We start from the raw sequence: 57,535 nt of genomic DNA, 5'->3' as shown, positions 1-57,535 counted from the left end.
GCTGCGCGACCTCGCCAACCGCTGCGACCTCGTCTTCGTCGGGCAGGACGAGGCGGAGACCCTGTGGGGCACCACCGACCCGACGGCCGTACGCGAGCTGTTGCCCGACCCGGAGACGGTTGTGGTCAAGGACGGCGCGGTGGGCGCCACCGCACTGGTCCGCGACGCCGAACCGGTCTTCGTGCCCGCGCCCCGGGTGACTGTGGTGGAGCCGGTCGGCGCCGGAGACGCCTTCGCCGCCGGCTACCTGGCCGGGCTGCTACGCGGCCTCGACCCGGTGCGGCGGTTGCGCCTCGGTCACCTCGTCGCGGCGCAGGCGTTGACCAGCAGCGGCGACAACGCCCCGGTCCCGCAGTGGGCCTGGTTCGAGAAACTCCTCGACGCCCCCGCCGACGCCTGGTCGCCACTCGACCTGACCGACCCGGGCGCGACGACCTGAGTCGGGTCGTCGGGTTGCGACCCGACCAGCAGCAACAGTCCCACCGCGACCTCGGATGGAGTGCACCATGACCACACCGGACTTCGACCACATCTTCGGCGGCGCCCGGGTGATGGCGATCCTGCGCGGCCTGCCGGTCGCCGAAACCGTTCGGCTCGCCGAGCGTGCCTGGGATCTCGGCATCGACGTGGTGGAGGTGCCGGTGGCCACCGCCGACGCGGTGCCGGCGCTGCGGGCCGCCGTCGAGGCGGGCGCCGAGCGCGATCGGATCGTCGGCGCCGGCACCGTGCTCGACGTCGAACAGGTCGCCGCGGCGGCCGACGCGGGCGCCCGGTTCACCGTCGCGCCCGGCCTGGACCTCGCGGTCGCCGACGCCGCCGCCGCGCGTGGCCTGCCGCACCTGCCCGGTGTGGCCACCCCGACCGAGGCCCAGCAGGCACTGCGGCACGGCCTCACCTGGCTCAAGGCGTTCCCCGCGATCTCCCTCGGGCCGGCCTGGTTCAAGGCCGTCGCCGGTCCGTTGCCACAGTTGCGCTTCGTCGCCACCGGCGGCCTCGACGCCAGCAACGCCGGCGCGTTCCTGCAAGCAGGTGTACGTGTGGTGGCCGTCGGCTCCGCCCTCTCCGACCCCACCCAACTCGACGCCCTAGCCAAGCTAACCCGCCCCGCCCTCTAACCCGCCCCGCCCCGCCCCGCCCCGCCCCGGCCCCGGCCCCGCCCCGGCCCCGCCCCGCCCCGCCGATCTTGCACTTACGGTCGCCGATGCGTCCTGATTCGCCACGTTGGTCGCGACACAAAGTGCAAGATCGGCGCGCGAGGTGGGTGGTGGCGCGCGGGGAGGAGGCGGGGTCGTGGCGGGGTTGTGCCATGGCGTAAGTGCGTCGGGGTTGGGGGCGGGGTTGGGGTGGGGTCTGCGTCGATGCTGTGGTGCGTACCACTTCTCGACACAAAGAGGTCATCGTGGCTCTGTCTCACCGGCGTCGCCGATCCGGGCTGATCGCCCTCGGCGCCGCCCTCACCCTGGCGGCCGGGTTCACACCACCCGGCACGGGAGCGGGCGCCGCCCCGCCGAACAACCCCGACCGCCCGGCGGGTCAACCCCCGGCCACCGCCGGGCGCGCGTCCACCGTCACCCTGATCACCGGTGACACGGTCACCGTCACCACAGCGGCGGACGGCAGCACGGTGTCGACGGTGCGCCGGCCGGACGGCAGCACCCCGAGCTTCCACCGCACCGTGCGCGACGGCGACACCTACGTCTACCCGGACGCCGCGCTGTCCTATGTGACCAGCGGCGTGTTGGACCGGCAACTGTTCAACGTCACCGATCTCATCGCCGACGGTTACGACGACGCGCACACCGACGCGCTTCCGTTGATCGTCACGATGACCGACGCGGCGGCCCGCAACCGCACCCGTCCCGCCGTGGACGGCGCCAAACTGGTCCGCCAGTTGGACAGCGTGCAGGGCGCGGCGCTGACCCGCCAGCGGGCCACCGCCGACCGGTTCTGGACCGCGCTGACCGCCGGTTCGGCCCGGCGTACGGGTGACGTCCCGACCCTGGCAGGCGGCATCGCCAAGGTCTGGTTGGACGGTCGGGTGCACGCCGACCTGGCCGAGTCGACAGCGCAGATCGGCGCGCCGAAGCTGTGGGCCGAGGGCAACAACGCCTCCGGTGTCGACGTCGCGGTGCTCGACTCGGGTGCGGACGCCGAACACCCTGATCTCGTCGGTCAGATCGCCGAGTCCAGCAGCTTCGTGCCCGAGGAGCCCGACATCCTCGACTACAAGGGCCACGGCACGCATGTCGCCTCGACGATCGCGGGCACCGGCGCCGCGTCCGGTGGCGCCGAGCGGGGTGTGGCCCCCGGTGCCCGGCTGCACATCGGCAAGGTGCTCAACAGCGAGGGCAGCGGGCAGGACTCCTGGATCATCGCCGGCATGGAGTGGGCGGCCCGGGAGCAGAAGGCCCGGGTGGTCAGCATGAGCCTGGGTGGCGAGTCCACCGACGGCAGCGACCCGATGAGCCAGGCGGTCGACCGGCTCAGCGCCGAGACCGGTGCCCTCTTCGTGATCGCCGCCGGCAACAGCGGCCCGGCGAGCATCGGCAGCCCGGGTGCAGCCAACTCCGCGCTCACCGTCGGTGCCGTCGACAGCACCGACCACCTCGCCGACTTCTCCAGCCAGGGGCCACGCGCCGGCGACGGCGGGCTCAAGCCCGAGATCACCGCCCCCGGCGTGGACATCCTGGCGGCCCGCTCGCACCTCGTGCGGGGCGGCGCCGGTGACTACACGCTGATGAGCGGCACGTCGATGGCCACCCCGCACGTTGCCGGCACCGCCGCGCTGGTCGCCGCCGCGCACCCGGACTGGACCGGTCAGCGGATCAAGGAAGCGCTGGTCAGCACGGTCAAGGCCACCCCCGAGTACACCCCGTACCAGGCGGGTGCCGGTCGGGTCGACGCGGTCGCCGCCGCGCACGCCACGGTCTTCGCCACCCCGAGTGCCTACTCCGGTTTCCAGGCGTGGCCGCAGCAGCCGGGCGCTACCGTCGACCGTACTGTCACCTACACCAACCTCGGCAGCGCGCCGGTGGCCCTGAAGCTGGCAGTCGACGCGTCCACCGCGCCGGCCGGACTGTTCGCGCTCTCCGCCGACCGGGTCACAGTGCCCGCGGGCGGCACCGCCACCGTGACGGTGACCGCCGAGTACGACAAGCTGCCGGTGGAGAAGCAGGTCAGCGGCATGGTCGTCGCCACCGACGACACCGGTGCGGTGCGTGGCCGCATCCTGATCGGGGCCGGCAAGGAGGGTCAGCGGCAGAACCTGACGCTTGTCGCCAAGGATCGGGACGGCAAGCCGCTCGTCGGCAAGGTCATCCTCACCGCCGACACCCTCTTCACCGCCGTGGACCTGCCCGAGAGCGGCACCGCCACGCTGCGGCTGCCGGTGGGAAGCTGGAACGGTTGGATCTCCGCGGACGTGCGCGGCGCGCACGGCCCGCACTCCAAGGGCATGGCGATGCTCAGCTTCACCGACGTGAACCTGGACCGCGACCGCACCGTCACCCTGGACGCGCGCGCCGCCCGACAGGTGCAGGCCCGGGTGCCGCAGGAGGCCACCGCCAGCGCGCTGCGGATGGACATCCACCGGTCCACGAAGAACGGTCTCACCGAGAGTCAGGTGCTGCCCGACGACTCGTACGACAGCATGTGGGCGTTGCCGACGAGCCGTCCCGTGACCGACGGCGAGTTCGAGTTCGGTGCCCGCTGGCGGTTGGAGCAGCCGGCCCTGACCGTTTCGGCGGGCGGTCGCTCGTACGACGATCTGTTGGTGAAGCGGGCGACCCCGGCGCTGCCGGCCGGTCGTCGCCAGTTGGACGCGGTCTACGTCGCCGACGCGTCGGCGGCGGGGCTGGCCAAGCGTCCGGTCCTTGACCGGGCCGTGGTGGTACGCCGCAGTGACAGTGTGGACATCGCCACCCAGGCGCAGGCCGCCGCGGCGGCCGGAGCGAAGCTGCTGCTCGTGGTCAACGACGGTGTCGGTCGGCTCCAGCCCTGGGACGAGTTCGCGTGGAGCCCGGAGAGCCCGGCCCCGGTTACCGTCGCCACCCTCGGCGCCGACGAGGGTGGGCAGCTCATCGCCGCGCTGGAGCGGGGCGCGGTGCGGCTCACCGTCGAGTCGCACCCGCAGACCGACTACCTGTACGACGTGGCGCACCACTGGACCGGCACGGTGCCGGCCGACCCCACCTACCGGCCCACGAAGCGGCAGTTGGCCCGGGTCGACGTGGAGTTCCGCAACTACCGGCAGGGCAAGGCGCTGGAGTTCCGCACCGACGTCTGGCGCGGCTGGGCGTCGAGCAACCAGGAACCGGCCCCGGCGCAGGGCCGACGCACCGACTGGGTGAGCGCCGACCAACTGTGGATCGACGACGCGTTCATCGCCGGCGAGACCGGGCAGCACCTGATGGCGGCGACCACGTACCCCGCCGGCAAGCCGAGCACCGTCACCTGGTTCGGGCCGATCCAGCGACCCCGGATGGGCGGCAGCTACGTGCCGGTCCGGTACCTGGACACCGTCTACCTGCCCGCGCCCGGGTGGGGCGACGGGGGCGGTCACATCGGTGAGGCGTACGCGAACTACGACATGGTCAACCGGACCACCCTCTACCAGGGCGACAAGGAGCTGAACTGGGGCAACGCCGAGTACCTCCAGGTCTCCGGGCTGGCGTCTCAGCGACTGCCGTACCGGCTGGTGGTGGAGAACGACAGGGCCGCGTGGACCAACCCGTACTCCCGGCAGACCCGCACCGAGTGGGGTTTCCACTCGGCGGTCACCGGGGAGGAGTCGGCCGAGGCGCTGCCGATGATCCAGCTGGACTACCAGGTGGCCATCGACTCCGCCGGCACTGCGTCGCGGCGGGCGCCGCTGACAGTTGTCGCCTCCCACTTGCCCGGCGTCACCGGCACCATCAACGCGGTGACCGTCGAGGTGTCCTACGACGACGGGGCGACCTGGCAGAAGCAGCGGCTGACCCGGCACGGCGACGGCTGGCGTGCCTCACTGGCCGCGCCGGCGAAGGCCGGTTTCGTGAGCCTGCGCGCCACGGCGCGGGACAACGCCGGCAACACCGTGAGTCAGAGCATCAGCCGGGCGTTCGGCCTGCGCTGACAGCACTGCGGCCGGCCGTCGCTCGGGGTGCCTCGCGCACCCCGGCGGCGGCCGGTGCCGTCAGCCCCGTTCCTCGGCGAGCTGGTCCCAGTCCGTGATGACCGGCAGCAGGTCGCCGGCCAGCCAGGCGGCGCTCTGGTCGTCGTGGTGCCTGTCGCCGGGCACCCCGCAGGTGCCCAGGGGGACCACCCAGCGGCTGTCCGAGCGGTGGGCCAGGTCCCAGACGAAGCGCGCCGCCGGCCCCCGGAAGCACCAGTGGGTGACCCCGGGCACGCTGGAGGTGGCCAACACGCAGTCGTGGTCACCGTCGAGCCGGGGGCCGGGCCCGGTGTCCGAGCCGGGCAGGGCCCGCCACGGCGCCAGCCGGTGCAGGTCCCCCCAGGGCACCTGCCGGGCTGCCGCGTCGGCGACCTCCTCGGCCGCCGCGCCCACCAGCGCGGCGATGTCCACACCGGGCATCGGGGTCGCGCCGAGCAGGTGCTCCAGCGCGTGACCGACCCGCGGCGTCAGCGCCAGCCAGGGCGCGAACACCTCGGGGTACGCGGGCGGCTCGGCCAGCGCGGCCAGCGCCGGGTGGGCGGCGATCCGACGTACGACAGCCGCCCGCAGGATGGCGTAGGCCGCCGCGTCCGTGCTGTCGGCGGCCATCCGGCGGTCCCAGCGCAGCAGCCGTTCACGCAGCGCGGCGGCGGCCGGACCGAGCCCCGTCGACTCGGCGAGGACCGCCAGCAGCGGCCCGGCCGCGCCCAGGTACGTGTCGGTGTGCACCGAGGCCATCTCGTCGGCCGTCCAGGCCGAACGGGCGTCGAGCAGCTCGGCGATGCGATGCGCCCGGTGCGGTGGGGCGAACTCCACACCGAGCGGTGCCGCCAGCCCGCGCTCGTTGGCCATCACCGACCTACCGACCACCTCGGCGCTGGGCATCGGCGCGTGCCAGCCCTGCCAGGCGTACGCGGTGTCCCATCCGGGGACCACCCGCCGACCGTTTTCCGGGTGCCGTACCGGCACCGCGCCGGCGACCCGGTGCAACAGCCCTCCGGCGGTGTCCGCCGCCTGCACCACGTTGACCGGCTCCACCCAGTGCCGCAGGGCGTGGTCGACATCGGCCACGGTCCGGGCGCGCAGCAGCTCCGGCAGCGTCGCGAAACCGAGGTCACCCCGGACCCGGGGCGGGTAGCGCAGGCTGACGGCACTCTCGTCGTCCGGCCCACCGGCGATCACCGGACCACGATCGGTCTCCACCACCTCGACCTCGACCGGGTCGGCCCCAGCCACCTCGATCGTTTCGACGTGGCGGTGCGCCGGTCGCCAGCCGTCCGGGCCGAGCGCCTGCACCCGGGGGCCGTCGCGGCGCAGCCGCTCCGCGTACACGTCCTGGTAGTCGGCCATCGCGTTGGTGATCGCCCAGGCCACCTGACCGGTGTGCCCGAAGTGCGCGATGCCCGGCACACCCGGCACCGCCAACCCGACCACGTCGTACTCCGGGCAGGCCAGCCGGATCTGCTGGTAGACGCCGGGATCCTCGATGAACCGGTGCGGATCGCCGGCGAGCAGCGCCGCCCCGGTGCCGGTGCGCTCGGTGGCGAGCAGCCACCCGTTGCTGCCGGCCACGGCGGGCCCGTCGGTGGCGAACCTGTCGACCGCGTCCGGCCCGAGCCGCTGCGCCACGTGCTCGCGCCAGAGCTTGCCGGGGAACCCGGCGAACAGGATGTGGTGGCCCAGCCAGACCGCGAGTGGCGTCCACGGCTCCCACCGACCCGGGCGCAGCCCGGTGGCGGCGAACTCCGGTGACCGGGCCGCCCCGGCGGCGAGGCTGGCGTTGACGCCGTCCACGTAGGCGCCCACCCACTCGGCGGTCGCCGGGTCCAGTGCCGCGTGGCAGCGGCGTGCGGTGTCGTCGAGCCGGACCTGCCGGACGAAGCGGTCCCAGCCGAGCGCGTCGGGGCCGAGGAACGCCGCGCTGGTGCCCTGGGCGCGGTGCCGTTCCACCTCGATCTGCCAGGCCCGGTCGTACGCGGTCACCCGGCCCTGTGCCGTGGCGAGGGCGAGCGGGTCGTCGGCCCGCAGGTGCGGAACCCCCCACGGGTCACGGAAACGCCGGGCGCTGCGCTCGCTCACGCCGGCTCCGGTGCCAGGGTGGTGGCCCGTCGTCGGGCCGCGGGGACGACCAGCGGGGTGCCCGTCTCCGGGTCGTCGATCACCCGGCAGGGCAGCCCGAACACCTCCGCCACCAGGTCGGCGGTGACCACCGACGCCGGCTCCCCGGCGGCCACCACCCGTCCGTCGCGCATGGCGATCAGGTGGGTGGCGTAGCGGGCCGCGTGGTTCAGGTCGTGCAGCACCGCGACAAGGGTGCGGCCCTGCTCCTCGTGCAACCGGGCGCAGAGGTCCAGGATCTCGATCTGGTGGGCGATGTCGAGGTACGTGGTCGGCTCGTCGAGCAGCAGCAGGGGCGTCTGCTGGGCCAGTGCCATGGCGATCCAGACCCGTTGCCGCTGCCCGCCGGACAGTTCGTCCACCGCCCGGTCGGCGAGGTCGTCGACACCGGTCGCGGCCATCGACTCCTCGACCACCCGTTCGTCCTCGCGGGACCACTGCCGCAGCAGCCCCTGGTGGGGGTAGCGACCCCGGGCGACCAGTTCGGCGACGCTGATGCCGTCCGGTGCGATCGACGACTGCGGCAGCAGGCCGAGTGTCCGGGCCACGGTGCGGGCCGGCAGATCGTGAATGTCGCGTCCGTCCAGCAGCACCGCACCGGCGCTGGGGCGCAGCATCCGGGACAGCGCGCGCAGCAGCGTCGACTTGCCGCACGCGTTCGGGCCGATGATCACCGTGAAGGACCTGTCGGGCACCGCCACTGTCAGGTTCTCGGCGATGGTGCGCTGGTCGTAGGCGAGGGTCAGCGCGGTGCCGCCGAGTCGGGAATCGCCGGGTCGCATGGGTGCTCCTTCGAGGGCGTCACTGGTGTTCACAGCCGGCCGGCCCGACGTTCCATCGCCAGCAGCCAGACCAGGTAACCGCCGCCGATCACGCCGGTGACCACGCCGACCGGGAGTTGGTGCCCGGCGAACGCGCGCTGCGCCGCAAGGTCGGCCCCGACCAGCAGCGCCGCGCCGACGGCCATCGACGGCAGCAGGTTCGGACCCGGGGCCCGGGTCAGTCGTTTCGCCACGTGCGGGGCGACGAGCGCCACGAAGGACACCGGCCCGGCGGCGGCCGCCGCGAACGAGACCAGCAGCACGGCGGCAGCGAGCAGTACCAGGCGCAGCCGGCGTACCGGCACCCCCAGGGCGCTGGCCGCGTCGTCGCCCAGCTCCATCATCCGCAGCGCCGGAGCGCAGCCGACGAGCACCAGCGGCGCCAACAGGACCAGGACGGCGAGCAGCGGCCCGGCGTTTGCCCAGCCCCGTCCGTCCAGGCTGCCGGTGAGCCAGAGCACCGCGCGGGCGGCTTCCATCAGGGGCGCCCGGGTCAGCAGGTAGCCGTTGACGCCGGTCAGGATCGCGGCCACCCCGATGCCGACCAGGATGAGCCGGTAGCCGTGCACTCCGCGCCGCCAGGCGAGCGCGTAGATCACCAGACCGGTGCCGAGGCCACCGACGACCGCCGCGCCGGCCAACGCCAGGCTGCTGCCACCGAGGACGACCACCACCAGCGCGCCGGTCGACGCGCCCTGGGTGAAGCCCAGAATGTCCGGGCTGCCCAACGGGTTGCGCACCAGCGACTGGAACACCGTGCCGGCGAGAGCCAACGCCGCGCCGACCAACACTGCGGTGACCAGCCGGGGCAGGCGCAGTTCGAGCACGATGAACTGCTCCGCCACGGTGCCACCGCCGGTCAGCGTGCGTAGCACGTCGGCCGGCCCCATCGGGTAGTCACCACTGCCCAGGGCCACCAGACCGAAGCCGGCCGCGAGCACCGCCGCGCCGGCACCGACGCCCAACGCGCGGGGTCGGAACCGCAGCGACAACCCCCATGAAGTACGCAGAACTGTCACGGTTGCGCCACCGGTCGGCGGCTGACCAGCCACAGGAAGAGCGGGCCGCCCAGCACGGCGGTCACCATGCCTACCTGGAGTTCTCCGGGGCGGCCCAGCACCCGGCCGAGCACGTCGGCGCCGAGCAGCAACGCGGGTGCGAGCACCGCGCAGTACGGAAGCAGCCAGCGCAGGTCCGGGCCGGTCAGGGCACGGACCAGGTGCGGCACGAGCAGACCGACGAAGACGATCGGCCCGCACGCGGCGGTCGCCGCGCCGCAGAGCAGGGTGACGGCGACGATGACGGCGGCGCGGATCAGCGCGGGTCGAGCGCCGAGGGCTCGCGCCGCGTCGTCGCCGAGCGCCAGCGCGTTCAGCGGACGGGCGGCACCGAGCGCGACCAGCAGCCCGACGATGATGAACGGCAGCACCCTGGTGACGGTCGCGGAGTCCGCGCTGGCCAGCGAGCCGACGGTCCAGAAGCGCAGCCGCTCCAGCGACGCGGTGTCCAGCAGCATCACCGCGCTCACGTAGGAGTAGAGGGTGGCGTTGAGCGCGGCTCCGGCCAGCGCGAGTCGGGCCGGTGTGGCGCCGCGTCCGCCGCCGACGGCGTAGACGAGCGCGGTCACCGCCGCCGCGCCGAGCAGCGCGAACCAGACGTACCCGCCGACGGCGGTGACGCCCAGGAACGCGGCGGCGGTGGCGACGGCCGCGGACGCGCCGGCGTTGATGCCGAGTAGCCCGGGGTCGGCGAGTGGGTTGCGGGTGAGGGCCTGCATGACCGCGCCCGCCACACCGAGGGCGGTGCCGGCGAGCAGCCCGAGCAGGGTGCGGGGCAGGCGCATCCGGTGCACCACCGCGTACTCGGTGGCGTCGCGGTGCAGCAACCCGGACCAGACGTCGGCGAGCGGCATGGCCTTCGCGCCGACCGCGATGCTGAGCACCACGATCACCGCGAGCAGTGCCACGGCGGTGACCAGCCCGGCGGCGCGGGCCGCCCGACGGTCACGCCGGCTCGGGGGTGCGGCCGCTTCCCTGACCGGCACGGGTGGTGCCGGTCGGGTGACTGTGGGTGTGGCGTCCAGTGTGGGCTCCGGGGTGGTGGCGACACGGCGTACCGCTGTTGACAATGACCGAGGTTAGGCTAACCTAACCCCGCTGCCCTGGTCGACCCCGGCCAACCCTTGATCGAAAGACAACACCATGCCCGATGCCCTGTCCGCCCGCCGCCTCTCCCGCCGTGGCCTGCTGGCCGCCGGTGGCGCTGCCACACTGGCCACCCTGCTCGCCGCCTGTGGCACTGACGACGCCGCGAAACCCGCCGCAGGCAACGGAAACGGCCCCTGGTCGTTCACCGACGACCGGGGCACGAAGGTGGCAGCGGCGGCCCGTCCGACCCGCGTGGTGGCCTTCACCGGCGTGGCGGCGGCACTGATCGATTTCGGTCTCGACAAGCAGCTCGTGGGCGTGTTCGGTGAGACCAAACGCGCCGACGGCACCGCCGAGCCGCAAGCCGGTGACCTGAACGTCGAGGGCGTCGAGATCCTCGGCAATGTGTGGGGCGAGTTCAGCCTGGAGAAGTACGCGGCGCTGCGCCCCGAACTGCTTGTCACCCACATGTACGACCCGGACGCGCTCTGGTACGTGCCGGACGAGAGCAAGGCCAAGATCCTCCCGCTGGCACCCAGTGTGGCGATCACCACCGCCCGGGTGCCGATGACCAAGCCCATCGAGCGGTACGCGGCGCTGGCCGAGTCGCTCGGCGCGGACCTGTCCGCGAAGAAGGTCACCGACGGAAAGGCCCGCTTCGACGCCGCCGCCGAGGCGGTCCGGCAGGCGGTCAAGGCCAACCCCGGGATCAAGGTTATGGCCTGCTCCGGCAGCCCCGACCTCTTCTACGTCTCCAACCCGAAGGTCAGCACCGACCTGATGTACTTCGCCGAGTTGGGCGTCGACATCGTGGTCCCCACCAAACTCGAAGCCGGCGACTACTTCGAGGCGCTGAGCTGGGAGAGCGCCGGCAAGTTCCCAGCCGACCTGATCCTGCTCGACAACCGCAGCACCGCCCTGCAGGCCAAGGACCTCACCGCCAAGCCGACCTGGCAGCAACTGCCGGCGGTCAGGGCCAACCAGGTGAGCCCGTGGGACGCGGTGCCCCGCTTCTCGTACGCCGGCTCCGCGCCGCTGTTGGAGAACCTCGCCACCGCCATCCGGAACGCGAAGAAGGTCAGCTGACGGAAACCACATCCCGAGGCGCATCGCCGCGCCCGGGGTGGGTTCCGGCTGCCCTCGTGGAGAACGTGGAAGGACATTCCGTGACCGTGCCGACGTACCCAGTCGAGAGCACCACGCCGCCACCGGCGTCAACCGCCGCGCGGGCCCAGCTGCTGCATGGCGGCTCGGTCGAGCAGTACCGCCGGACGATCGCCGACGGCGTCGACCGGGTCGCCCGTCGGGTGGCCACGGTGGACCGTCCCGGTACCGGAATCACGCCGGCCGAACTGGCCCCGCTTGTCGACCGGGTGGACCTGGACCGTCCGCTGGGCGACGCCGGCGCCGCCCTCGACGAGCTGGAGGACGTCTACCTGCGCGACGCCGTCTGGTTCCACCACCCCCGCTACCTGGCCCACCTCAACTGCCCGGTGGCCATCCCGGCGCTGCTCGGCGAGTCGGTGCTGACCGCCGTGAACTCCTCGCTGGACACCTGGGACCAGAGCGCCGGGGCCACCCTCATCGAGCGCCGGCTGATCGACTGGACGGCCGAGCGGATCGGACTCGGTCCGCATCCGGACGGGATCTTCACCAGCGGCGGCAGCCAGTCCAACCTCCAGGCGCTGCTGTTGGCCCGGGAGGAGGCGTGCGCCGACGCCATCGGCCCGGCGGCGCGCGCGGAACTGCTGCCCCGGCTGCGCGTGATCACCTCCGCTGCCGGTCACTTCAGCGTGCAGAAGTCGGCCAAGCTGCTCGGCCTCTCCCCGGACGCGGTCATCGCGGTGGCCACCGACACCCGGCGACGGATCAGCGCGGCCGCGGTCAGTGCGGAGATCGTGCGGTGCCGTCAGGCCGGGCTCGTGGTGATGGCCGTCGTCGGCACCGCCGGCACCACAGACTTCGGCTCGATCGACCCGCTCACGGAGCTGGCCGCGATCTGCGCGGCAGCCGACGTCTGGCTGCACGTGGACGCCGCGTACGGGTGCGGTCTGCTCGTCTCACCGACGCGCCGGCACCTGCTCGACGGCATCGAGCGTGCCGACTCGGTGACAGTGGACTTCCACAAGTCGTTCTTCCAGCCGGTCAGCTCCAGCGCGCTGCTGGTCCGCGACCGGCGGACGTTGCGGCACGCCACCTACCACGCCGACTACCTCAACCCGGCCCGGATGGTGGAGCAGCGCATCCCCAACCAGGTCGACAAGAGCTTGCAGACCACCCGCCGCTTCGACGCGCTGAAGCTATGGCTCACCCTGCGGGTGATGGGCCCGGACGCGCTCGGCGGGCTCTTCGACGAGGTCGTCGACCGGGCCGCCGACGCCTGGCAGCTGGTCAGCGAGGACCCGCGCTTCGAGGTGGTGACGCGCTCGGAGCTGAGCACTGTGGTGTTCCGTTACCTGCCCACCGGCCCCGGCCGGGAGTTGGCCGACGCCGCCAACCTGCACGCCCGGGAGGCCCTCGCGGCGTCCGGTCTCGCAGTGGTCGCCGGGACCCGGGTGGACGGCCGGCACTTCCTGAAGTTCACACTGCTCAACCCGGAAACCACAGTCGACGACGTCGGGTACGTGCTCGACCTGATCGCCACCCACGCCGGCCGGTACGTGCACGACCACGTCGACGCCGACCTGACCTGCCACGTCGGCTGACGCCGGTGACAACGAACCCGCGCCTGGAGACCCCGATGTCCACCCACGACTTCGTCGCCATCGGGTTGGGCCCGTACAACCTGGGCCTGGCCTGCCTCACCGCGCCCATCGACGAGCTCGACGGCGTGTTCCTGGAGGCGCGGCCGAGCCTCGCCTGGCACCCCGGCATGCTGCTGGAGTCGGCCCGGTTGCAGACCCCGTTCATCGCCGACCTGGTCAGCCTCGCCGACCCGACGTCGCCGTACTCCTTCCTCAACTACCTCAAGGAGATCGGCCGGCTGTACCCGTTCTACATCCGGGAGAGCTTCTACCCGCTGCGCAGCGAGTACGACGCGTACTGCCGGTGGGCGGCGGCGAAACTGCCGAACCTGCGATTCGGTCACAGCGTGACAACTGTGGAGTACGACACCGCCGACGAGCGGTACGTGGTGCGCGCCAGCACCGGCACGGGGGAGACGGTGGCATACCGGGCCCGGCACCTGGTGCTCGGCACCGGCACCCCGCCGCACCTGCCCCCGGCCGTGGCCGGGTTGCCCGGTGACGCCGTGCACAACTCCCACTACCTGGAGCACCGTTCGGCGCTGCGCACCAAGCGCAGCATCACAGTGGTGGGCAGCGGGCAGAGCGCCGCCGAGATCTACCACGACCTGCTCGGCGACATCGGCCGCTACGGCTACCAGCTCAACTGGGTGACCCGGTCGCCGCGGTTCTTCCCGCTCGAATACACCAAGCTGACGCTGGAGATGACCTCGCCGGACTACGTGGACTACTTCCACGCGCTGCCGGAGGCGACCCGCTACCGGCTGGAGTCCGAGCAGAAGGGCCTGTTCAAGGGGATCAACGCGGACCTGATCAACGACATCTTCGACCTGCTCTACGCGCACAGCGTGGACGGGCCGGTGAACACCCGCCTGCTCACCAACACCGAGCTGGTCAGCGCCGAGCACCGGGACGGGCAGTACACGCTGGGTTTGCGGCAGGTGGAACAGGAACGCGACTTCGCCCTGCGTACCGAGGGCCTCGTCCTGGCCACCGGCTACCACTACCGGGTGCCGGAGTTCCTCACGCCGGTGCGGGACCGGATCCGCTGGGACGCGCACGGCCGCTTCGACGTGGCCCGCAACTACAGCATCGACCACAGCGGGCGGGGCATCTTCCTACAGAACGCGGGCACCCACACGCACAGCATCACCTCACCGGACCTGGGCATGGGCGCCTACCGCAACTCCTGGATCATCAGGGAGTTGCTCGGCCGGGAGCACTACCCGATCGAGAAGAGCATCACCTTCCAGGAGTTCGGGGTGTCGTCGTGACCACCGTCTTCACCCACGTCGACGAAGGGCTCGGTGAGTTCGCGCTGCGGCCGCTCGATCCGGACGTCGACGCGGCGCTGCTGCACACCTGGGTGACCCATCCGAAGGCGGCGTTCTGGATGATGCAGGACGCCGACCTGGCCCAGGTCACCGAGGAGTACCGGCGCATCGCCGCGCACCCGCACCACGACGCGTACCTCGGCCTGTGGCGGGGGAGTCCCGCCTTCCTGGCGGAGCGCTACGACCCGGCCCACGTCGAGCTGGTCGGCCTGTACGACCACCAGCCCGGTGACGTGGGCATGCACTTCCTCTGCGCGCCGGTCGACGCGCCGGTGCACGGCTTCACCCGGGCGGTGATCGGCACCGTCATGGCGTGGCTCTTCGCCGACCCGCCGACCCGACGGGTGGTGGTCGAACCGGACGTGCGCAACACCGCTGTGCACGCGCTGAACGCCGCCGTCGGCTTCACCGTCGTCGGCCCGATCGTCAAGCCCGAGAAGGACGCGCTGCTCAGCGTCTGCACCCGGGCCCAGTTCCAGGCCGCCGCCGATCGCGCCACGGTCGACAACGCCGCTGCCACCCGAACCGAAGGAGCCCCGGCGTGACCACCACCGCCGTCCCCACCCACCCTCCCGTCACCACCGCGCACAGCGCCTCCGGCGACCCGGTCGGGCACCTCACCCCGCAGCGCTGGGCCCGGGCCAACCGGCTGCTGGTCCGCAAGGCTCTCGCCGAGTTCACCCACGAGCGGCTGCTCACCCCGGAGGCAGTGACCGGCCCCGACGAGCGGCAGTGGTACGAGGTCCGCAGCGACGACGGCACTGTCACCTACCGGTTCGCGGCGCGGGTGCTCGCCCTGGCGCACTGGCAGATCGACGCGGACAGCATCACCCGACACCGCGACGGCACGCCAGTGGCCCCCGACGCGGTGGACCTCATCGTCGAACTGCGCGACACCCTCGGGCTCTCCGCGCGGGTGCTCCCGGTCTACCTGGAGGAGATCACCTCGACGCTGGCGGGTACGGCGTACAAGCTGGCCCAGGCCGCGCCGAGCGCCGCCGAGCTGGCCGAGGCGGACTTCCAGACCATCGAGACCTCGATGACCGAGGGCCACCCGTGCTTCGTGGCGAACAACGGCCGGCTCGGCTTCGGCGTCGACGAGTACCACCGGTACGCCCCGGAGGCCGCCGCGCCGGTGCGGCTGGAGTGGCTGGCCGCGCACCGGGACCACTCGACGTTCAGCAGCGCCGCCGACCTCGACTACGACACGCTCATCGAGCGCGAGTTGGACGCCGAGACCCGGACCCGGTTCGCGGCCACCATGGCCGATCTCGGGCTGGACCTCGCCGACTACCACCTGATCCCGGCGCACCCGTGGCAGTGGTGGAACAAGCTGGCTGTCACCTTCGCCGGCGAGTTGGCCCAGCGGCGGCTGGTGCACCTCGGGCCCGGGCCGGACGTGTACCTCGCCCAGCAGTCCATCCGAACCTTCTTCAACGTCAGCGAGCAGGGGCGGCACTACGTCAAGACCGCGCTGTCGGTGCTGAACATGGGCTTCATGCGGGGGTTGTCGGCGGCGTACATGGCGGCCACCCCGGCGATCAACGACTGGCTGGCCGACCTGATCGCCGCCGACGAGGTGTTGACCGGCACCGGACTGACCGTCATCCGGGAGCGAGCCGCTGTGGGTTACCGGCACCGGCAGTACGAGGCGGCGACCGAGCGCACCTCCCCGTACCGCAAGATGTTGGCAGCCCTGTGGCGGGAGAGCCCGGTGCCCGACCTGGCGCCAGGGCAGCGGCTGTCCACCATGGCCGCGCTGCTGCACGTCGACGACGAGGGCGGGTCACTGGCGGCCGCGCTGATCGCCCGGTCCGGCCTGACGCCCGAGGTGTGGCTGCGTCGCTACCTGGACGCGTACCTGACCCCGCTGCTGCACAGCTTCTACGCCCACGACCTGGCCTTCATGCCGCACGGCGAGAACGTCATCCTGGTCCTCGACGAGCAGGACACCGTCCAGCGGGTGATCTTCAAGGACATCGCCGAGGAGATCGCGGTGATGAGCGACAGGGTCGAGCTGCCGGCGGCGGTGGAGCGGATCCGCGTCGAGGTGCCCGACGACACCAAGCTGCTGAGCATCTTCACCGACGTGGTGGACTGCTTCCTGCGGCACCTCAACGCCGTCCTGGTCGAGGCCGGCGTGCTCGCCGAGGACGACTTCTGGCGCACTGTCGCTGCCTGCGCCGCCGACTACTTCGACCGGGTGCCGCACCTGGCCGAGCGGGTCCGCCACTACGACCTGTTCGCGCCGGAGTTCACGCTGTCCTGCCTCAACCGGCTGCAACTTCGCGACAACCAGCAGATGATCGACCTGGCCGACCCGTCCGCGGCGCTCCAGTTCGTCGGCACCCTCACCAACCCGCTCGCCGCCCACGCTCCGGCCCGGTGACCGCTGTCGCGTCTGGTCGGCGCGCACGCCAGCGGGTGCAATAGGCGAATGGGAGTTCTGAGTACCGCCAGCCTGTTCGCCGCCACGCTGACCACCGGCCTGACCGCCGGGCTGTTCGCCGCCTTCGGCCGGCTGCTCGGCTGAGGCCGGTTGGCCGACCGACCGGGCCGGCGCTGGCTCAGTCGGTCGGCTCCGCCGTGCCGGCTTGCTGGAACGCGCGGGCCAACGCGGCGAGGTCGAGGCCGTCGAAGTGCTGGAGGAACCGGCGCCGTACGGCGGCCAGGTGACTCGGCCAGGATTCCTCCAGGCGGGCGTAGCCCGCGTCGGTGAGGACGGCGTTCCAGCCGCGCGCGTCCTCCTCGCACCGTTCCCGACGGACCAGGCCCTGCGTCTCCAGCCTGATGATCGTGCGGGTCATGCCGCTGAGGGAGAGGTGGCAGAGCGCGGCGAGCTCGTTCATGCGCATCCGCCGGTCCGGTGTCTCGGAGAGGTTCATCAGCGCCGTGTACTCGGTGAGCGGTAGCTGACGGTCACCGACCATGTCCGCGTCGATCGCGCGGGGCAGCACGTGCATGACCTGACCCAGGGCGCGGACCAGCGCTTCCTCGTCTGGGGTGAGGGGTTGCGGAGTCGCTGCGGAGGTGTTGGACATCCTCCTATCATACTTGTTTGACCGAGCAAGTGCTCACCCTCCGTGTGACCACGCCCATAGGCCACATATTTGCTTGACCAATCAAGCACCGGTTAGCGTTCCGGTCGTCAGGCAAGGACCTCTGAAAGGCGCCACACATGACCAGGATCGGGATCATCCTCGGAAGCACCCGCCCGGGGCGTAACGGCGAGGCCGTCGCCCGCTGGGTGCTCGAGATCGCCAAGCAGCGCTCCGACGCGGAGTACGAGCTGATCGACCTGCTCGACTACCAGCTGCCGCACCTCGACGAGGCGTACCCGCCCTCGATGGGCCAGTACACCCAGCCGCACACCAAGCGGTGGGCCGAGACGATCGCGTCGTTCGACGGGTTCGTCATCGTCACCCCCGAGTACAACCACTCGACCTCGGGCGCCCTGAAGAACGCGATCGACTTCCTCTACGCCGAGTGGAACAACAAGGCCGTCGGCTTCGTCAGCTACGGCTCGGTCGGTGGGACGCGCGCCGTGGAGCACCTGCGTCTGATCTCCGGTGAGCTCCAGATGGCCGACGTGCGTTCGCAGGTCGCCCTGTCGCTCTTCACCGACTTCGAGAACTTCAGCGTCTTCAAGCCCAACCAGTTCCACCAGGACTCGCTGACCGCCACCCTCGACCAGGTGGTCGCCTGGAGCACGGCGCTCGCCCCGCTGCGCAAGGGCTGAGCGATTCGCGTCGTCCGGAAACGGCCGCGGGGGATCCCACGGCCGTTTCCGGACGTCAGGCACGCTCCGCGTCGGCGAACAGATCCAGCGAGAGCTGCCACAGTCGCGCCGCCGCCGCGGGGTCGATCGCGTGGTCGGCGACGCCGCGCAGCGGGTCCGCCGGGTCGTGGCGCACCGCCTGCGCACAGTCCTCGAAGTATCGACCGCCGATGCCCTCCACCTGCGGCCCGGCGGCGAGCAGCACGGACGTCGCGGCTCCCTGCTGCGGGGTCTTGAAATCGAATGCCGGAAGCTGCGCGTAGTCCTCCTCGGTGAGGTGCCGTCCCAGGTTGGTGGCGACCGCGCCCGGATTGGCCACGTTGACGGTGATGCCGTCGCCGGCCCAACGCCGGTTCGCTTCGACAGCGAACAGCGCGGTGGCGGTCTTCGACTCGCCGTAGGCGAGCAGACGGTCATACCGGCGTTCCCGGAAGTTGACGTCCTCGAAGACCATCGGGGCCTGAACGTGGGCGATGGAACTCAGCGACACCACGCGGGCCCGACCGGCCGCGACGAGCGCCCGGTGCAGGCCGTTGGCGAGCGCGAAGTGGCCGAGGTGGTTGGTGGCCAACTGCAACTCCCAACCCTCCGCCGTGCGCATCTCCGGGGTCGCCGACACCCCGGCGTTGTTGACCAGGATGTGCAGGGGCCCGTCCCAGGCGGCCACGAACTCGGCGACCGACCGCTGGTCGGACAGGTCCAAGGGCGCGACCCGGAGCAGGCGGTTCGCGGTCCCGGCGCCGATCTCCCGCGCGGTCCGCTCGCCGGCCCGCACATCCCGTACCGCCAGTGTCACCTCGGCGCCCGCCATGGCCAGCGCCCGGGCGGTCTCCACCCCGATGCCCGACGAGGCGCCGGTGACGATGGCGCGTCGCCCGGTCAGGTCGACACCGGCCACGACGTCGGCGGCGGTGGACCGGGCGTTGAACGGCGTGCTGACGCGTGATTCCGACATGATCGATTTCCTTCGGTAGGTGTCCTCGCGTGGCAGTGGCAGCTCGCCGTACAGGCGTACGGTGTGCCGGTACCGCCCTCCGCACCGATCGTGCGCGGAGGTCTGCGCGGACGGCCAACACGCTCTTCCTGGCGTGGCTACAGTCTGTTCCTGTGGCCACGCCTGAGCTGCGACAACTGCGGTACTTCCTGGTCCTCGCGGAGGAGCTGAGCTTCACCCGGGCCGCCGCCCGCCTGATGATCGCCCAGCAGTCGCTGTCGCAGCAGATCACCGCCCTGGAACGCGCCCTCGGGGCGAAACTGTTCGACCGCGACAGCCGCGGCACCACCCTCACCGACATCGGCGCCCTGTTCGTGCCCGAGGCGCGCGCCGTGACCGAGCGCGCCGAGCAGGCCATCGCCGTCGTGGGGCGGGCCCTGCGGGGTGAGGTCGGCACCCTCCGGCTCGCCTTCCTGACCACAGTCGCCAACCACCTGCTGCCCCCGGTGGTCCGGGCAGTCCGCCACCACCTGCCCGACCTGCACCTGACCACCGAGTCCACAAGCATCGCGCCCCTGGTCCAGGGCGTTCTCGACGGGAAGTTCGACGTCGCCTTCACCCGGACCCCGCTCGTTCCCGGCCTGGAGTCCAGGAGACTGACCACCGAACCGGTCTGCGCGGTGCTGCCCGAGGGCCACCCGCTCGCCGGGCGCGACGAGTTGACCCTCGCCGACCTGGCCAACGAACAGTGGGTCATGACGCCGCGTAGCTCCTGGGAACCCTGGCACCGTGCCTACGAGGACCAGTTCCGGGAAGCGGGCTTCGTACCGACAGTCGTTCAGGAGGAGGCCGGCGTGCAGAGCCTCCTCGGCCTGGTCGCCGCCGGACTCGGCGTCACCCGGCTCGCCTGCTCGGCGGCGAGTCTCCGCCGCACCGGCGTGGTGTTCGTCCCGCTGGCCGGCGCCTACGCGTACACCGAGATGGTGTGGTTGGGGGGCAACACCGCGCCTGGGCTGCGCCGGCTCCTGGACGTGGTCACCGACCTCGCGGCGACGACCGACCTCACCAGCACCGGCTGACGGGGGGTCGGCCGGCTCAACGCGTCGCGAGGTGGTGGGTGGTGCCGTCGGCGACGGCGCGAAGCTTGTCGGGGTTGGCGACGTTGTGGATGGCGGTGATGCGACCGTCGGCGTCGATGTCGAAGGAGACGGTGGCGACCACCCGACCCGCACCGCTGAACACCAGACCCGGCCCCCGGTTGATCTCGACCAGGGCGGCGCGCATGTCGTGCGGCGCAACGCCCTGGTAGGTGACGGTGCCGATGGCCGCGAACCACGCGGCGACAGTTCCCGCACCCCTGACGGGACGCAGTGCCTGCCGGACCTTACCGCCACCGTCGGTCCACAACGCGACGTCGGGGGACAGCAGCTCCAGCAGGGTGTTGATGTCGCCACCGGTCGCGGCGGCGAGGAACCGCTCGGTGACCCCCCGTTGCTGCGACCGGTCCGCCGTGAAACGTGGTCGCTGGCCCCGCACGTGCTCGCGGGCACGGTGGGCGGTCTGGCGGACCGCGGCCTCGGAGCGCTCCACCGCCGCCGCGATCTCCGCGTGGCTGAAGTCGAAGACCTCCCGCAGGACGAACACGGCGCGTTCGAGTGGGCTGAGAGTCTCCAGCACCACCAGCATCGCCATCGACACCGACTCGGCGTCGGTGACGGCGTCGGCGGCGTCCCCTTCGGTCAGCACGGGCTCGGGCAACCACGGCCCCGGATAGGTCTCGCGGTGGTGCCGGGCCGAGCGTAGGCGCTGCAACGCGAGGTTCGACACGACGCGGGCGAGGTACGCCCTGGGGTCGGCGACCTGGGAGCGGTCTGCCGAGGACCAACTGATCCAGGCGTCCTGCACCGCGTCCTCGGCATCGGCCGCGCTGCCGAGGATCCGGTAGGCCACCGAGAACAGCAGGTTGCGATGACTGTGGAACACCTGCTCGTCGGCGTCCGGCGGGTGCGTCACCGCGCGTCCCGCAGGCGGGTGAGGCGGCCGCCACGCGGCCAGAACGCGCCGGAGGAGGGCAACCGCGACATGCGACGGTAGGTCGGCCAGGGCGAAGCGCTCACGGTCTCCTTGTACCAGACCGCCATCCGCCCGGTCAGGCACCCGCGGCGAGGGCTGTCGTCGGGGCGGGTGAACTGCACTACCGCGTCGTTTCGACCCAGGCTCACCGGCGTGTGGTAGTAACCGAACCGGAACGGCCTGGGCTGCCTGCCCCGCAGCGAGCGGGCGATCGACACCGCCGCGTGCACGCCGGTCGGCATCCCGCTCTGGCAGGTGCCGTGCAGCACCCCGTACCCCTGCCGGATGGCTGCCGCATCGCCGATCGCGTACACCTCGGGGTGCGACACCGACCGCAACGCGAAGTCGGTGACGACGCGACCGCGTTCGTCGACGGTCAACCCGGCGGCGGCGGCCAGCGGCGCCACCCGGGTACCACCCGTCCAGAGCACGACATCGGCCGCCACGGTCTCCGCGCCGGCCAGTTCGACAGCGTCGGGCCGGACCCTGGTGACCGCCGCTCCGGTGATCACCTGGACGCCGAGGCGGGTCAGCGCGCCCCGCAGGTACGCCCGGGCCTTCGGGTTCATGCCCGCTCCCGGGTCCTGCCGGCCCACCAACGTGACACCGACCTCCGGGTGCCGTTCCGCGATCTCCGCGGCCGCCTCGACCCCGGTCAACCCGCTGCCGACCACTACGACAGTGCCGGCGCCGAGCCGGGTAAGCCGGTCCGCCAGCGTGGTCGCGCCGCTCGGAGCGTCCAGGGCGTACGCGTGCTCCTCGACGCCAGGGACCGCCGCCGTGTCGGTCACGCTGCCCAACGCGTAGACCAGGGTGTCGTAGCGCAGCACCCGGCTGTCGTCGACGCGGACGGTCTTCGCGTTGGCGTCCACAGCCGTCACCCAGCCGCGCACGAACTGCGCACCCGTACCCGCCAGCAGCTCAGGGATGTCCAGCTCGGCGAGCCGCTGCCCGGTCGCCGTCATGTGCAGCCGGAGGCGCTCGGTGAACCGCTCCTGCGCGTTGACCAGCGTCACCTGCACGTCCGCCCGCCTGGTCCGGGCCGCGAGTTGGGTCGCCGCGGCCAGGCCCGCGTAGCCCGCGCCGAGGATCAGCACGTGGTGTGTGCCCGCCGGGACCTGCCGTTGCGCTGTGTTCATTGTTTCGCCTCTCTGATCGACGTGACGACCATGAGATGCGTGCCGCTCGTCGGTTCGTGACATGGCAGCCCTGTGGCGCCCGTCACGGCCAGCGTCGAACGACCACTGTGACTACCCTTGGCGCGATGAGCCGATCTGCCACCGACGGTCGGGCTCCGCTCTGGAGGGACCGGACCTTCGGCACGTACTGGGTCGCGCAGTCACTCTCGGCGGCGGGTGACTCGTTCGCCTACCTGGCGGTGCCGCTGCTGGTGCTCCAGGCGACCGGGTCGGTGGCGAAGATGGGCCTGCTCACCGCCGTCGCGGGCGCGGCGTCAGTCGTCGCCGGGATCTTCGGTGGGGTGCTCGTCGACCGGTACGACCGCCGCACCCTGATGATCGTGGCGGACCTGACCCGGCTGGTGCTCTACGCGGTGGTGCCACTGGCGTGGCTGGCCGGCCCGCAGGTCTGGCTGCTCTTCGTCGTGCTGCCGATCTGCGAGGCGGCCGGCATGCTGTTCCAGGTCGCCGCGGTGACCGCGGTCCGTAACCTCGTCGACTCCGATCGGATCACCGAGGCCAACGGCCGGTTGCAGGCGACGTACGCGGCGGCTGCCGTCCTCGGGCCGCTGCTCGCCGGTGTGGTGGCGGCCCGCTTCGGCCCGGCGACCGCCATCGCCGTCAACGCGGCGAGCTTCGCGCTCTCGGCTGCCGGCCTGTGGTTGATCCGACTGCGCCCCGTCCAGGTGGACGAGGGGGTGGTCCGGCAACGCCCGATGGCTGAGTTCCTTGCCGGGGCGCGGTTCCTGTGGCGGCAGCCCGTGCTGCGCGCGCTGACAGTCCTGTTGTCGGTCTTCATCTTCCTCACCTACGGCTTCGTCGACGTGCTGATCTACCACGTCACGCACGACCTCGGCGGCTCGGAGGGCACCGTCGGCACGGTGCTCGGCCTGGCGGCGTTGGGCACTGTCGCCGGTGCGCTGCTGGTGGCCCCGCTGCGCCGCCGTCGTGGCTTCGGCGCCACCTGGATCGGCGCGCACGCGATCTGCGGTTTCGCCGTGGCGGGGGTCGGCGTCGCCAACACCGTGCCGGCGGTCACCACGCTGACCGCTGTGTACCTGTGCTGTCTCAGCGTCGGCGGGATCTGTTCGATGTCCCTGCGGCAGGAGATCACCCCCGATCACCTGCTGGGCCGGGTGACGTCGGCGTTCTGGAGCACGCACTACGCCCTCGGTCCGGCCGGCGCTGTCGTGCTGACCTGGGCCGCCGGGCGGTACGGGACTCCGACGGTCACGCTCGCGGCGGGCGCGGGATGCCTGCTGGTCGCGGTCGGCGGCCTCTTCACCCCGATCCGCCGTGCCGGCGCGGAGCCGGTCGCCGGGCAGCCCGGGCTGCTGGGCCCGGCTCCGGCCGCCGGCACCGTTAGTTGAGACGCTTTGGAGCTGATGTCGTAAACGATTCAGGCCGTGGGGAAGATCCGGACGGCCCAACCAGCGGCCGATTCGTTTGTGACATCAGCTCCAAAGGCGCCGACCACCACAGTGGCCTCCCGCGCGAGCCGAGCGGGCGCGGAGGTTGGTTTCAGAACTCCTGGTACATCACGTGCAGGCCGACCCGGCCGAGGGTGGGGTGACGGAAGGCGCCCGGCACGGTGCCGACCACCTCGAAGCCCTCCCGCTGGTACAACCGCACCGCCGACCCGTTGCTCTCCGCCACGGCGTTGAACTGCATGCCGGCGTACCCCTGCCGGCGGGCCCAGGTCAGGGCGTCGCGGCACAGCGCGGCGCCCACGCCCCGGCCCCGCGCGTCGGCGGCGACCATGAAGCTGGCGGTGGACACGTGCGCGCCCGGCCCGGGCCTGTTGGTGCCCATCTTCGCGGTGCCGAGCACCCGCTCGCCGTCGACCGCGACGACGGTCCGCGCCGGCGCCGCCTCGACCCACATGCCGTACGACTGCTCGGCGGTCATCGCCGGGTCGTAGACGAAGGTCTCCTGTGCCCGGATCACCTCTTCGATGATCGGCCACACCTGCGACCAGTCCTGGTCGACGAACTCCCGAATCAGCACCCGGGGAGGTTAAGCCCCGGACGAGTCCCGGACAACGCGATATCGCGGGGTGCATCCGCGCGGCGTCCCCGGTGCGAAGCATGGGTCGTGACGAGACGTCACGGATCCGGTCGCTTCGACGAAAGGCCCGCTGATGAAGATCGCACGAATCGCCGCCCGGATGGCGGTGGGCGCCGTGGCCACCGCGCTGGCCACCACCGCGGTCGCCGTACCGGCCGCCCAGGCCACCAGCAAGCCCAAGCCGCTCGGTACGACGTCACTCGCCCAGGTGCTCACCAGGGACAAGAGCGGCTTCGACAGCAACTCGCGTGACTTCGACGTCCTGACGGCGGCAGTGCTGGCCGTGCTGGAGGCCAAGCCGAACTCGCCGGTCAAGGTACTCACCGACGGCACCGTGGCGCTGACCGCGTTCATCCCCACCGACGCCGCCTTCCAGCAGTTGGTCCGCGAGATCACGCAGGCCCGGAAGCTGCCGAGTGAGAGCGCCACCTTCACCGCCGTGGCCGGGCTGGGCATCGACACCGTCGAGTCGGTGCTGCTCTACCACGTGGTCCCGGGCGCCACCATCGACCGCAAGACGGCGGTCCGGGCCGATGGCACGGACCTGACCACAGCGCTCGGCTCGTCCGTCGAGGTCGACGTACGCACCTACCTGTACTTCTTCCGCCAGGTGCGGCTGGTCGACGCCGACACCAACGACCGCGACGCCCGGGTCGTCTCCTACGACGTCAACAAGGGCAACCGGCAGATCGCGCACGCCGTGGACCGGGTGCTGCGCCCGATCGACCTGCCCTGACCGAGGGCGGGTGGCGTTCGACCACGCGGCGGACGCCACCCGCGCCGGGCCGTCAGCCCGAGGCGAGCGCGGCGAGTTCCTCGTCGAGCAGGGCCGCCAGTCGGGCGTACCGCCCGGGATGGCTGTGCGCGGTCATCGCGCGGCTGGGCATCTCCACAGTCATCAGCAGGTAGAGGTGCAACCGGTAGAGGCCGAGCCGGCGGCGTGCCGAAGCGTTCAGCACCAACGGTTCGGGTGCGCTGGCCTGGTAGCCGCGCAGCACTGGGTGCTCCGGCTCGTCCTCGACACGTCGGAAGAGCAGCGGCGAGACCAGATCCAGCAGTGGGTCGCCGTAGAGGAACCGCTCGCCGTCCACCAGGCCGCGCAGCCGTAACCGGCCGTCGCCGTCGGGCGCCGCCAGCAGGTTGCCGTCCCAGCAGTCGAAGTGCAGCAGCGCCGGTCGACGCACCTCGTCGAGCACGTCGGCGTGCCGCCCCACCAGCGCGCGCAGATGTTGCGAGGTCACCGGCAGTCGGACGTCCCAGTCGACCGCGTCGGCCAGGAGCGCGTCGAGCATCGCCGTGAACGCCGCCCGCCAGGTCGGCCCGGAGGCCCGGTCGTCGTCGTACCCGAAACGCTCACCGGTGATCTGGTGCACCGCGGCGAGAGCCACCCCGAGGTCGTAGCGCGCCGGGCCGTCGTCGACCACGACACCGGCTTCGGCCAGGTCGGCCAGCGACCGCCCGGGCAGCATCGCGGTGACCAACCACTCGCCGTACGCCGGGTCGGCGCCGCGCCGGAGCACCGGGGGGACGGGCACCTGCGGCGCCCGCTGCGCGACGAGCCGAAAATACCGCTCCTCGGCGGCGCAGAGCCCGCGCTCGTAGCGCAGCAGCGGCGTTCCGGCCGCCGGGGCCAGCTTCAGCACCACTCGACGGTCGTCGTCGAGCTGCACCCACCAGACCGTCGCGTACCCGCCGCCGGCCAATGGACCGGCGTCCCGGACCCGGGTGTGTGGCCCGAACGACGCATCGACCAGGTACGCCACGTCGGCGCGCGTGAGGGGCCGCTGGGTCGGGCTGACAGTGGTCACGACGTGCTGTCACCTCGCCGTGCGCGGGGCGCGGAACCCGCCGTGGCGCGGGTGGATCGGGGAACGGGACCGGCGGTGTCGCGGCGGACCAGCTCGGCGGGGAGCACCTCGACCCGGGGAGTCGGTGCTCCGACGCCGAGCACCAGGGACATCGCCCGCACTCCCATGTCGACCAGGGGCAGTCGCACTGTGGTCAATGCCGGTGTCACGTCCCGGGCGATCGGCATGTCGTCGAAACCCAGCACCGAGATCTGCTGCGGCACTGCCAACCCACGTGCGCGCAGGGTGGCGAGCGCGCCGATGGCCATCGAGTCGTTGAGCGCCACGATCGCGGTCAGCTCCGGGTCGGCGTCGAGCAGTCGGGCGGTGGCCTCCGCGCCACCGTCGCGGTCGAACTCCGCGTACCGGATGCGCGATTCGGGCAGCTCGCGGCCCTGCTCGGTGAGGGCCTGCCGGAGGCCGGCGAGCCGGTCGGTGGTGGTGGTCAGGATGCGCGGGCCGGCGACCACGCCGATCGCCCGGTGCCCCAGACCGCACAGCTCCCGCCCGGCGAGGTAGCCGCCGGTCCGGTTGTCCGGCATCACCGCGTCGCCGGAGTGCTCGTGTCGGCCGATCACCGCCACCCGCCCGCCGGTGGCCTCGTACGCGGCGAGCTTCTCGTTGAGTTGCCGGGTGAACGCCTCGTCGTGGTAGCCCGAGCCGGCCAGGATGAGCGCCGCCACCTGGTGGCCGCGCAGCAGCTCCACGTATTCCAACTCGCGGTCCGGGTCCCGGTAGCTGTTGCAGATCATCAGCAGCCGGCCCTGGTCGGTGGCGACCCGTTGCAGCCCTCGGGTGATCTCGGCGAAGTACGGGTCGGAGACGTCGTGCACGATCACGCCGACAGCGCTGCGGTGCGAGCGGGCCAGCAGTTGGGCGTGCGCGTTCGGCACGTACTGCAACTCGGCGACGGCGGCGAGCACCCGTTCGCGCAGCTCGTCGGTGACCGGCTTGCTGCTGCCGTTGATGACGCGGGAGGCGGTGGCGGGCGAGACGCCCGCTCGGCGGGCCACATCGGACAGGGTCGCCATGGCCCACCCCCTCGATCTGTTGACGACGTTTCGTCGCTCCGGCTAGCGTCACCGTACCGCAGAGAAAGCCCTTTCCCGCAGGGAGGCCCGGCCGTGTCCGATCGCTTCGCGGTACTTCAACTCGACGACCTGCCCGCCCGGCGCTGCTCGTGTGGAACCACCCGCCGCGGTTTCATCGCCGAGAGCGAGGGCCAGGCCAGCGTGCACCTGCTCCAGGTGCAGGACGCGGTGACCCACCACCACCGGATCGCCACCGAGTACTACGTCGTGCTCGCCGGTGAGGGCGAGATCGAGCTGGACGGCGTCCGTCACCCCGCTCGGCCGATGTCCGCTTTCCTGATCAAGCCGGGCTGCCGGCACCGGGCCATCGGCGATCTGACAGTGCTGCTGGTGTCCCTGCCGGCCGCTGACGACACCGACGAGTACTTCGGTGCGTGATCGGCCGGCACCGCTGCCCGGCGGGGTCGGGGTGTCCCGGCTGCGCGTCTACGACACGGTGGCCCCGGACGGCCTGGTCGGCGGCACCCCGCACGTGCACCTGTGCTGCACCGAGGGGTACGTGGTGACCGACGGCGAGGGCGTGGTGCAGACCCTGACCATGGCCGGCTGTCGGGAGACGCCGCTGCGGCCGGGGGTGGTGGTCTGGTTCGAGCCGGGCACGGTGCATCGCCTGGTCAACGGGGGCGGGCTGAGCATCGTGGTGCTGATGCAGAACAGCGGCCTGCCCGAGGCGGGCGACGCGGTGCTGACCTTCCCACCCGAGGTGCTGGCCGACCCGGCCGCGTACGCCGCGGCGGCGGCGTTGCCCGACGGGGGAGCGCCGGGCGCGGACGTGCGCGCCGCGTACCGCCGTCGGGATCTGGCGGTGACGGGCTTCCAGGCGCTGCGCTCCGGTGGTCCGGCGGCGCTGGCCGCGTTCCACGCCCACGCGATCGCCCTGCGCCAGCCGTTGCTGACGCGGTGGCGGCAGCGGTGGGAGGCCGGCGCGGGACGCGCCGCCGCCGACACCGCCGCGCAGCTCGACGCCCTGGAGCGGGGGGAGCCCGGGTACCTGGGCGACGCCGGCGTGTACGCGGTGAACGAGCCGCTCGAGCGGGGCCGGTTGGGTATGTGCGGCCTCCTCGACACCTATCCGGCGGCCGCCTGACAGTCCCTTCGGGACTGCTGTCGGGCGGCTGCCAGGCATCGGTGGAAACAGATCGAGGAAAGGCCTTGCCCGGCGTGAGGGGGCCGCCTACGCTCCAGGAAAGCGTTTGCCTGATCCGTCGACCGGCCCCGGTGAATGGGCGTCGTGCCGGGCCCCGAGGAGGTTCCGCGTGACCGAGAACTCTTTGGACACGGCGGGCCGGCAGGCCGCCGCCGACCAGGCCGGTGGTGCGCGAGCAACCGCTGCCGGGCCCGGCGGTGTCGGTGCGGACGGCCTCGACGGCACACCTTCGTCCACTGTGGTGAAGCCGCCGACCGGCGGCGGGCGTCCACCACGTCCCACGCTCGGTCGACGGGCGGTGACCTTCGCCGACTCGCTCTGGCGCCCGGCGTTGGTGCTCGCGGTCTTCTTCGCCGCCTGGTGGTTCGTGGCGGCCCGCGAGTACGTCCCGAACTACCTGGTGCCCACCCCGGGCCAGGTCTGGGAGACGATGACCACCCAGTGGTCCGAGCTGGCCCGGCACACAGTGGTGACCCTCTACGAGACGGTGCTCGGCTTCGTGCTGGCCGCCGCGTTGGGTCTGGTCACAGCGGTCGCCATCGCCTACTCCCGCACCCTGGACAAGGCGCTCTACCCGATCGTCCTGTTCGCACAGGTCATCCCGAAGATCGCCATCGCGCCGCTGCTGGTGGTCTGGTTCGGCCTCGGCCTCACACCGAAGATCATCCTGGCCGTGCTCATCGCGTTCTTTCCGGTGGTCATCTCCGGCGTGGCCGGGCTGCGCTCCACCGACCCGGAACTGCTCGACCTCGCCGCCACGATGGGCGCCGGGCCGTGGCGCACCTTCCGCAAGATCCGCTTTCCGAACGCGTTGCCGCACCTGATGGCCGGCCTGAAGGTGGCCGTCACCCTCGCCGTGGTCGGTGCCGTGGTCGGTGAGTTCGTCGGCGCCAGCGAGGGGCTCGGCTACGTCCTGTTGCTGGCAAACGGCAACCTCGAGGCCCCACTGCTGTTCGCCGACCTGATCCTGATGTCGGCCATCGGCATCGTCCTGTTCGTCCTGGTCGAGATCGCCGAGGCACTGCTCATTCCGTGGCACGCCAGCCGCCGGGCCGGCGTGTCCCTCACCACCTCCTGACCGACCCCATCACGGAGGCTCCGATGAAACGCACCGCCACCACCATCCTGGCCACCGCCGCCCTGCTCCTCGCCGCCACCGGCTGCGGCGGGGACGATCCCGCCGGCAGCACCAACGCCGACGGCAGCAAGCAGGTCACCCTCACCCTCAACTGGGTGCCCTACGGCGAGCACGCGCCCTTCTACTACGGCCTGCAGAAGGGCTACTACTCCGCGGAGGGCATCGACCTCAAGATCCTGCCCGGCAACGGCTCGGGCAACACCGTCAAGCAGGTCGCCCAGAAGCAGACCGACTTCGGGTGGGCGGACAGCCCGGTGCTGCTGAAGTCGGTGGCCAGCGGCATGCCGGTGCGCAGCCTCGGCGCGTACCTGGAGAAGGGCCCCTCCTCCGTGGAGTTCTTCACCGAGGAGAACATCAAGACCCCGGCCGACCTCAAGGGAAAGACCGTCGGCGGCACCCCCGGCGACGCCCTCTACGCGACCTTCCCGGCCTGGCTGGAGAAGAACGGCCTCAAGAAGGACGACGTCAAGGTGGTCAACGTCGACGCCGCCGGCAAGATCGCCGCCCTGGCCGAGGGCAAGGTCGACGCCATCATGGGCTTCTTCCACGACCAGGCGCCCACCATCGAGAGCAAGACCGGCAAGAAGGTCGACGTGCTGCTCTTCGCCGACTACGGGATGAACCTGCTCGGCACCGGCCTGATCGCCAACACCCAGACCCTGCAGAAGGACCCGGAGCTGGTCCGCAAGTTCGTCCGGGCAACCCAGAAGTCCTGGGCCGACGCCGCCCGGGACCCGGCCGGCGCGGTGAGCGCGATGACGGCTCTGGCCGAGAACGAGCCGGCGCCCGAGGTGCTCACCAAGCAGCTCACCCTCAACATGCCACTGATCGGCGCGGACGGCCCGCCCGGGGTGAACACCGAGGCCCAGTGGAGCGAGACCATCGACCTGATGTCGCGCTACGCCGAGCTGAAGGACCCGGGAGCGCCCAGCGCGTACTGGGACTCCTCGTACGCGGCGCAGGGGTGACCCGGTGACCGCCGCGCCGGCAGCCACCGGCACCGCCATCGGGATGTCCGGGTTGACAGTCCGGTTCACCACCCGACGGTCGCAGACCACAGCGTTGGACGACGTGTCGCTGGACATCGAGCCGGGCGAGTTCGTCACGATCGTCGGCCCGTCCGGCTGCGGCAAGTCCACCCTCCTGAAGATCGTCGCGGGGCTGGTCAAGCCGACCAGCGGTGACGTTTCGCTGCTGGAACGCCCGGTGCGCGGCCCGCAGAAGGAGATCGGCTTCGTCTTCCAGAAGGCCGCCCTGCTGGAGTGGCGCGGTGCCCGAGCCAACATCCTGCTCCAGGCCGAGATGCGCGGCATGGACCGGGCGCAGGCGGCCCGCCGCGCCGACGAGCTGATCGAGATGACCGGCCTGACCGGCTTCGAGAAGGCGTTGCCACACGAGCTGTCCGGCGGCATGCAGCAGCGGGTGGCGCTCTGCCGCGCGCTGCTGCACTCCCCGCCGGTGCTGCTGATGGACGAACCGTTCGGTGCCCTGGACGCGCTGACCCGCGAGCAGATGAACGCCGAACTGCACCGGATCTGGCGGGAGACCGGGACCACAGTGGTGCTGGTCACCCACTCCATCGCCGAGGCGGTCTTCCTCGGCACCCGGGTCGTGGTGATGAGTCCCCGGCCCGGCCGGATCATCCGCACCTTCCCGGTCGAGCTGCCGGCGCACCGCGACTACGCGCAGGTGATGTCGGATCCCCGCTTCGACCGGCTCGCCACCGACCTGCGTGGGTTGCTCGGCAGCGCGGCCGCCAACCACTGAGCGCGGATCGGCACGACCAGCACGACGGAAGGAACACCATGACCCGCAGGTCGATCGGCATCATCGTCAACGGCGTGACCGGACGGATGGGCTACCGGCAGCACCTCGTCCGGTCGCTGCTGGCCATCCGCGAATCCGGTGGTGTGGCGTTGGCCGACGGCACCACCATCTGGCCGGAACCAGTCCTGGTCGGGCGCAACGAGACGAAGCTCCGGGAGCTCGCCGAGCGGCACGGGCTGACCGACTGGACCACCGACCTGACCTCGGCGCTGGCCCGCGACGACGTCGAGATCTACTTCGACGCGCAGGTCACCCAGCAACGGGAGAAGGCGATCCGGCAGGCCATCGAGGCCGGCAAGCACATCTACACGGAGAAGCCCCTCGCCGAGGACACCGCGGCGGCCCTCGACCTGGCCCGGGCGGCGGACGCGGCCGGCGTCCGCACCGGTGTCGTGCAGGACAAGCTCTTCCTGCCCGGTCTGCGCAAGCTCAAGCGCCTCATCGACGGCGGCTTCTTCGGCCGGATCCTCTCGGTGCGCGGCGAGTTCGGGTACTGGGTCTTCGAGGGCGACTGGCAGCCCGCTCAGCGGCCGTCGTGGAACTACCGGGCCGAGGACGGCGGCGGCATCGTCGTCGACATGTTCCCGCACTGGCACTACGTGCTGGAGGAGCTGTTCGGCAGGGTCACGGCCGTCTCCTGCGTGACCGCCACCCACGTGCCCGAACGGGTCGACGAGGCGGGTCGCCCGTATGCCGCCACTGCCGACGACGCCGCGTACGCCACCTTCGAACTCGACGGCGGAGTGATCGCGCAGATCAACTCCTCCTGGGCGGTGCGGGTGTACCGCGACGAGCTGGTGGAGTTCCAGGTCGACGGCACGGAGGGCAGCGCGATCGCCGGCCTGCGCAACTGCCGGGTGCAGCACCGGGCGGTCACCCCGAAGCCGGTGTGGAACCCGGACCTGCCGGCCACCGAGGACTTCCGCGCCCAGTGGGCCGAGGTGCCCGACAACGAGGATTTCGACAACGGCTTCAAGGTGCAGTGGGAGGCGTACCTGCGGCACGTGGTGGCCGGTGAGCCGTTCCGGTGGGACTTCCTGGCCGGCGCGCGCGGCGTGCAGCTCGCCGAGCTGGGGCTGCGCTCCGCCCGCGAGGGTGGTCGCGTCGAGGTGCCGGAGCTGCGCTCATGACGGCCGAGGTGGTGCTGCCCGGTGGACGTCGGCACCGGTTCGCCGGGGGTGGCGGCTTCGCCCACCCGGCCGCCCCAGCGACCAGCCGGATCGCGTACGCCGCGGCGCACGTGGTCGCCGATCCGGGCGCGGAGAACGTGCCGGGTGCACCGGCGGCGGTGGACTGGGACACCACCCTCGCCTTCCGGCGGCATCTCTGGTCGTACGGGCTGGGGGTCGCCGAGGCGATGGACACCGCCCAGCGGGGGATGGGGTTGGACTATCCGGCCACCCGGGAGCTGATCCGGCGCAGCGCCGCCGAGGCCCGCGCGGTCGACGGGCGGATCGTCGCCGGGGTCGGCACCGACCAACTGCCGGTCGGCCCGGCCGCACTGGCGGCGGTCACCGCCGCGTACGCCGAGCAGCTCGACGACGTCCGCGCCGCCGGAGCTCGGCCGGTGCTGATGTGCAGCCGGCACCTGGCCGCCGCCGCGCGCGGCCCGGAGGACTACCTGAGGGTGTACGACGAGCTGCTGAGCGCTGCCGACGAACCGGTGGTGCTGCACTGGCTGGGTCCGATGTTCGACCCAGCGTTGACCGGCTACTGGGGTGCTGCCGACCTGGACCTGGCCGCCGACACGGTGATCGAGCTGATCAAGGCACATCAGTCCACCGTGGACGGCATCAAGGTGTCGCTGCTGGACGCCGACCGGGAGGTCGCGTTGCGCCGTCGCCTGCCGGCCGGGGTACGCCTCTACACCGGTGACGACTTCCACTACCCGGAGCTGATCCGGGGCGACGAGGTGGGTCACTCCGACGCGCTGCTCGGGGTGTTCGCGGCCATCGCGCCGGCCGCCGCCGCGGCGCTGGCCGCCCTGGACCGGGGGGACCTGACGGCGTACGACGAGATCTTCGGGCCCACCGTGCCGCTGGCCCGGCACCTGTTCGCGGCACCGACCTGGCACTACAAGACGGGGATCGTGTTCCTGGCCTGGTTGGCCGGGCACCAGGACCATTTCACGATGGTCGGTGGCGCGCAGTCCGGCCGGTCTCCGGCACACCTGGCCGCACTGCTCACCCTGGCCGACGCGGCAGGGCTGCTGCCCGACGCCGACCTGGCCGCCGCCCGCGCCCGAGCGCTGTTCACGGTGGCGGGGGTGGAGCAGTGAGCCTCGCGCGGTTCTCGTTCAACCAGGCGACCGCCCAGCGTTGGCCGCTGCCCGACGCGGTGGCCGGGTGCGTGGCGGCCGGCGTACCGGGCATCGGCCTGTGGCGGGAGCCGGTGGCCGAGTACGGGTTGGCCCGCTCGGCGAAGCTGGTCCGCGACGCCGGCCTCGCCGTCACGTCGCTGTGCCGGGGCGGGTTCTTCTCCGCCGACGACTGGCGCGCGGAGAATCTGCTGGCCATCGAGGAGGCGGCTGCCCTCGGTGCCCCGGAGCTGGTGCTGGTCTCCGGTGGGCTGCCGGCCGGCAGCCGGGACATCGACGGCGCGCGGCGTCACGTCGCCGACGCGATCGGCGAGCTTGCCCCGCACGCCGAGGCCGCCGGGGTACGGCTGGCCATCGAGCCGCTGCACCCGATGTTCGCCGCCGACCGGTGTGTGATCGCCACCCTGGGCCAGGCGCTGGACATCGCCGAGCGCTTCGACCCGGCGGTGGTCGGCGTGGTGGTCGACGCGTACCACGTCTGGTGGGACGACACGGTGTACGCGCAGATCGCGCGGGCCGCCGCCCGGATCGCCGCGTTCCAGGTCTGCGACTGGGTGACCCCGCTGCCGGAGGGGGTGTTGCTCGGCCGGGCGTTGCCCGGTGACGGCTGCATCGAGCTGCGTCGGCTGCGCGAGGCGGTGGACGCCGCCGGCTACGTCGGCCCGATCGAGGTGGAGGTCTTCTCCGCCGAGGTGTGGGCGCGTCCGGGCGCGGAGGTGCTCGACGCGGCGATCGCCGGCTACCTGCGCCACGTTGCCTGACAGCCCGGAACGGCGGTGGCCGGCGGCGGTCGGCGCCTGGCTGGGCATCGGCACCGCACCCGCCACACTGGTGCTCGGCGCGGCGATGGCCGCCCGACACGGCGGCGCGGTGCCGGTGGCCGGGCTGCTGGTCGGCGGGGCGCTGATGGCGGCCCTGCTCTGGGGGCAGGGTCGGATCGGGTTGCGCCGACCGCTCGGCGACGGCGGGACGTTGACAGCGGTGCTGCCCGCGTACCTGGGGGACACCTCGCGGTTGCTGCTGGCGGCGGTGCTGGCCGTGTCGATGGTCGGTTGGAACGGGTTCAACGTCGGGCTTGGCGGGGCCTCGCTGGCCGCGCTGACCCACCTGCCGGGCTGGACCGGGCCGGTGCTGCTGGAGGTGGCCGTCCTCGCCGTCTCCTGGGCGCCGGCCCGGCTCGGCAACCGGGTCGCTGTGGTCACCACGCTCAGCGCGGTGGTGCTGGTCGGCTGGTGCCTGACGGTGCTTCCACCACCCGGCGCGCCGGTCCGCCTCGCCGGCGGCGGGCTCGCCGACGCCGCCGCGCTGATCGGGTACGCGGCCGTGTTCGCGCTGCGCGCACCGGACTTCAGCGTGGGCCTTTCCCGAAGGCGGGACCTGGCCTGGTGCGTGGGGCTGCTGATCGGGCCGGCGTTGCTCGGGGTGCTCGCCGGGGCCGGCCTGTGGCTGCGGACCGGCTCGGCCGACGTGGTCGCGCTGCTCGCCACCGGCACGGGGCTGGCCGCGTACGCGAATCTGTTCGTCGCGGTGGCGGTCTTCGCGGCGGCGCTGACCACCACGTACTCCGGTTCCCTGGCGTTGCGTGGCCTGGCTCCCCGCCTGCCGGCGCGGGCGGCGATGCTGCTCGTCGCGGTGCTCGGCGGGATGCTGGCGGTGGCGCGGTTCGACCGTCTGGTGCTGCCCTGGCTGACTCTGCTGGCGGCCGCGTTGCCGGTGCTGGTGGTGCCGATGGCGGTGGAAGCGGCGGCCCGTCGGCGCGGTCGTGTCCCGCGTACCGTGCCCGCCTGGTGCTGGATGCCGCCGGCGCTGCTCGCGGTCGCCTGCACGCTCGCCGGGGTGGCTGTCGCCCCACTGCTCGGGTTGGCCCTGGCCGCGACGTGCACAGTGCTCTGGCGTCGTCGGGGCGCGGCTCGGGTGGCCCGTGGTGGGGCCTAGCGGGTGGCGTGCGGGCCGTGGTCGCTGACCTGGGCGTCGAACCAGTGGTGGAGGGCATCGCGAAGCCCTGCGTCGTTCGTGGTGTAGGTGGCGCGCGCGCCGTCGGGGATGGCCTCGTACTCGATGGTGATCCGCCCGCCGTGTGCCCGAAGCGTTGCCAGGCCGGGCATTCCGGTGCCGTGGATGCGGGCGGGATCGCTGAAGTCGCCGCGCCGGAACCGCTCGACCTCCGCCGTCAGATGCTGTTGGACGAGGGTGATCTGGGTGGTGTCCTGCGGGTCGTCGGCGACCACGGTCTGCACCCCGCCGGTGTCGGTCCCGGTGAAGCGGTGCGTGGTGCGGTCCAGGTCGAACGGCATGACCGACGCGCCTCGCTCGGCGACGTCGGCCTGTCGACTGGAGGTCGTCGTTGTCGGTGTCGACGGTGCGGGCTCGTCGGCGCAGCCGCTGCTCAACGCGGTGACAGCGATGGCTGCCAGGAGCAGAGCCCGTTGGGAACGAGGGCGGTCAGAACGGTTCACCGGTGGCCTCCGCGAGGGTCTGGAGCGCACGCACCACTGCCGAGCGCTGGTCGTCGGGGACGCGATCGAGCAGGGCGGTGAGCCGGTCCCGGCGGGCGTCGGCCTGCCGCGCGGCGGCAGTGGTGCCCGCGGCGGTCAGCAGGAGCAGAACACCGCGACCGTCACCCTCGGCTGCTTCCCGGTGCACCCAGCCTCGGTTGACCAGGTTGGCGACCAGGCGGCTGATGCTGCTTTTCTCCAGACGCAGCCGGCGAGCCAACTCTACCTGCCGGAGCTGCCCCTCCCGGGCGATCTCCACCATGGCGTACGCCTCGGACACCGGCAGCGGCTGACCGCAGGGAGTCCGGTCGGGCTGATGGAGGCCGAAGTTGCGGACGAACCGCATCAGTGCCTCCTGCGCCGCGTCGAGCTCACCAGCCTGCATGGTTCGACGGTACAACCAGATGGTTCGGCTGTGCAACCATTATGAGAAATCGCATCGGTGGCAGCGGTTCCTGCAGAGCCAGATCATCCGGAGTGGACGCGGTCTGTGAGATCAGCCATGACCTTGGCCATGTGGTCACCGTCCTCCGGACGCCACGACGTCGAGGTTCGCCGTTTTCGATCAAGGTATTGACGGCACGCTACCTACCGCGCGTACGGTGATCTTGCCAGTACCGGCCTTCCGTAACACCGCGCAAATCCTCGGTTAACCGTCGTGGACTTGGGTGGGGGAGCGCTCCCACTGGCGGATCGCGATCAATGAAACACCGCTCCACAAGGGAGCAACCGAAAGGAGCCTCGTGGCTACAGGCACGAGCGGAAACAGGCTGCGAAGACTGGCGATACCTACGCTGGTCGTCGCCCTGATCACCGGTACCACCGGTGTGGCGGGAACGGCGTTGGCGGCACCCTCGGGGTCGCCGGGTAACGGCAGTGGCGCCGGCTACTTCACCGCCGGGTCAGACCGGAAGGTCACCCTGACCGACGGGGCCGACCGTCGACCCGGCGGCAACCGTGCGTCCACGCCGAAGGCAGCCGTCGACGAGACCGGCTCCGGCATGTACGTCGTCGAACTGGCCGAAGACCCGTTGACCACGTACACCGGTGGGGTGTCCGGTCTGGCCCGGACCCGCCCGGCGGCGGGTAACCGGCTGGACGTGACGTCGACGCCGTCGCAGGCGTACCGCCGGCACCTCGACACGCAGCGGGGCGCGGTCGCCGCCGCGGCCGGGATCACTGTCAACGCCGTCTACACCACCGCCTTCAACGGGTTCTCGGCGAAGCTGACCGCCCAGCAGGTGAGCACGTTGCGGGCGGACAAGCGCGTTCGCGCCGTCACCGCCTCGCGGGCCCTCGGCACCCCCTCGGCGCCGCCCACCGCTACCAAGGCGACCGCCGCCAACCCGACGCCCGCCACCCCCAGTGACGCGGAGCGGTCGGCGCCCACGGACCGCTCCGGCCGGCCGGCCAAGCCCGGCCCCGGCACGGGCGCCGGCATGGTGATCGGCGTCCTGGACACCGGCATCTGGCCGGAGAGCGCGTCGTTCGCCAAGAAGATGCCCCCTCCCGCGAACTGGCACGGCACCTGCCAGACCGGTGTGGCCTTCGTGGCCGAGCACTGCAACGGCAAGATCGTCGGTGCCCGGTACTTCGCCGACTCGTGGCTCGCCGGCGGTGGCTCGGTGCCCGAGGGCGAGTTCCTGTCCCCCCGCGACGCATCCGGGCACGGCACCCACACCGCCTCCACGGCGGCCGGTCTGCCGATTGCGAACGTCACGATCGACGGACGCCGCTTCGGTCCCGTCTCCGGCGTTGCGCCGGATGCTCAGATCGCCGTCTACAAGGTGCTCTGGGGTGGCATGGGCTACGACGCCGACATCATCGCCGGCATCGACGCGGCCGTCGCCGACGGCGTGCAGGTGCTCAACTTCTCGATCGGCTCGCAGCTCGGCGACTGGGAGGCCAACACCCCCATCGGCATCGCCTTCCTCAACGCCACCCTGTCCGGGGTGTTCGTGGCGGCGTCGGCCGGCAACACCGGCATCGTGAGTGGAGCCATCAGCAACGCGGCGCCCTGGGTGACCACTGTCGGCGCTGCCGTGACCAAGCTCGACGAGGCCACCGCCAAGCTGGGCGACGGCACGAAGCTGGTCGGCGGCTCGCTGGACGCTCTGCCCGGCGGTGGCGCACTGCCGCTGGTCTTCGGTGAACAGGCCGGCTCGCCGGATCTGGGCGCTGTCTACTGCGAGCCCGGCAGCCTCGACCCCGCCAAGATCAAGGGCAAGGTGGTCGCCTGCGCGCTGTCCGACATGTTCGGCTCCGCCGCCGAGATCAAGGCCAAGGGCGGGGCGGCGATGATGGTGTTCGACCCGGTCGGCAACTACCGGATCAACTCCATCTTCAACTTCCCGGTGGTCTACCTGCCGACCGAGAAGCAGGCCGGCACGCTGTTCAACTACCTGATGCGCCACCCCACCGACGCCACCGTCTCGCTGCGCACCGGTGGTGACGGCTCCAGCGTCCCGGGCATACCGAGCGTGGCGGACTTCTCCTCCACCGGCCCGGACAAGGTGACCCTCGGCGTCTTCAAGCCGGACCTGGTCGCGCCCGGGTCGAACATCATCGCCGCGGTCTCACCGGTGGGCAACTTCGGGCGACAGTACGACGCGTACTCCGGCACCTCGATGGCCTCGCCGTACGTGGCCGGGGCCGCGGCGGTCCTGCGCGCCGCGCACCCGGACTGGTCACCCGGCGCGGTCGCCTCCGCGCTGCGCACCACAGCCACCGACACCGTCGGCACCAGCAGCCCCCTGGAGCAGGGCAGCGGCTTCATCAATCTGCCCCGGGCCACCGACCCGGGACTGGTCATCGAGCCCACGGCCGCCGAGCTGATCGAGTTCGGCGAGACGACCGAACCCGACGGCAAGGCACTCAACCTGCCGGCCATCTCGTTGCGCGAGTACGACGGGACCCGGCCGGTGACCATCACCCGCACCCTGACCAATGTGGGCAAGGCGCGCGAGACCTACCGTTCGTCGGTGTCCGGCCTGCCCGGCATGAAGGTCACCGTGTCGCCGGCATCGGTGACCCTGGCGCCCGGGAAGTCCGCGACGGTCACCATCACGCTGCGTCGGGGCAGCGCGCCCTGGGACCGGTACGTGACCGGGTCGATCACCTGGCAGGGTAAGGCGCACAGCGCCCGGATCCCGGTCGCCGCCCGTCCGTGGGGCATCTCGGCCCGGCCGTACGCGGACGACGGCGAGGAGTTCGCCCGGATGAGCAACGGCGCCTTCGGCATGGTCCAGCCGGGCTTCACCGGCCCGCTCACCGGTCGCAGCACCGGTTACACCCCGATGCGGCGCACGTCGTACTCGATGCCGGCCGGCGTCTACGGGGGCGTGTTCGACCCGAGCGCCACCGGAGTGAAGAAGGTCGACTTCACGGTGCCGGCGAACACCGCCGGCATTGTCGTCGAGGCCAACACCGCTGATCCGAACACGAACCTCGATCTGTACCTGTACAAGGGCGACACCCTCGTCTACAGCAGTGACAGGTACTGGACCAGCGCCGAGCAGGCGTACAAGTTCCTGCCCGAGCCGGGGCGCTACACCGCGTACGTGTTCGCACAGTACCCCGGTGGTCCCGTCGTCGACTTCGAGCTGGGCCACGCCGTCATCGGCCGCAACGCCACGTATTCGGGTGCCACCCTCACGCTGCCCTCCACCTCGGAGCGCGGTCAGGGCTTCAACTTCACGCTGAAGCCGAACAAGCCGCTGGCCGAGGGTGACTTCTGGGCGTACACCGAATACCGCACCAACGGCACCGTGGTCCCCGGCAACCTCGTCTACACCCAACAGAGTTCCTGGCAGTAACCGTTCAACGGAACTGTGGGGCGGTGCCGAGCGCACCGCCCCACAGTTCGCCGTGATCTCCGCGCCGGGACCGCTGCTCGCGCCGCTGACCGGAGCGCGCTTGCCAGCAAGCCGCAGATCCATGATCTTCCCCCGTCACGTGGGAAACGCCGCGCCGGTGCTCGGCGCGCTTCACCCGCCGGCTTCCCGGTCAGCGGACCGACGACCCTAACGTCGTCCGGTGCGTGACGGCGCTGTTGTCGCCGCGCCGTCCACCGCAGCAGTCGCAGCTCGTGTGCCCGGTACTGCAGGACGATCTGGCCGACCGAGTCGACCGGCTGTTCGAGCAACCAACGGTCGTGGACCCACGCCCGAAGGCGCGCGTCTGCGAGGGCCGACCAGCCCGCTGAGGTGCCCGAAGGATCGGACGGTGCCGCCGTGGCCACGCCCTCAGGGCAGCGGGTACGCGGTGAGACGGTCGGCGAGTTGCTTCGGGTGGCTGAGCGGAACCGTGTGGCCGCCGTCGATCTCGTCCGGGACGACGCCGAGGCGGTCGGCGGCAACCCGCCGTTGGAAGTCCGCCGGGAAGAACTGGTCCTCGCGTGCGAGGAGCACCGTCGTCGGCACGTCTGGCCAGGCGTCCAGGGGCCACGGCTCGTCGCCCTCCGCGCTGACCTGGTCCCGGTTGTGTGCCGCTGCCTCCGCGATGATCTCGGCCGGGACACCGTTGTAGAACTGCTGCTCCTCACTGAGCCCTTCGGCGCTGCGGTAACCGGTGTTGGCCCACCAGTCACCGGGCCGCTCACCGGGCTTGGGGACCATCGGTGTGAGCAGGACGAGCAGCCGCACCGGCAGCTTGTCGGCAATGAGCGGCGCGGTGAACGCACCGTACGAATGCCCGACGACCACGAGGTCGCTCCGATCGCCGATCGCGTCGACGACGGTCCGGCAGAACTCGGCGAACCCCGCGGAGCTGTCCTCGATCGGCAGTTCCGGTACCACCACGTCGTGGCCCCGGCTGGTCAGCTCGGGGACAAGGAGATGCCAGTCCCAGGCGCTGCCCCCACCGCCGTGGATCAGAACGAAAGTCGCCATGCCTCGTAGCCTCACACACAGGTCCGACACGCGCCCTCCGTCGGTGACGATGCAATGGATACGGGCGAGGAAAACGCTTCGGGACAGTCAGATCGAGGCTGAGGTCAGTAGGGTGCCGTCGTTGGGGAACCAGCCACCCCCGGAGGTAGGTCTCGGCGTGGCTCAGGTGACATCTACCGATCGCGAAGGAAGCCCGGCATGAGCAGCCCACGCGAAACTTTCCTCCGACTGGTGAACGGTGTCTGCGACGGTCCGTACGACGACCTGGCCGACCTGTACGCCGAACAGACCCATGTCACGCATCCGTTCCACCCGCTCAACCCGCCGCCGCTGCGGAGCCGCAACGAACTGCACGAGCACTTCACCTCGCCGCCTCCGGTCGCTCGGACGCTGGTCCGTAAGCCAGTCGACGTGACAGTTCACGAGACTGTGGACCCGGAGGTGATTGTTGCCGAGTTCGCCTATCAGGGGCGGGTTGCCGAGACTGGCGATGCGTTCACGGTGCCCTGCGTCTTCGTGATGCGTATCCGCGACGGGCTCATCATCGAGTCCAGGGATTACATCGACCCCATCGCCAGCGCGCGGGCCTGGGGTCAACTCGACAGTCTCCTGACCGCACTGCGTCCGCAAGACGCACCCCCATCGAGGGCGTGACCGGACCTTGATTCGCGCCCGACCCTCCGCTTGGTGGCACCGGCGGGCGGGACGCTCCCGCCCGCCGGCGACCGGGGTCAGCTGACAGTGATGGTCAGGTTGAGCGAGCGGGTCTCCCCGCTGGTGTAGGTGACAGTCACCCGGGCGGTGAAGGTCCCCTTGCGGGGATAGGCATGGGTGGTCGACCGCAGTGTCGCCCCGTGTGTGATGGCGCTGTTGTCGCCGAAGTCCCACGCGTAGTCGGTGATGCTCTGCCCGGACGGCGCTGCCGCGGTGGCGGTGAGCGTGGTGGTCAGCGGTGCGGCGCCGCCGGTCGGGTTGGCGGCCAGGGATAACGTCCCGCCCGGCTCCTGTTTGACCCCGGCGCCGTTGAACCGCAGCCAGTCCAGGGCGAGCAGGTCCGGTGTGCCATTGACCTGGGCGGCGTTGACGAACTTCGCGTACAGGGTGGTCGTGCCGGTGGGCTTGTTGGTCAGCGTGACGGTGGGCGAGACCAGGTTGTCCCATCCGCCGGTGGAGCCGATGGTGGCAGTGCCGATCAGCGTGCCGGTGGGCGAGCCGGTGCGCAGTTCGATGGTGCCGCCGAGCCCGCCGTTGGTCACCCCGAGCGTCACCGAGCCGACGTTGCGCAGGTCCGCCGGACCGAACGCCACCCAGTCGTTGTGGTCGACCTCGCCGAGCCGCTTTCCGGCGCGGGCGGTGGCCCGGTCGTTGACAGTGACGCCGGACTGGGCGCTGAAGTGCTCGGCCTCCTTGCTCTTGGGCTGCAACTGGACGCGGGTCGAGCCGGTCAGCGCCGGTGCGCCGGCCGCGCCACCGTCGGTGTACTGCGCGGTGATCAGCGTGTAGAGGTTCTGCCCTGGCCCGTGGCCGTCACCGGCGTCCGCCTCGGTGGCGAGCAGCCCGGAGCAGCCGGTGTAGACGTCCAGCGGGTGGGCGTGCGAGTCGTGGCCGAGCTGCGTCTGCACTGTCACCTTGGCGCAGTCGATGCTGGTCTCCTCCGGGTCGGTGACCGTCACCGTGTACGGGATCTTGTCGCCGAAGTCGAAGAACCCGCCGTCGGGCACGCTGATGGTCACCGTCGGTCGGGTGTTGCCGACCACCACGTCGGTGACAGCGGTGGCGGTCAACCCGTTGCCGCTGTTGCGGACGGTCAGCCGGGCGGTGTGCTTGCCGGCCGTCGAGTAGGTGTGGCTCGGGTTGGCGGCGGTGGAGTCGGTGCTGCCGTCGTTTGTGAAGTCCCAGGCGTAGCTGAGCGCCGACCCGTCACCGGCGGACGACCCGGCCGAGGAGAACGTCACAGCGAGCGGCGTACGTCCGCTGTCCGGGCTGGCGGCGATCTTCGCGGTCGGTGGCCGCCCGTTGGCGACGTAGTCGATCCGGTAGATGCCCGCGCCGGCGTTGCTGCCGCCGCGACCGCTGCCGGTGCCCTCGCCGAAGTCGATGACGTAGAGCGAACCGTCCGGGCCGAACTCCGCCTCGAAGGGCTGGATCCAGCTCATGTTGTCGAAGATCCCGTTGATCGACTGGAGGTCACCCACCGCGGTCGGGCCGAAGCGCGCGTTGCTGAAGGTCTGCGCCGTCTTGTGGATCGACAGCGTCTTGAACCACCTGCGGGTCAGCTCATAGGTGATCCACTTGCCCTCGAAGTACTCCGGGAACTTCGTCGTGCGGGTGTTGGCCGGGTCGTAGTCGTAGACCGGGCCGCTCATCGGCCCGCCACCGCCGGTGCCCAGCTCGGGGAACTGGGTGGAGGCGGAGTACGCGTACCAGACCAGCGCGGACCTCGCCGCCGGTAGGTTGGTCAGGCCGGTGTTGTTTGGTGAGTTGTTCACCGGTGCGGCGCAGTTGAACTTCGCCCCCGAGGTGTTGGTGGCGAAGTTGTAGTCGTTGAACGGGATGTTGTTGCCCACGCAGTACGGCCATCCGAAGTTGCCGGCGCCGGTGATCCGGTTGAACTCGACAGTCCCCTCCGGACCACGGGTGGGGTCGGCGGCGCGGGCGTCCGGACCGTAGTCGGCCACCAGCACCGCGTTGGTCTGCGGTTCGATGGTGATCCGGAACGGGTTGCGCATGCCCATCGCGTAGATCTCCGGCCGGGTCCTCGCGGTGCCGGCCGGGAAGAGGTTGCCGCTGGGCACTGTGTACGTACCGTCGGATTGTGGGGTGATCCGCAGGATCTTGCCGCGCAGGTCGTTGGTGTTGCCGGCGGTGCCCTGGGCGTCCCAGGCGGCGCGGCGCGCGCGTTCGTCGACAGGGGTGTAGCCGCTGGAGGCGAACGGGTCGGTGTTGTCACCGATCGCGGCGTAGAGCCGTCCGGTGGCGTCCATGGCCAGCGACCCGCCCATGTGCGAGTTGGCCCGACCCTCACCCCGGTAGGTGGGGATGGCCAGCAGGCGTTTCTCCGAGGAGAGCGCGACGCTGTTGTTGGCGACGGTGAACCGGGACAGGTTGAGCTGTTTGAGGGTCTTGTCCGACCAGAGCAGGTAGATCCAGCCGTTGCTGGCGAAGTTGCGGTCCAGGGTCATCCCGAGCAGCCCGTCGGACTGGTCGGTCATCGCCGAGGTGTACGCGAAGTCCAGCAGCGTGGTGACCTGCAGGGTGTCGGAGTTGACCACCTTCAGCGCGCCGGTGCGTTGGATGTAGTAGACCTTCCGGTCCGGGCCGACGGCCAGTTCGAAGGGGTCGGCCAGGTTCTCGGTGACCAGCCCCACCCGTTCGAAGTTGCTGGTCCTGGTGGCCGAGCAGTCACCGGCGACCGCGCCGGCCGCCCACTCGATGCCGTAGCGCAGATGCTCCAGGAAGGTCGGGCTGCTGAACTGGGAACTGGCGTGCCCGCCGGCGGTGAACCAGGACCGCCCGCCGTCGTAACGCTGACACCAGGAGTACGCGTGGTCGACGCCCTCGTCCAGGCCGTTGATCCCGTCGCGGACCTTGATCTGGGCGAGGGTGTGCACGTTGCCGGTCGGGTTGGTCCGCCAGTTGTACCACTCCTCGCTCTGCTCCCAGAGCTCGGGCAGGTTACGCGTCGAGGGGTGCGCCCGGTCGAGCACCTTGACCCGGCCGGGGAAGGTGCCGCCGGTGGACGAGAAGTCGGGGTGGTAGTCGAAGATCGTGCCGACCAGGCCCTCGTACCACTGCCAGTCGCGTTCGCTGGCCGAGGCGGCGTGCAGACCGGCCCAGCCGCCGCCGTTGCGGATGAACGTCTGCAACGCGGCCCGCTGGCTGGTGTTGAGCAGGTCGCCCGAGGTCGGGAGGCTGTTGGTGTTGTTGAAGACCAGGGCGTCGAACGTGGCGAGGTTGGCGTCGGTGAACGCCGTCGCGTCGGTGGTGGCGACGACCTCGAAGTTGTGGGCGGTGCCGAGCTGCTGGATCGCGGCGATGCCGGCCGGGATCGAGTCGTGGTAGAAGTTGGTGATCTTGGAGAAGACCAGCACCCGGAAGCGCGGGGCGGCTTCGGCGGGCAGGGCGGTGGTGGTGCTCACCACTGTGGCGATGGCGAGCAGGATCAGGCAGAACGCACGGAGGTGTCGGGGCATGGGGGCGCTCCCTGTCGGACGGTGAGGGGTCGGAAAGCGCTTTCTCGCTGCCCGCATCACGGTACTGACAGCCAGTGACGACCGTCAATAGCCTCAGGTAAGCGGTTTCCCGCTCCGGTGGTGTCCGTATGTCGGTGGGCCCCACAGGGCCACGGGGGCGCCTTAAGATGTCCTCTGGATACGACCGGTGACTCTGCGAATGCAGCGTGTCCCGTCGGCCTGGGGAGGTCTCGTGATGGTGCCGTCCACGTCGGAATTGCCCGAGGGTCGGGGTGCCGACCGGATCGACACCACGACGGTGCATCCGGCTCGCCGCTACAACTACTGGCTGGGCGGCAAGGACAATTTCGCCGTCGACCGGGAGTCCGGCGACCAGATCGCGGCCGTCTACCCGGGGGTGCGCACGCTCGCCCGGGAAAACCGGGCCTTCCTCGGCCGGGCGGTCCGGTTCCTCGCCGAGGAGGTCGGCGTCCGGCAGTTCCTCGACATCGGCACCGGCATCCCGAGCGCCGACAACACCCACGAGGTGGCCCAGTCCGTCGCCCCCGACTCCCGGGTGGTCTACGTCGACAACGACCCGATGGTGCTGGTGCACGCCCGAGCGCTGCTGACCAGCAACCCGGCGGGCATCACGGCCTACCTGGACGCCGACCTGCGCGAGCCGGAGCGGATCCTGGCCGACCCGCAGCTGTCCGCCACGATTGACCTGTCCCGGCCGGTGGCCCTGGTGCTGGTCGCCGTGACGCACTTCCTCACCGACGACGACCGCCCACACGAGCAGGTCGCCCGCCTGCTCGACGCGCTGCCGTCGGGCAGCTGGTTGGCGCTGACCCACTTCACCACCGACTACATCCCCACCGCGATCGTTGAGCGGATGTACGCCGAGTTCGCCTCCGGTCGGATGAAGCAGGACGCCGTGCCCCGCGACCGTGCCGAGTTCGCCCGCTTCTTCACCGGTCTGGAGCTGGCCGAACCGGGCATCGTCCCGGTCACCGAGTGGCGGCCGCGGGTGCCACCGGAGCTGCGTCCACCTCCGGCCGACGCCTCCCTCTACGGCGCGGTGGCCCGCAAGCCCTGACCGGTCCGATCAGGGCTTCGCCACTGGACACCGCGCGTGGGCGGAGCGATCTCTGGTGCGGCAGGTGGTGTGGAAGCCGTCGTCGTCATGGAACGACTGTCGCCAGCCGCGTCGACAGCGCCAGATCTCAGTCTGTGCGTGCGGGTTCCGCCGGTCGGGTGAAGAAGCGAACGATGTCTTCCGCCGCGGTAGGGGACAGCATCATCGCCTGGACGCGTGCGGACATGTCGGCGATCGGGTGAATCCTGCTGAACATCGATTCTTCGTACGCCCGAATCGCCGAATTCGGGTCGGCGGGGTCGGCGGCGAGCTGGCGGGCGAGTTCCGCGGCGTCGAGCATGGCCTGGTTCGCGCCCTCGCCGACCGGTGGCATGAGGTGCGCGGCGTCGCCGATGAGGGTGACGTCCGGCCGGCTGGTCCAGCGCGTACCGATGGGCATCGCCTCGATCAGGCGTGGCGTCGGCGCGCCCTCGGCGGCCTCGATGAGCGCGGTGAGGCGGGGGTTCCAGCCGGCGAACAGGTCCAGCAGGGCCTGCTTACTGCGGTACGAATCCAGGGGTCGGTCCTCCGCGTGCAGCGAGATCCCGACCTGGAGGCTGCCGTCGCCGAGACGTTGCGCTGCCAGGATCTGGTTCACGCCGATACACCACAGGTTCCCGGGGCCGACCAGCTCGGCGAGATCGGGATGCCGGCGGTCGACGTCTACGACGCTCAGCTGCACGAGAGTGGCCACGTAGGACAGTTCGACGTCGGTCAGCAGGGACCGGACGACTGAGCGCGCGCCGTCCGCGCCGATGAGGATGTCGCAGCTGGCTCGTTGACCGTCGTGGAACGTCAGGTCCCAGCCCTCGGCGGGTCGGTGGGTCGCCGCGACGAGCCGGTGCCGCCAGGCAACCGTGTCGTCGGGGAGGGAGTCGAGCAAAAGATCACGTAGTGCGCCCCGGTCGATCTCGGGACGTCCGGAGAACGAGCCAGGGTGCGGCACGTGGTGCACCAGGGTGCGTCCGGTCGGGTCGAGGATGCGATGTTCCTCGCCGTCGGGCCGCGCCTTAGACCGGAACCGGCCGGCGAGACCCGCCTCGGCCAGGGCCAGTTGCCCGGACTCCGGGTGTAGATCGAGGGCACCGCCCTGGGGGCGCGCGGATCGGCTCGCTTCCCGGTCGTACACCAACGCGTCGATGCCGTGTCGGTGCAGGATCCGAGCCAGCGTCAACCCGCCGAGTCCGCCACCGGCGATCGCAATTCGCGTTCTCACGGCACTACCGTACACTGTATTGGTGGATACACCGTACGGTAGGAAGCCGGTGCCCGTCTGGGAGCGGCCCGAACCTCAGCCGCGGCCGGTGCCGGTGCCGTTGAGCCGCGAGAAGATCGCCGCTACGGCGATCAGGCTTGCCGACGCGCACGGCCTCGACGGGCTGTCATTGCGCAAGATCGCAAAAGAGCTCGGTGTCGGTCCGATGCGGCTCTACGACTATGTGATCAACAAGTCGGAGCTACTCGATCTCATGGTCGACGTCGTCTATGCCCGGATCGCCGAGGTGGGCCAGCGCTCCGGGTGGCGCGACACGGTGCTGGCCGTCGCCCACGCGACCCGCGATGCCGCCCTTGACCATGAGTGGTTCTCCGACCTGCTCGGCGGACGGCCACACCTGGGACCACACGCGCTCGCCGTAGGCGAGGCGACCGCCGCGGCGCTCAGTGCGGCACCCGGCGTGCGTGACATCGACGATCTCCAACGAGCCGTGGGCGCCCTCAACGCCGTCATCATCGGATCGGTCCGCAGAGAGGTCACCGAACGACGCACCGCACGCTCCACCGGCACCGATGAAGCTGCCTTCCAGGCCAGCCTCGGCCCCTACCTCACGCGCATGTTGAAAACCGGCAGGTACCCCACAGTGGCCCGGCTCGTCATCGACGGCGCCCACCTCAACGCCGAGGAGACCTTCAACCACAACCTGACCACCATCCTGGACGGCATTACCCGCGAACGCCCAGCGTGATCCGAAGCGCTGCGACCAGCGGCTCGCCGGCCGGGCGTTTCTCCTGACACCTGCTCGACTGGCCGTACCCACCCAACCGCGACACGAGTCCAGACAGGGAGCCCACGAGTGGACGTCAGCCTGGCGACGAGTTCCGGAAGGGCCGATCGGTCGAACGAGGACTTCGTCGGTGCGGTTCCCGGCGCTGTCGTCCTGCTCGACGGTGCCGGCATTCCGGGAGCCGAGTCACTCTGCTCCCACGGCGTCGCCTGGTACACGCACCGCCTCGGTGGCGCGCTGCTCGGCCAGCTGTCGCGCGGCGACGGGCGAGAGCTCGCCGCGATCCTCGCCACCGCCATCGGCGACATCGCCGCCGAGCACCGCGACACCTGCGACATCGCGGACCCCAGCAGCCCGCAGGCCACCGTCGCGATGGTCCGCGCCCATCGGGACCGCGTGGACTGGCTCCTGCTCGCGGACTCCTTCCTCCTTGTCGACCAGGTCGACGGCGGCCCGCTGGTGATCACCGATGAACGCGAGATGACTGCCCGGCGGGAATGCTCGGCGCCGCTGGCCGGCATTGCTCAGGAAACGCCGGAGTACGACAGTGTGCGCGCCTCCTGCGCCACCGCGCTGCGTGCCCGCCGGAACCAGCCGGGCGGCTACTGGATCGCCAAGGACGACCCGCGCGCGGCGCGGGAAGCGGTGACCGGCAGCCGATCCCTCGCCGACCTGAACGGTGTCGCGTTGCTCAGCAACGGCGCCAGCCGCATCGTCAGCCCGTACGGTCGGACCGACTGGCCGGGCGTGCTGGACCTGCTTCAGACCAGCGGGCCGGCCGGCGTCATCGCCCGCGTCCGGCAGGCCGAGGCGCAGACCACCGGTGGCGCGGATACGCACAGCCCGGACGACGCCACAGTGGCCCACTGCACGCACCTGCCGCGTTGAGCACCCGCCCGTGCCGCGAGAGCGTGCTCGGCTTCACGCGTGAGACGGGGGAGTCGCGACAGGGGCTCGGTCGTCCGACCCCTCCGGCAGGGTGATCGGCGCCGCGATGATCCGGCTGGGCAGCACCGGTGCGTCCCGGCCGGTGCCCCGCCGGCCGTCGCCGCCGGAGGATTCCTCGTGGTAGTCCTGCTCCACGTTGACCGACCAGACGTCGTGCGTAGTCCCGGTGGCGATGTTCTCGGCGGTGAGCATCGCGGTCAGCATCGAGTGGTCCTGGTTGTTGTAGCGGTGCATGCCGTTGCGGCCCACCGGGTGCACGTTCGGCACCGCCTCGGTCAGCCAGGCCCGGATCACGTTTACGTTGTGCTGGTAGCGCTCGTCGTACACCGGGTAGGCCTTGGGCATGCGCACGACGTAGCCGGCCTCCACCACGCCCTGTCGAACCAACCCCAACCGCTCCAGCTCCGCGGTGGCGAGGGCCACGAGGTCGGCATCCGGGGTACGCCACATCTCGTCGTCCTCGAACACGAAGTACTCCAGGCCCAGGCAGGTGCGGCCGTCCTTGACGAGGTACGGCGACCAGGAGCCGAAGTTCTGGATCCGGCCCACCCGTACCCCCGGGTCGTGCACGTAGATCCAGTTGTCAGGGAACGAGAACTCCGCCGGCACGACCAGGGCGACCGTCAGGAAGTCGCGGTAGCGCAGATCGGCCGCGCAGGCCAGCACCTCCGGTGGCGCCGGCGGGTGGAGCGCGGTCACCAGCTCCGAGATCGGCATGGAGGAGATGACATGGTCGGCAGCCTCGGTACGCTGCCCGCCCGCGCCGTTGACAGTCACGCTGATCGCCCGCCGACGTGCCGGGTCGCGGTGCACGGCGGTGACCCAACTGCCTGTGGAAAGTTGCCCGCCCCGCTCGCGGACCTGCTCGGCGCAGCGCTCCCACATCATCCCGGGCCCGTACTTCGGGTACTGGAACTCCTCGATCAGGCTGGTCACGTCGGTACGTCGACGCCGGGGTAGCAGCGCGTTGCGGATCGCCGTGGCCAGCGAGAGGTTCTTGATCCGCTGCGCCGCCCAGTCGGCCTGCAACCGGTCCGCCGGCATACCCCAGACCTTCTCGGTGTACGTCTTGAAGAAGATCGAGTACAGCCGCCAGCCGAACCGGGCCGACACCCAGCCCTCGAAGTGTGACTGGTCCCGTGGCGGGCGCAGCCGGGCCCGGGCGTATGAGCCGAGGCAGCGGGCGGCCTCCGGCAGACCCAGGTTGCGCAGCGCGTTCATGGCGCTGAGCGGGTAGTTGAACAGGGCGCCCCGGTAGAAGATTCGGCTCATCCGGGGCCGGGTCAGGAAGTCCTCGTCCGGCAGGATCTCGTGCCAGAACGCCTCCACCCGGGGCACCTTGGTGAAGAACCGGTGCCCGCCGATGTCGAACCGCCACCCGTCGCGCTCCACTGTCCGACTGATCCCGCCGACCACCTCGTCGGCCTCGAACACCTGCACCGACCGGCCGTACCGGAGCAGTTCGTACGCCGCGGTGAGCCCGGCCGGCCCCGCACCGATGATCACCGTGCCGTTCTGCTCACTCATGCTGACGCGCTCCCTGTTCTCCGCCATGGTCGAGGCGCGGCGTCTACCCGTTCTGCGCAGAATGTCACACTTAGCATTGGTCGGTCCTCGCTTCGGCGGGGCACGCGGCGGCGTACCACGAGAAGAGCGACTCCCCCACGCGGCCGACGGACCGGGGGAGCGGGGAAGCGGGGCGGATGGACCGGTGGCGCAGCGGCGCGGCGACGCTGACCGTCCGGGCGGTCGCGACCGGCCGCGGCGGAGCGCGCCTGGCCCGCCGGGTGCCGGCGCCCTGGCCGTACGTCATCGGCCTGTTCCTCGGCGCGAAACTGCTGCTTACAGTGCTCGGGCTCCTGGTCCTGCACGCCTGGGACGGCGTCCCCGGGGCCCCGCCGGCCGACGAGGCGTTGATGTGGGCGCAACAGCGGGAGATCTCCGGACACCGGTGGATCTCCTTCTGGTTCGCCTGGGACTCGCTGCTCTACCTGCGGCTGAGCGAGCTGCCGCTGACCGGGCCGTGGCGAGACTTCGGATTTCCGCTGCTGTACCCGTTCCTGGCCCGGCCCTTAGGCGCGGTGCTCGGTGGCGACACCGCACTGGCCCTACTGCTGATCAGTAACGTCGCGTTCCTGCTGGCGCTCTGGTACGGCTACCGGCTGGCGGAGCTGCTGCTCGGCGACGCGGACGCGGCCCGCCGGTTCACGCGGTACCTGGTGCTGCTGCCAACCGCGTTCCTGTTCCAGGCCGCGCTGACCGAGTCACTCTTCGTCTGCCTCGCATTGGCCACCTTCTACTACGCCGAGCGACGCCAGTGGCTGCTGGTCGGCGTGATCGGCTACTTCCTGGCGATGAGCCGCTCCGTCGGGCTGCTCGTGGCGCTGCCGCTGGCCCTGGTGCTGCTGCGGCAGCACGACTGGCGACTCGGGCCGCGCGCCCTGCTCGGCTACCTCCGGATCGGCTGGCCGTTGCTGCTGTTACCCGCCGGATGGTTCACCTTCATGGCCTACTGCCGGTGGCGGGGTGGGGACTGGTTCGCCTACCAGCACGCCCAACAGACCGGCTGGGGCATCGAGGTGCAGAACCCCGTACCGGTGCTGCTGAACGGGTTGACCGGGGAGCCGCGCGACGCCGCTCGGGTGTGGTTCGCCGTGGCCGTCCTGGCCGTGCTGGTCGCCGGGTTCCGCCGCCGGGAGCTGGCCTACCTGGTGTACGGCGTCCTCATGGTGCTGGTGCCACTGTCGATGGGCCCGCCGGTGTACAAGAGCCTGCTGCGCTACCTGCTCGCGGCCTTCCCGGTGGCGCTGGTGCTCGCCCGCTGGGCCCGCCACGCCAGCGTCGACGTGTGGCTGACCGCGACGCTCGCCGTGGTGCAGGGCGTGCTGTTCGTACTCTGGCTCAGCTACTGGACCCACATGATCATCTGATTGGCGCTGCCGTCGACCGGGCAACGTGTGGGACATGACCAAGCCACGGGTACGCCTCGACGACCTGGGCGCCTGGCTGATCAAGGGCAACGCGGACCTGGTCGACCTCGCCGCCCGGTTCGCCAGTGAGCCACTGGTGACGAGCTGGTGCGTACGCCCCGGCTACCGGGCGCGGTTGATGCGCGCCGGGCAGCCGGTGGTCTTCTGGGCCAGCGGCAGCCGAGGCCGACTGCCGTACGGGGTGTGGGGCGTCGGGCTGGTCACCGCGGCGGCCGAGCCAGGCGCACCGGGGCAGCCGTGGTCGGTGCCGCTGGATCTGCCCATCCTCGCCGAACCGGACCGGGTATCCCGGCTGCTGTTGCGCGCCGATGACCGGCTCGCCGCCCTGGAGGTGTTCCGTCAGCCGCAGGCCGCCAACCCCTCCTACCTGACCGTGGCCCAGTTCGCCGCTCTGCAGACACACCTGCCGACCTAAGCGTGAGGGCGGCCGTGACCCGACCGAGGTGCCTGTGCGAGCCTGGCTACCCACGTGAGAAGCGCATCGAGTGGAGGCCCGGTGTTCGCCCTGCCGCTGACCGAGGACGTCGAGCTGCGCCCGCTGGAGCCGTGGCGGGCCGAGGAGTTCCTCACCCACCTCGATCGGGCCCGCGAGCACATCCAACCCTGGGTGTCGCCGTCCTTCGTCGCCACCGACCTGCCGTCGGCCCGTGCCGTGTTGCAGCGCTACGCCGACCTCTGGGCCACAGACAGCGGCGGCATCTGGGGGCTGTGGTGGCGGGGCACGCTCGTCGGTGGGGTCATGTTCGTGTCGTTCGACGTGACCCGGGGCGTCTGCGAGGTCGGTTGCTGGGTGGAGCCGGCGGCGCAGGGCAGAGGCATGGTCGCCCCGGCGGTGCGCCGGATCGTCGACTGGGCGGTGCACGAGCGTGGCATCCAGCGGGTGGAGTGGCGCACCAACGCCGACAACACCCGCAGCAAGGCCCTCGCCGACCGGCTCGGCCTGCGCCTCGACGGCACGCTGCGCCAGGTCATCCCCGGACCGCACGGTCGGATCGACATTGAAATCTGGTCGGTGCTGGCTGACGAGTGGTCCGCCCGCCACGCACCGTCCACTGGCGACAGCGAATAGTTGTCATACCTGCGCGGCACCATGCATCCATGGCCGTCCCCGCGCTCACCCCTCATTCCGACCCGCCGCGTTCCGTGCCGCTGCGTGAGGCGCGCACCCGGTTCAGCCAGCTCGTCGCGCTGGCCGAGCTGACCGACGCGGTCACCGTCGTCACCCGCGACGGCGATCCCCGCCCGGTCGCCGCGATCGTCCCCGCCGCAGCCGCCCGCAGCGGCGCCCAGGCCCGCGCCGACGCCGACCGGCTCGCGACCGTCACCGCCGGCTGGGCCCGCCGCCTCGAGGAGCAGCACCGGCGCAGCACCCAGCGGCACGCCGCCGAGCTTGGCGCGGTCCGCGCGGCGCTGGCCGAGGCGTGGGCCGAGCTGGATACCCGGGTCGTCCCGGGCAGCGACCCGACGCTGGCCCGGCTGCGCGCCGCACACGCCGACCTGCTCGCCGGCTGACCCGCGTCCGTGTTCGGGTGGCGTTGGCCGCACCCGCCTCAGCGGGTGCCGTGCCATGCATGTCGTGCCGGCCGACCGGTCCCGAGTTGGCGAGACAACCCGGTCGGCGTCCGCGCGGGCCGGCGGTCGGCGTGGCAGGGGCGGCGGCGACGGACGCGCCGGCCGGGTCCACCCGGTGACGCTGTGGCCGGCTTCGGGTCAGCCGGTGGCCGGGTACGCGTGGGTCTCGGTCGCCTTGACCGCCACCCAGACCTTCTGGCCGGGGACAAGCCGCAGTTGGGCGGCGGCGGCCGGCGTGACGTCGGCGGCCACCCCGATCGGCCCGTCCAGTTGCACCCGCACGTTGTCACCGTGGCGCTGAACGCCGGCCACGGTGCCCGCCCAGGTGTTGCGCGGGCTGCCCTCCGGTCGGGCCGGGTGCAGAGCCACAGCGGCCGGACGGAACGCCACGAACGCTTCGCCGTCCAACCGGTCGGCGACAGTGAGGGTCAGCTCCGGCGACACCCGGACCCCGTGCCCGTCGGCGCGACCCCGGTACAGGTTCAGCCCGACCAGCCGGGCGACGTAGTCGGTGCGCGGGCGGGCGGTGACGCTCGGTCCGTCACCCTCCTGCACGACCCGGCCACCCTCGACGATGACCAGTCGGTCGGCCAACGCCAGCGCGTCCAGCGGGTCGTGGGTGACCAGCACCGTCGCGCCCGCGTGCGCCGACAGGTGCCGGTGCAGCTCCGCGCGGGTGTCCAGCCGGGTGCGGGCGTCCAGCGCGGCGAGCGGCTCGTCCAGCAGCAGCAGCGACGGTGCCACGGCCAGCGCGCGGGCCAGCGCCACCCGCTGGGCCTGACCGCCGGAGAGTTGCCGAGGCCGACGCTGGGCCTGCGCGTCAAGCCCCACCCGGCCCAGCCACTCCCGGGCCGTGGCGCGGGCGGCCCGCCGCTCGACGCCGTGGCGGCGCGGCCCGAAGGCCACATTGTCCAATGCGCTGAGGTGCGGAAAGAGCAGGTAGTCCTGGAACACCACCCCGATCGACCGGCGTTCGGTGGGCACCCAGCCACCGGTCGCCGGGCGGTCCAGGTCGACCTCGTCGAGGGTGACGTGCCCGTCGGTGAGGGGATGCAGCCCGGCCAGCGCCCGCAGCGCCGTGGTCTTGCCGGCGCCGTTCGGGCCGAGCAGCGCCACCACCTCGCCCGGCGCGACCCGCAGCGGCACGTCGAGCCGGAAGACGCCCCGGTCGACGACGAGCCGCGCGTCGAGAAGTCGGTCGCTCATGCGGTGGTCATCCAGCGCTCCCGCAACGCCACCAGGATGCCCACCGACACGACGAGCAGCACCAGGCTGAGCACGATCGCGGACTCCAGGTCCGTCTCCAACGCCAGGTAGACGGCGAGCGGCATGGTCTGCGTCCGACCGGGGTAGTTGCCGGCGAAGGTGATGGTGGCACCGAACTCGCCGAGCGCACGCGCCCAGCAGAGCACCGCCCCGGCGGCCAGCCCGGGCGCCACCAGCGGCAGCGTGACGTGGGTGAAGGTGGTCCACCGGCTGGCGCCCAACGTCGCCGCGGCCTCCTCGTAGCGGTGATCGGCGGCGCGTAGCGCACCCTCCACGGCGATCACCAGGAACGGCATGGCGACGAACGACTCGGCCAGCACCACACCCGTGGTGGTGAAGGGCAGGGTGATACCGAACGTGCTGTCGAGCCAGCCGCCGAGCAGGCCACGCCGGCCGAAGACCAGCAACAACGCCACCCCACCGACCACCGGCGGCAGCACCAGCGGCACGGTGACCAGCGCGCGTACCAGCCGACGGCCGGGAAACTCGACCCGGGCCAGCACCCAGGCGAGCGGCACCCCGAGCAGCAGACAGAGCGCGGTGGCCAGCGTGGCGGTCTGCACCGACAGCCGCAGAGCGGTCAACGCGCCCGGCTCGGTGAGCCGCTCCAGCAGTGTCGTCCACGGTGCCCGGATCAGCAGCCCCGCCAACGGCAGGACGAGGAACAGCAACCCCAGCCCGGCAGGGATCAGCAGCGCCGCCGGCACCCCAACCCGCCGTCGAGACGTGGCCGGGCGAACGCGGGATGCCTTGTGGTCGTGGACCTGCCTCACGGAGCCTGGAACCCCGCCTCGGCGAGGACCGCCTGCGCCTGCGCCGAGCGGACGTACGCGACGAAAGCCCGTGCGCCGTTCGGATTCGGGGCGTCCTTCAACGCGACGATCGGGTAGTCGTTGACTGCCCGCGCCGACTCGGGAAACTCCACGCCTGTCACGTCGGCGCTCGCCGCCCGGGTGTCAGTGCGGTAGACCAGTGCCGCGTCGACCTCGCCGAGCTTCACCTTGGCCAGCGCACCCTTGACGTCCTGTTCCAGTGTGACCGGCGTCAGCGCGACGCCGGCCGCGTCCAGTGCGGTGCGGGCCGCCGCGCCGCAGGGAACCTGACTGGCGCAGAGCGCCACCTTCACACCCGGGCCGGTCAGGTCGGCCAGGCCGGCCACTGCCTTCGGGTTGCCCCGGGGCACCGCGATCACCAGTTGGTTGCGGGCGAAGACACTCGGCGTACCGTCGGCGTCGCCAGCCGCGACGACAGTGGTCATGTTCGCCGGGGCGGCCGAGGCGAACACGTCCGCCGGCGCGCCCTGGGTGATCTGGTTGGCCAGGGCGGAACTGCCGGCGACGTTGAGGGTCACGGAGCTGCCCGGGTTGGCGGCCTCGAAGTCCTTCCCGATGCGGGTGAACGACTCGGTCAGCGAGGCGGCCGCGAACACTGTCACCGGGCCGGTCACCCGCCCGTCCCCACCGCTGCCGGTTGCCCGGCCGTCGCCCGCGCCGCAGCCGGTCACCGCCAGGCCGGCCGCCATCAGGACAGCCACCGCCGTACGCCTGCTCCGCGAGTTCATCCGCCCGACCGTCGCCGCGTCCATCTGACCTACTGACCCCGCGTTCATCTGGCCGACCGTCGCCGCGTTCATCTGGCCGACCGTCCGCGCGCCGGGGCGGGTGCGGCCCGCTCCACCACGACAGTGGTCGACTTGATCACCGCAACTGCCAGCGAACCGACCCGCAGGTCGAGTTCGTCGACGGCCTCCCGGCTCATCAGCGACACGACCCGGAACGGGCCCGCCTGGATGTCGACCTGGGCCATCACCGTGTCCTTACGGACGTCGACGACGATGCCGCGCAACCGGTTACGGGCCGAGGAGAACTCGGCGCCCGCATCCGGGTCGGTGGCTTGAGCGCGAGCGAAGGACGCCAGGTCGACGCCGTCGACGACCCGGTGGCCGTGCTCATCGCGCCCGGCCGTCAGACGCCCGGTGTCCACCCAACGGCGAATGGTGTCGGCGCTGACGCCGAGCAGGTCGGCCGCCTCCCCGATCCGGTACGTCGTCACCCGCTCACCTTAACGCCCGCATTTGCCATGGCGAAAGGCCGAGATGTGCAGCAGTCGCATAGATAAGTGAGTGTCAAGGCCGGCAGTTGCGTCTCCGTTCTCTATCTCAGGATGCCCATGGCTCCCTCGGGCGGGCCGCAAGATCGTGCTCGAACCAGGAAGTAGTGGTATCGGCGCATCGATGAGGCCACTACATCTTGGTTCGAGCACGATCTTGGCGCGGGGCGCGGGGCGCGGGGCGCGGGGCGCGGGGCGCGGGGCGCGGGGCGCGGGGCGCGGGCCGCAAGGCGGGTCGCG

At 71.5% G+C, this 57,535-nt stretch carries 51 protein-coding genes (1 of these 51 cut by a window edge); 30 read left to right on the top strand and 21 right to left on the bottom strand.

The window, feature by feature from the left end; translation table 11 throughout:
- The 3 genes from AB0K35_RS00255 to AB0K35_RS00245 form a co-directional block, all read left to right on the top strand.
- Positions 1-439, top strand: the final stretch of a protein-coding gene (locus tag AB0K35_RS00255; RefSeq protein ID WP_238669148.1) for a sugar kinase. It extends 518 nt beyond the left edge of the window; 439 of the gene's 957 nt are visible here — the last part of the coding sequence; its start codon lies off the left edge, out of view; it ends in the stop codon at positions 437-439.
- Positions 440-506: 67 nt separating this feature from the next.
- Positions 507-1,115 (top strand): bifunctional 4-hydroxy-2-oxoglutarate aldolase/2-dehydro-3-deoxy-phosphogluconate aldolase, encoded by a 609-nt coding sequence (locus tag AB0K35_RS00250; RefSeq protein WP_238669149.1) that lies wholly within the window; start codon positions 507-509, stop codon positions 1,113-1,115.
- Between the two features lie 284 nt (positions 1,116-1,399).
- Positions 1,400-5,113 carry a S8 family serine peptidase gene (locus tag AB0K35_RS00245; protein WP_363882405.1) on the top strand — a complete coding sequence of 1,238 codons (3,714 nt, stop codon included), beginning with the start codon at positions 1,400-1,402 and terminating at the stop codon, positions 5,111-5,113.
- Between the two features lie 60 nt (positions 5,114-5,173).
- Here the strand turns inward: AB0K35_RS00245 and AB0K35_RS00240 are convergent, their stop codons facing one another.
- The 4 genes from AB0K35_RS00240 to AB0K35_RS00225 are packed head-to-tail and all read right to left on the bottom strand — an operon-like array spanning position 5,174 to position 10,057.
- Positions 5,174-7,231 (bottom strand): penicillin acylase family protein, encoded by a 2,058-nt coding sequence (locus tag AB0K35_RS00240; protein ID WP_363882402.1) that lies wholly within the window; start codon positions 7,229-7,231, stop codon positions 5,174-5,176.
- Entirely contained in the window at positions 7,228-8,052 is an 825-nt protein-coding gene (locus AB0K35_RS00235) for an ABC transporter ATP-binding protein (RefSeq protein WP_238669152.1), read from the bottom strand. Before AB0K35_RS00235 ends, AB0K35_RS00240 begins: the two co-directional genes overlap by 4 nt.
- Before the next feature lie 29 nt (positions 8,053-8,081).
- Entirely contained in the window at positions 8,082-9,110 is a 1,029-nt protein-coding gene (locus AB0K35_RS00230; protein ID WP_238669153.1) for an iron chelate uptake ABC transporter family permease subunit, read from the bottom strand.
- Complete coding sequence (locus tag AB0K35_RS00225) at positions 9,107-10,057, bottom strand: iron chelate uptake ABC transporter family permease subunit (RefSeq protein ID WP_363883745.1); 951 nt, start codon at positions 10,055-10,057, stop codon at positions 9,107-9,109. Before AB0K35_RS00225 ends, AB0K35_RS00230 begins: the two co-directional genes overlap by 4 nt.
- Positions 10,058-10,292: 235 nt before the next feature.
- On the opposite strand from AB0K35_RS00225, the gene AB0K35_RS00220 reads away from it, so the two are divergent.
- From AB0K35_RS00220 to AB0K35_RS00200, 5 genes are all read left to right on the top strand, one after another.
- The gene (locus AB0K35_RS00220; RefSeq protein ID WP_363882399.1) at positions 10,293-11,324 is read left to right on the top strand and encodes an ABC transporter substrate-binding protein; all 1,032 of its coding nucleotides are present in this window, start codon (positions 10,293-10,295) and stop codon (positions 11,322-11,324) included.
- Between the two features lie 80 nt (positions 11,325-11,404).
- Complete coding sequence (locus AB0K35_RS00215) at positions 11,405-12,943, top strand: aspartate aminotransferase family protein (RefSeq protein ID WP_363882396.1); 1,539 nt, start codon at positions 11,405-11,407, stop codon at positions 12,941-12,943.
- Positions 12,944-12,978: 35 nt separating this feature from the next.
- Entirely contained in the window at positions 12,979-14,256 is a 1,278-nt protein-coding gene (locus tag AB0K35_RS00210; RefSeq protein ID WP_363883743.1) for a SidA/IucD/PvdA family monooxygenase, read from the top strand.
- Positions 14,253-14,861, top strand: a complete 609-nt coding sequence (locus AB0K35_RS00205; RefSeq protein ID WP_363882393.1) for a GNAT family N-acetyltransferase — start codon at positions 14,253-14,255, stop codon at positions 14,859-14,861. The genes AB0K35_RS00210 and AB0K35_RS00205 overlap by 4 nt, the downstream gene beginning before the upstream one ends.
- Positions 14,858-16,705 carry an IucA/IucC family siderophore biosynthesis protein gene (locus tag AB0K35_RS00200; protein ID WP_363882390.1) on the top strand — a complete coding sequence of 616 codons (1,848 nt, stop codon included), beginning with the start codon at positions 14,858-14,860 and terminating at the stop codon, positions 16,703-16,705. Before AB0K35_RS00205 ends, AB0K35_RS00200 begins: the two co-directional genes overlap by 4 nt.
- 178 nt (positions 16,706-16,883) lie before the next feature.
- On the opposite strand, the gene AB0K35_RS00195 is transcribed toward AB0K35_RS00200, so the two are convergent.
- Positions 16,884-17,357 (bottom strand): MarR family transcriptional regulator, encoded by a 474-nt coding sequence (locus AB0K35_RS00195; RefSeq protein WP_363882387.1) that lies wholly within the window; start codon positions 17,355-17,357, stop codon positions 16,884-16,886.
- Between the two features lie 137 nt (positions 17,358-17,494).
- Between AB0K35_RS00195 and AB0K35_RS00190 the strand changes: the two genes are divergently transcribed.
- On the top strand, positions 17,495-18,055 hold the full coding sequence (locus AB0K35_RS00190) for an NAD(P)H-dependent oxidoreductase (protein WP_112672976.1): 561 nt from the start codon (positions 17,495-17,497) through the stop codon (positions 18,053-18,055).
- Positions 18,056-18,110: 55 nt separating this feature from the next.
- Here AB0K35_RS00190 and AB0K35_RS00185 read toward each other — a convergent pair whose 3' ends face one another.
- Entirely contained in the window at positions 18,111-19,049 is a 939-nt protein-coding gene (locus AB0K35_RS00185; protein WP_363882384.1) for an SDR family NAD(P)-dependent oxidoreductase, read from the bottom strand.
- 152 nt (positions 19,050-19,201) lie between these two features.
- Between AB0K35_RS00185 and AB0K35_RS00180 the strand changes: the two genes are divergently transcribed.
- Positions 19,202-20,107: a LysR family transcriptional regulator gene (locus AB0K35_RS00180; protein ID WP_238669159.1), complete on the top strand. Its 906-nt coding sequence runs from the start codon at positions 19,202-19,204 to the stop codon at positions 20,105-20,107.
- Between the two features lie 16 nt (positions 20,108-20,123).
- Here AB0K35_RS00180 and AB0K35_RS00175 read toward each other — a convergent pair whose 3' ends face one another.
- Entirely contained in the window at positions 20,124-21,041 is a 918-nt protein-coding gene (locus AB0K35_RS00175) for an RNA polymerase sigma-70 factor (RefSeq protein ID WP_238669160.1), read from the bottom strand.
- Positions 21,038-22,240: an FAD-dependent oxidoreductase gene (locus AB0K35_RS00170; RefSeq protein ID WP_363882381.1), complete on the bottom strand. Its 1,203-nt coding sequence runs from the start codon at positions 22,238-22,240 to the stop codon at positions 21,038-21,040. Before AB0K35_RS00170 ends, AB0K35_RS00175 begins: the two co-directional genes overlap by 4 nt.
- Positions 22,241-22,365: 125 nt before the next feature.
- Here AB0K35_RS00170 and AB0K35_RS00165 point away from each other — a divergent pair, with 125 nt between their 5' ends.
- Positions 22,366-23,649, top strand: coding sequence for an MFS transporter (locus AB0K35_RS00165; RefSeq protein WP_363882378.1), 1,284 nt, complete (start codon positions 22,366-22,368; stop codon positions 23,647-23,649).
- Positions 23,650-23,800: 151 nt separating this feature from the next.
- On the opposite strand, the gene AB0K35_RS00160 is transcribed toward AB0K35_RS00165, so the two are convergent.
- Positions 23,801-24,286: a GNAT family N-acetyltransferase gene (locus AB0K35_RS00160; RefSeq protein WP_363882375.1), complete on the bottom strand. Its 486-nt coding sequence runs from the start codon at positions 24,284-24,286 to the stop codon at positions 23,801-23,803.
- A 133-nt stretch (positions 24,287-24,419) separates the two neighbouring features.
- On the opposite strand from AB0K35_RS00160, the gene AB0K35_RS00155 reads away from it, so the two are divergent.
- A complete protein-coding gene (locus AB0K35_RS00155; RefSeq protein ID WP_363882372.1) occupies positions 24,420-25,082 on the top strand; it encodes a fasciclin domain-containing protein in 663 nt (220 codons plus the stop codon).
- A gap of 52 nt (positions 25,083-25,134) precedes the next feature.
- On the opposite strand, the gene AB0K35_RS00150 is transcribed toward AB0K35_RS00155, so the two are convergent.
- Together AB0K35_RS00150 and AB0K35_RS00145 are read right to left on the bottom strand one after the other, a co-directional pair.
- Positions 25,135-26,154 (bottom strand): aminoglycoside phosphotransferase family protein, encoded by a 1,020-nt coding sequence (locus AB0K35_RS00150; protein WP_363882369.1) that lies wholly within the window; start codon positions 26,152-26,154, stop codon positions 25,135-25,137.
- A complete protein-coding gene (locus AB0K35_RS00145; protein WP_357359447.1) occupies positions 26,151-27,224 on the bottom strand; it encodes a LacI family DNA-binding transcriptional regulator in 1,074 nt (357 codons plus the stop codon). Before AB0K35_RS00145 ends, AB0K35_RS00150 begins: the two co-directional genes overlap by 4 nt.
- 93 nt (positions 27,225-27,317) lie before the next feature.
- Between AB0K35_RS00145 and AB0K35_RS00140 the strand changes: the two genes are divergently transcribed.
- From AB0K35_RS00140 to AB0K35_RS00100, 9 genes are all read left to right on the top strand, one after another.
- Positions 27,318-27,662 carry a cupin domain-containing protein gene (locus AB0K35_RS00140; protein WP_363882366.1) on the top strand — a complete coding sequence of 115 codons (345 nt, stop codon included), beginning with the start codon at positions 27,318-27,320 and terminating at the stop codon, positions 27,660-27,662.
- Positions 27,655-28,371, top strand: coding sequence for a cupin domain-containing protein (locus AB0K35_RS00135; RefSeq protein WP_363882363.1), 717 nt, complete (start codon positions 27,655-27,657; stop codon positions 28,369-28,371). The genes AB0K35_RS00140 and AB0K35_RS00135 overlap by 8 nt, the downstream gene beginning before the upstream one ends.
- Positions 28,372-28,540: 169 nt before the next feature.
- Positions 28,541-29,509, top strand: coding sequence for an ABC transporter permease (locus AB0K35_RS00130; RefSeq protein WP_363882360.1), 969 nt, complete (start codon positions 28,541-28,543; stop codon positions 29,507-29,509).
- A gap of 23 nt (positions 29,510-29,532) precedes the next feature.
- Entirely contained in the window at positions 29,533-30,537 is a 1,005-nt protein-coding gene (locus tag AB0K35_RS00125; protein ID WP_112672984.1) for an ABC transporter substrate-binding protein, read from the top strand.
- A 4-nt stretch (positions 30,538-30,541) separates the two neighbouring features.
- Complete coding sequence (locus tag AB0K35_RS00120; protein ID WP_238669169.1) at positions 30,542-31,336, top strand: ABC transporter ATP-binding protein; 795 nt, start codon at positions 30,542-30,544, stop codon at positions 31,334-31,336.
- Between the two features lie 38 nt (positions 31,337-31,374).
- Positions 31,375-32,526: a Gfo/Idh/MocA family oxidoreductase gene (locus tag AB0K35_RS00115; protein ID WP_363882356.1), complete on the top strand. Its 1,152-nt coding sequence runs from the start codon at positions 31,375-31,377 to the stop codon at positions 32,524-32,526.
- The gene (locus AB0K35_RS00110; RefSeq protein ID WP_363882353.1) at positions 32,523-33,674 is read left to right on the top strand and encodes a dihydrodipicolinate synthase family protein; all 1,152 of its coding nucleotides are present in this window, start codon (positions 32,523-32,525) and stop codon (positions 33,672-33,674) included. Before AB0K35_RS00115 ends, AB0K35_RS00110 begins: the two co-directional genes overlap by 4 nt.
- Positions 33,671-34,474: a sugar phosphate isomerase/epimerase family protein gene (locus AB0K35_RS00105; RefSeq protein WP_238669172.1), complete on the top strand. Its 804-nt coding sequence runs from the start codon at positions 33,671-33,673 to the stop codon at positions 34,472-34,474. The genes AB0K35_RS00110 and AB0K35_RS00105 overlap by 4 nt, the downstream gene beginning before the upstream one ends.
- A complete protein-coding gene (locus AB0K35_RS00100) occupies positions 34,467-35,648 on the top strand; it encodes a hypothetical protein (protein ID WP_363882350.1) in 1,182 nt (393 codons plus the stop codon). Before AB0K35_RS00105 ends, AB0K35_RS00100 begins: the two co-directional genes overlap by 8 nt.
- Here the strand turns inward: AB0K35_RS00100 and AB0K35_RS00095 are convergent.
- Both AB0K35_RS00095 and AB0K35_RS00090 read right to left on the bottom strand, forming a co-directional pair.
- On the bottom strand, positions 35,645-36,169 hold the full coding sequence (locus tag AB0K35_RS00095; RefSeq protein WP_238669174.1) for a hypothetical protein: 525 nt from the start codon (positions 36,167-36,169) through the stop codon (positions 35,645-35,647). The genes AB0K35_RS00100 and AB0K35_RS00095 overlap by 4 nt on opposite strands.
- Positions 36,156-36,593 (bottom strand): helix-turn-helix domain-containing protein, encoded by a 438-nt coding sequence (locus AB0K35_RS00090; protein ID WP_363882347.1) that lies wholly within the window; start codon positions 36,591-36,593, stop codon positions 36,156-36,158. The genes AB0K35_RS00095 and AB0K35_RS00090 overlap by 14 nt, the downstream gene beginning before the upstream one ends.
- Before the next feature lie 358 nt (positions 36,594-36,951).
- On the opposite strand from AB0K35_RS00090, the gene AB0K35_RS00085 reads away from it, so the two are divergent.
- Positions 36,952-40,023 carry a S8 family serine peptidase gene (locus AB0K35_RS00085; protein ID WP_363882344.1) on the top strand — a complete coding sequence of 1,024 codons (3,072 nt, stop codon included), beginning with the start codon at positions 36,952-36,954 and terminating at the stop codon, positions 40,021-40,023.
- 429 nt (positions 40,024-40,452) lie between these two features.
- Here AB0K35_RS00085 and AB0K35_RS00080 read toward each other — a convergent pair whose 3' ends face one another.
- Positions 40,453-41,097 (bottom strand): alpha/beta hydrolase, encoded by a 645-nt coding sequence (locus AB0K35_RS00080; RefSeq protein ID WP_363882341.1) that lies wholly within the window; start codon positions 41,095-41,097, stop codon positions 40,453-40,455.
- Positions 41,098-41,295: 198 nt separating this feature from the next.
- Between AB0K35_RS00080 and AB0K35_RS00075 the strand changes: the two genes are divergently transcribed.
- A complete protein-coding gene (locus AB0K35_RS00075; protein ID WP_363882338.1) occupies positions 41,296-41,751 on the top strand; it encodes a nuclear transport factor 2 family protein in 456 nt (151 codons plus the stop codon).
- Positions 41,752-41,828: 77 nt separating this feature from the next.
- Here the strand turns inward: AB0K35_RS00075 and AB0K35_RS00070 are convergent, their stop codons facing one another.
- The gene (locus tag AB0K35_RS00070; protein WP_363882335.1) at positions 41,829-45,290 is read right to left on the bottom strand and encodes a ThuA domain-containing protein; all 3,462 of its coding nucleotides are present in this window, start codon (positions 45,288-45,290) and stop codon (positions 41,829-41,831) included.
- 235 nt (positions 45,291-45,525) lie between these two features.
- Between AB0K35_RS00070 and AB0K35_RS00065 the strand changes: the two genes are divergently transcribed.
- The gene (locus tag AB0K35_RS00065; RefSeq protein ID WP_363883741.1) at positions 45,526-46,368 is read left to right on the top strand and encodes an SAM-dependent methyltransferase; all 843 of its coding nucleotides are present in this window, start codon (positions 45,526-45,528) and stop codon (positions 46,366-46,368) included.
- A gap of 127 nt (positions 46,369-46,495) precedes the next feature.
- Here AB0K35_RS00065 and AB0K35_RS00060 read toward each other — a convergent pair whose 3' ends face one another.
- Positions 46,496-47,623 carry an FAD-dependent monooxygenase gene (locus AB0K35_RS00060; protein ID WP_363882332.1) on the bottom strand — a complete coding sequence of 376 codons (1,128 nt, stop codon included), beginning with the start codon at positions 47,621-47,623 and terminating at the stop codon, positions 46,496-46,498.
- Between the two features lie 49 nt (positions 47,624-47,672).
- Between AB0K35_RS00060 and AB0K35_RS00055 the strand changes: the two genes are divergently transcribed.
- Positions 47,673-48,371 (top strand): TetR/AcrR family transcriptional regulator C-terminal domain-containing protein, encoded by a 699-nt coding sequence (locus AB0K35_RS00055; RefSeq protein ID WP_363882329.1) that lies wholly within the window; start codon positions 47,673-47,675, stop codon positions 48,369-48,371.
- Between the two features lie 108 nt (positions 48,372-48,479).
- Entirely contained in the window at positions 48,480-49,298 is an 819-nt protein-coding gene (locus AB0K35_RS00050; RefSeq protein WP_363882326.1) for a hypothetical protein, read from the top strand.
- A gap of 33 nt (positions 49,299-49,331) precedes the next feature.
- Here AB0K35_RS00050 and AB0K35_RS00045 read toward each other — a convergent pair whose 3' ends face one another.
- Positions 49,332-50,885, bottom strand: a complete 1,554-nt coding sequence (locus AB0K35_RS00045; RefSeq protein ID WP_363882324.1) for an NAD(P)/FAD-dependent oxidoreductase — start codon at positions 50,883-50,885, stop codon at positions 49,332-49,334.
- Positions 50,886-51,061: 176 nt separating this feature from the next.
- On the opposite strand from AB0K35_RS00045, the gene AB0K35_RS00040 reads away from it, so the two are divergent.
- The 4 genes from AB0K35_RS00040 (at position 51,062) to AB0K35_RS00025 (ending at position 53,860) form a co-directional block, all read left to right on the top strand.
- Positions 51,062-52,288 carry a hypothetical protein gene (locus AB0K35_RS00040; RefSeq protein WP_238669186.1) on the top strand — a complete coding sequence of 409 codons (1,227 nt, stop codon included), beginning with the start codon at positions 51,062-51,064 and terminating at the stop codon, positions 52,286-52,288.
- Positions 52,289-52,322: 34 nt separating this feature from the next.
- On the top strand, positions 52,323-52,763 hold the full coding sequence (locus AB0K35_RS00035; protein WP_363882321.1) for a hypothetical protein: 441 nt from the start codon (positions 52,323-52,325) through the stop codon (positions 52,761-52,763).
- A gap of 81 nt (positions 52,764-52,844) precedes the next feature.
- Complete coding sequence (locus AB0K35_RS00030) at positions 52,845-53,417, top strand: GNAT family protein (protein ID WP_363882318.1); 573 nt, start codon at positions 52,845-52,847, stop codon at positions 53,415-53,417.
- A gap of 29 nt (positions 53,418-53,446) precedes the next feature.
- Positions 53,447-53,860: a type II toxin-antitoxin system Phd/YefM family antitoxin gene (locus AB0K35_RS00025; RefSeq protein WP_238669189.1), complete on the top strand. Its 414-nt coding sequence runs from the start codon at positions 53,447-53,449 to the stop codon at positions 53,858-53,860.
- A gap of 198 nt (positions 53,861-54,058) precedes the next feature.
- Here AB0K35_RS00025 and AB0K35_RS00020 read toward each other — a convergent pair whose 3' ends face one another.
- The 4 genes from AB0K35_RS00020 to AB0K35_RS00005 all read right to left on the bottom strand — a co-directional run bounded on the left by AB0K35_RS00020 (position 54,059) and on the right by AB0K35_RS00005 (position 57,238).
- Positions 54,059-55,126 (bottom strand): ABC transporter ATP-binding protein, encoded by a 1,068-nt coding sequence (locus AB0K35_RS00020; RefSeq protein ID WP_363882315.1) that lies wholly within the window; start codon positions 55,124-55,126, stop codon positions 54,059-54,061.
- A complete protein-coding gene (locus tag AB0K35_RS00015) occupies positions 55,123-55,893 on the bottom strand; it encodes an ABC transporter permease (RefSeq protein WP_363882312.1) in 771 nt (256 codons plus the stop codon). The genes AB0K35_RS00020 and AB0K35_RS00015 overlap by 4 nt, the downstream gene beginning before the upstream one ends.
- Before the next feature lie 62 nt (positions 55,894-55,955).
- Positions 55,956-56,747 (bottom strand): molybdate ABC transporter substrate-binding protein, encoded by a 792-nt coding sequence (gene modA, locus AB0K35_RS00010; protein ID WP_363883739.1) that lies wholly within the window; start codon positions 56,745-56,747, stop codon positions 55,956-55,958.
- A 68-nt stretch (positions 56,748-56,815) separates the two neighbouring features.
- Positions 56,816-57,238, bottom strand: a complete 423-nt coding sequence (locus AB0K35_RS00005; protein WP_238669192.1) for a TOBE domain-containing protein — start codon at positions 57,236-57,238, stop codon at positions 56,816-56,818.
- Between the last annotated feature and the right edge of the window lie 297 nt (positions 57,239-57,535).

Origin of the sequence: Micromonospora sp. NPDC053740, assembly GCF_040677775.1 — a bacterium.
GTDB lineage: Bacteria > Actinomycetota > Actinomycetes > Mycobacteriales > Micromonosporaceae > Micromonospora > Micromonospora alfalfae.
This window is presented reverse-complemented; position numbering and strand designations above follow the sequence as displayed.

What these genes read in the sequence shown, in the direction of transcription:
- AB0K35_RS00250 (WP_238669149.1), top strand. Translation starts at nt 507, where the DNA reads ATGACCACACCGGACTTCGACCACATCTTCGGCGGCGCCCGGGTGATG.
- AB0K35_RS00235 (WP_238669152.1), bottom strand. Translation starts at nt 8,052, where the DNA reads ATGCGACCCGGCGATTCCCGACTCGGCGGCACCGCGCTGACCCTCGCC.
- AB0K35_RS00220 (WP_363882399.1), top strand. Translation starts at nt 10,293, where the DNA reads ATGCCCGATGCCCTGTCCGCCCGCCGCCTCTCCCGCCGTGGCCTGCTG.
- AB0K35_RS00210 (WP_363883743.1), top strand. Translation starts at nt 12,979, where the DNA reads ATGTCCACCCACGACTTCGTCGCCATCGGGTTGGGCCCGTACAACCTG.
- AB0K35_RS00195 (WP_363882387.1), bottom strand. Translation starts at nt 17,357, where the DNA reads ATGTCCAACACCTCCGCAGCGACTCCGCAACCCCTCACCCCAGACGAG.
- AB0K35_RS00190 (WP_112672976.1), top strand. Translation starts at nt 17,495, where the DNA reads ATGACCAGGATCGGGATCATCCTCGGAAGCACCCGCCCGGGGCGTAAC.
- AB0K35_RS00185 (WP_363882384.1), bottom strand. Translation starts at nt 19,049, where the DNA reads ATGTCGGAATCACGCGTCAGCACGCCGTTCAACGCCCGGTCCACCGCC.
- AB0K35_RS00170 (WP_363882381.1), bottom strand. Translation starts at nt 22,240, where the DNA reads ATGAACACAGCGCAACGGCAGGTCCCGGCGGGCACACACCACGTGCTG.
- AB0K35_RS00165 (WP_363882378.1), top strand. Translation starts at nt 22,366, where the DNA reads ATGAGCCGATCTGCCACCGACGGTCGGGCTCCGCTCTGGAGGGACCGG.
- AB0K35_RS00155 (WP_363882372.1), top strand. Translation starts at nt 24,420, where the DNA reads ATGAAGATCGCACGAATCGCCGCCCGGATGGCGGTGGGCGCCGTGGCC.
- AB0K35_RS00145 (WP_357359447.1), bottom strand. Translation starts at nt 27,224, where the DNA reads ATGGCGACCCTGTCCGATGTGGCCCGCCGAGCGGGCGTCTCGCCCGCC.
- AB0K35_RS00125 (WP_112672984.1), top strand. Translation starts at nt 29,533, where the DNA reads ATGAAACGCACCGCCACCACCATCCTGGCCACCGCCGCCCTGCTCCTC.
- AB0K35_RS00115 (WP_363882356.1), top strand. Translation starts at nt 31,375, where the DNA reads ATGACCCGCAGGTCGATCGGCATCATCGTCAACGGCGTGACCGGACGG.
- AB0K35_RS00110 (WP_363882353.1), top strand. Translation starts at nt 32,523, where the DNA reads ATGACGGCCGAGGTGGTGCTGCCCGGTGGACGTCGGCACCGGTTCGCC.
- AB0K35_RS00090 (WP_363882347.1), bottom strand. Translation starts at nt 36,593, where the DNA reads ATGCAGGCTGGTGAGCTCGACGCGGCGCAGGAGGCACTGATGCGGTTC.
- AB0K35_RS00080 (WP_363882341.1), bottom strand. Translation starts at nt 41,097, where the DNA reads ATGGCGACTTTCGTTCTGATCCACGGCGGTGGGGGCAGCGCCTGGGAC.
- AB0K35_RS00075 (WP_363882338.1), top strand. Translation starts at nt 41,296, where the DNA reads ATGAGCAGCCCACGCGAAACTTTCCTCCGACTGGTGAACGGTGTCTGC.
- AB0K35_RS00070 (WP_363882335.1), bottom strand. Translation starts at nt 45,290, where the DNA reads ATGCCCCGACACCTCCGTGCGTTCTGCCTGATCCTGCTCGCCATCGCC.
- AB0K35_RS00065 (WP_363883741.1), top strand. Translation starts at nt 45,526, where the DNA reads ATGGTGCCGTCCACGTCGGAATTGCCCGAGGGTCGGGGTGCCGACCGG.
- AB0K35_RS00045 (WP_363882324.1), bottom strand. Translation starts at nt 50,885, where the DNA reads ATGAGTGAGCAGAACGGCACGGTGATCATCGGTGCGGGGCCGGCCGGG.
- AB0K35_RS00040 (WP_238669186.1), top strand. Translation starts at nt 51,062, where the DNA reads ATGGACCGGTGGCGCAGCGGCGCGGCGACGCTGACCGTCCGGGCGGTC.
- AB0K35_RS00035 (WP_363882321.1), top strand. Translation starts at nt 52,323, where the DNA reads ATGACCAAGCCACGGGTACGCCTCGACGACCTGGGCGCCTGGCTGATC.
- AB0K35_RS00025 (WP_238669189.1), top strand. Translation starts at nt 53,447, where the DNA reads ATGGCCGTCCCCGCGCTCACCCCTCATTCCGACCCGCCGCGTTCCGTG.
- AB0K35_RS00020 (WP_363882315.1), bottom strand. Translation starts at nt 55,126, where the DNA reads ATGAGCGACCGACTTCTCGACGCGCGGCTCGTCGTCGACCGGGGCGTC.
- modA (WP_363883739.1), bottom strand. Translation starts at nt 56,747, where the DNA reads ATGAACTCGCGGAGCAGGCGTACGGCGGTGGCTGTCCTGATGGCGGCC.